Annotated in this window: 48 protein-coding genes, 2 pseudogenes, 1 riboswitch and 1 other annotated feature (1 of these 52 running past the window's edge); of the genes and pseudogenes, 42 read left to right on the top strand and 8 right to left on the bottom strand. The window is 33.4% G+C overall.

Features of this window, described 5'->3' with window-relative positions; genetic code table 11:
- The 25 genes from RTP52_RS07610 to RTP52_RS07490 form a co-directional block, all read left to right on the top strand.
- Window positions 1–110, top strand: the final stretch of a protein-coding gene (locus tag RTP52_RS07610; RefSeq protein WP_312370285.1) for a PP2C family protein-serine/threonine phosphatase. Its footprint begins 700 nt before the window's first position; the window shows 110 of its 810 coding nt (coding positions 701–810); its start codon lies off the left edge, out of view; it ends in the stop codon at window positions 108–110.
- Between the two features lie 22 nt (window positions 111–132).
- Entirely contained in the window at window positions 133–2043 is a 1911-nt protein-coding gene (locus tag RTP52_RS07605) for a protein kinase domain-containing protein (protein WP_312370284.1), read from the top strand.
- Window positions 2044–2167: 124 nt separating this feature from the next.
- Window positions 2168–2470: a WXG100 family type VII secretion target gene (locus tag RTP52_RS07600; RefSeq protein WP_312370281.1), complete on the top strand. Its 303-nt coding sequence runs from the start codon at window positions 2168–2170 to the stop codon at window positions 2468–2470.
- A gap of 15 nt (window positions 2471–2485) precedes the next feature.
- Window positions 2486–2788: a pore-forming ESAT-6 family protein gene (locus RTP52_RS07595; RefSeq protein WP_312370279.1), complete on the top strand. Its 303-nt coding sequence runs from the start codon at window positions 2486–2488 to the stop codon at window positions 2786–2788.
- A gap of 80 nt (window positions 2789–2868) precedes the next feature.
- A complete protein-coding gene (gene essC / locus RTP52_RS07590; RefSeq protein ID WP_312370277.1) occupies window positions 2869–7479 on the top strand; it encodes a type VII secretion protein EssC in 4611 nt (1536 codons plus the stop codon).
- Between the two features lie 3 nt (window positions 7480–7482).
- Window positions 7483–7734, top strand: a complete 252-nt coding sequence (locus RTP52_RS07585) for a hypothetical protein (RefSeq protein WP_312370274.1) — start codon at window positions 7483–7485, stop codon at window positions 7732–7734.
- 12 nt (window positions 7735–7746) lie between these two features.
- Window positions 7747–7992 carry a hypothetical protein gene (locus tag RTP52_RS07580; RefSeq protein ID WP_312370272.1) on the top strand — a complete coding sequence of 82 codons (246 nt, stop codon included), beginning with the start codon at window positions 7747–7749 and terminating at the stop codon, window positions 7990–7992.
- An 86-nt stretch (window positions 7993–8078) separates the two neighbouring features.
- Window positions 8079–9602 (top strand): hypothetical protein, encoded by a 1524-nt coding sequence (locus RTP52_RS07575; RefSeq protein WP_312370270.1) that lies wholly within the window; start codon window positions 8079–8081, stop codon window positions 9600–9602.
- Between the two features lie 12 nt (window positions 9603–9614).
- A complete protein-coding gene (locus RTP52_RS07570; RefSeq protein WP_312370268.1) occupies window positions 9615–10058 on the top strand; it encodes a hypothetical protein in 444 nt (147 codons plus the stop codon).
- Between the two features lie 117 nt (window positions 10059–10175).
- Window positions 10176–10469 (top strand): DUF4176 domain-containing protein, encoded by a 294-nt coding sequence (locus tag RTP52_RS07565; protein ID WP_312370266.1) that lies wholly within the window; start codon window positions 10176–10178, stop codon window positions 10467–10469.
- Between the two features lie 18 nt (window positions 10470–10487).
- Window positions 10488–10766, top strand: a complete 279-nt coding sequence (locus tag RTP52_RS07560; RefSeq protein ID WP_312370265.1) for a DUF4176 domain-containing protein — start codon at window positions 10488–10490, stop codon at window positions 10764–10766.
- Window positions 10767–10858: 92 nt separating this feature from the next.
- Window positions 10859–11383: a DUF4176 domain-containing protein gene (locus RTP52_RS07555; RefSeq protein WP_312370263.1), complete on the top strand. Its 525-nt coding sequence runs from the start codon at window positions 10859–10861 to the stop codon at window positions 11381–11383.
- Between the two features lie 331 nt (window positions 11384–11714).
- Entirely contained in the window at window positions 11715–12281 is a 567-nt protein-coding gene (locus tag RTP52_RS07550; RefSeq protein WP_312370261.1) for a winged helix-turn-helix transcriptional regulator, read from the top strand.
- Window positions 12282–12417: 136 nt separating this feature from the next.
- The gene (locus RTP52_RS07545) at window positions 12418–13557 is read left to right on the top strand and encodes a DegT/DnrJ/EryC1/StrS family aminotransferase (RefSeq protein ID WP_312370260.1); all 1140 of its coding nucleotides are present in this window, start codon (window positions 12418–12420) and stop codon (window positions 13555–13557) included.
- 307 nt (window positions 13558–13864) lie between these two features.
- On the top strand, window positions 13865–14497 hold the full coding sequence (locus RTP52_RS07540; RefSeq protein WP_312370259.1) for a sugar transferase: 633 nt from the start codon (window positions 13865–13867) through the stop codon (window positions 14495–14497).
- On the top strand, window positions 14475–15818 hold the full coding sequence (locus tag RTP52_RS07535) for a 3-hydroxyacyl-CoA dehydrogenase family protein (protein WP_312370258.1): 1344 nt from the start codon (window positions 14475–14477) through the stop codon (window positions 15816–15818). Before RTP52_RS07540 ends, RTP52_RS07535 begins: the two co-directional genes overlap by 23 nt.
- A 10-nt stretch (window positions 15819–15828) precedes the next feature.
- Window positions 15829–17082 carry an acetyl-CoA acetyltransferase gene (locus tag RTP52_RS07530; RefSeq protein ID WP_312370257.1) on the top strand — a complete coding sequence of 418 codons (1254 nt, stop codon included), beginning with the start codon at window positions 15829–15831 and terminating at the stop codon, window positions 17080–17082.
- A gap of 14 nt (window positions 17083–17096) precedes the next feature.
- A complete protein-coding gene (locus RTP52_RS07525) occupies window positions 17097–17726 on the top strand; it encodes an acetyltransferase (protein ID WP_312370256.1) in 630 nt (209 codons plus the stop codon).
- Between the two features lie 225 nt (window positions 17727–17951).
- On the top strand, window positions 17952–19163 hold the full coding sequence (locus tag RTP52_RS07520) for a glycosyltransferase family 4 protein (RefSeq protein ID WP_312370254.1): 1212 nt from the start codon (window positions 17952–17954) through the stop codon (window positions 19161–19163).
- A 14-nt stretch (window positions 19164–19177) separates the two neighbouring features.
- A complete protein-coding gene (locus tag RTP52_RS07515) occupies window positions 19178–20200 on the top strand; it encodes a polysaccharide biosynthesis protein (protein ID WP_312370252.1) in 1023 nt (340 codons plus the stop codon).
- Complete coding sequence (locus RTP52_RS07510; protein WP_312370250.1) at window positions 20200–21315, top strand: capsular polysaccharide biosynthesis protein CapF; 1116 nt, start codon at window positions 20200–20202, stop codon at window positions 21313–21315. Before RTP52_RS07515 ends, RTP52_RS07510 begins: the two co-directional genes overlap by 1 nt.
- A gap of 19 nt (window positions 21316–21334) precedes the next feature.
- Complete coding sequence (gene wecB / locus RTP52_RS07505; RefSeq protein WP_312370249.1) at window positions 21335–22459, top strand: non-hydrolyzing UDP-N-acetylglucosamine 2-epimerase; 1125 nt, start codon at window positions 21335–21337, stop codon at window positions 22457–22459.
- A gap of 44 nt (window positions 22460–22503) precedes the next feature.
- Entirely contained in the window at window positions 22504–23805 is a 1302-nt protein-coding gene (locus RTP52_RS07500; RefSeq protein ID WP_312370246.1) for a hypothetical protein, read from the top strand.
- A 91-nt stretch (window positions 23806–23896) separates the two neighbouring features.
- The gene (locus tag RTP52_RS07495) at window positions 23897–25306 is read left to right on the top strand and encodes a lipopolysaccharide biosynthesis protein (protein WP_312370243.1); all 1410 of its coding nucleotides are present in this window, start codon (window positions 23897–23899) and stop codon (window positions 25304–25306) included.
- A gap of 26 nt (window positions 25307–25332) precedes the next feature.
- Window positions 25333–26823, top strand: a complete 1491-nt coding sequence (locus tag RTP52_RS07490; RefSeq protein WP_312370240.1) for an O-antigen ligase family protein — start codon at window positions 25333–25335, stop codon at window positions 26821–26823.
- Window positions 26824–27210: 387 nt separating this feature from the next.
- On the opposite strand, the gene RTP52_RS07485 is transcribed toward RTP52_RS07490, so the two are convergent.
- From RTP52_RS07485 to RTP52_RS20530, 3 genes are read right to left on the bottom strand one after another with little or no spacing between them, the layout of a single operon-like run.
- Window positions 27211–27417, bottom strand: a complete 207-nt coding sequence (locus RTP52_RS07485) for a hypothetical protein (protein WP_312370358.1) — start codon at window positions 27415–27417, stop codon at window positions 27211–27213.
- Window positions 27380–27658 (bottom strand): IS66 family transposase, encoded by a 279-nt coding sequence (locus RTP52_RS20360; RefSeq protein WP_312370352.1) that lies wholly within the window; start codon window positions 27656–27658, stop codon window positions 27380–27382. Before RTP52_RS20360 ends, RTP52_RS07485 begins: the two co-directional genes overlap by 38 nt.
- Complete coding sequence (locus RTP52_RS20530) at window positions 27588–27734, bottom strand: hypothetical protein (protein ID WP_442913531.1); 147 nt, start codon at window positions 27732–27734, stop codon at window positions 27588–27590. The genes RTP52_RS20360 and RTP52_RS20530 overlap by 71 nt, the downstream gene beginning before the upstream one ends.
- 10 nt (window positions 27735–27744) lie before the next feature.
- Between RTP52_RS20530 and RTP52_RS20355 the strand changes: the two genes are divergently transcribed.
- Window positions 27745–28224, top strand: coding sequence for an IS66 family transposase (locus RTP52_RS20355; protein ID WP_312370349.1), 480 nt, complete (start codon window positions 27745–27747; stop codon window positions 28222–28224).
- Here RTP52_RS20355 and RTP52_RS07470 read toward each other — a convergent pair.
- Window positions 28204–28533, bottom strand: a pseudogene (locus RTP52_RS07470) (IS66 family transposase); the annotation flags it as partial. The gene RTP52_RS20355 and the pseudogene RTP52_RS07470 overlap by 21 nt on opposite strands.
- Before the next feature lie 8 nt (window positions 28534–28541).
- Here RTP52_RS07470 and RTP52_RS07465 point away from each other — a divergent pair.
- A pseudogene (locus RTP52_RS07465) lies at window positions 28542–28976 on the top strand (IS66 family transposase); the annotation flags it as partial.
- 96 nt (window positions 28977–29072) lie between these two features.
- Here RTP52_RS07465 and tnpA read toward each other — a convergent pair.
- Window positions 29073–29390, bottom strand: a complete 318-nt coding sequence (gene tnpA, locus RTP52_RS07460) for an IS66 family insertion sequence element accessory protein TnpA (protein WP_312370237.1) — start codon at window positions 29388–29390, stop codon at window positions 29073–29075.
- A 427-nt stretch (window positions 29391–29817) separates the two neighbouring features.
- A complete protein-coding gene (locus RTP52_RS07455) occupies window positions 29818–31641 on the bottom strand; it encodes an O-antigen ligase family protein (protein WP_312370234.1) in 1824 nt (607 codons plus the stop codon).
- Window positions 31642–31897: 256 nt separating this feature from the next.
- On the opposite strand from RTP52_RS07455, the gene RTP52_RS07450 reads away from it, so the two are divergent.
- The 8 genes from RTP52_RS07450 to RTP52_RS07415 all read left to right on the top strand — a co-directional run bounded on the left by RTP52_RS07450 (window position 31898) and on the right by RTP52_RS07415 (window position 41911).
- Window positions 31898–33784, top strand: a complete 1887-nt coding sequence (locus tag RTP52_RS07450; RefSeq protein ID WP_312370232.1) for a polysaccharide biosynthesis protein — start codon at window positions 31898–31900, stop codon at window positions 33782–33784.
- A 466-nt stretch (window positions 33785–34250) separates the two neighbouring features.
- Window positions 34251–35132 carry a DUF368 domain-containing protein gene (locus RTP52_RS07445; RefSeq protein ID WP_312102913.1) on the top strand — a complete coding sequence of 294 codons (882 nt, stop codon included), beginning with the start codon at window positions 34251–34253 and terminating at the stop codon, window positions 35130–35132.
- 192 nt (window positions 35133–35324) lie between these two features.
- The gene (locus tag RTP52_RS07440) at window positions 35325–36296 is read left to right on the top strand and encodes a metal ABC transporter substrate-binding protein (RefSeq protein ID WP_312102911.1); all 972 of its coding nucleotides are present in this window, start codon (window positions 35325–35327) and stop codon (window positions 36294–36296) included.
- 117 nt (window positions 36297–36413) lie between these two features.
- Window positions 36414–37229, top strand: a complete 816-nt coding sequence (locus tag RTP52_RS07435) for a metal ABC transporter ATP-binding protein (protein WP_312102908.1) — start codon at window positions 36414–36416, stop codon at window positions 37227–37229.
- A 34-nt stretch (window positions 37230–37263) separates the two neighbouring features.
- Window positions 37264–38106, top strand: a complete 843-nt coding sequence (locus RTP52_RS07430; RefSeq protein WP_312102906.1) for a metal ABC transporter permease — start codon at window positions 37264–37266, stop codon at window positions 38104–38106.
- 233 nt (window positions 38107–38339) lie between these two features.
- Window positions 38340–39464, top strand: coding sequence for a sporulation integral membrane protein YtvI (gene ytvI / locus RTP52_RS07425; protein ID WP_312370229.1), 1125 nt, complete (start codon window positions 38340–38342; stop codon window positions 39462–39464).
- An 87-nt stretch (window positions 39465–39551) separates the two neighbouring features.
- The gene (locus RTP52_RS07420) at window positions 39552–40379 is read left to right on the top strand and encodes a hypothetical protein (RefSeq protein WP_312370227.1); all 828 of its coding nucleotides are present in this window, start codon (window positions 39552–39554) and stop codon (window positions 40377–40379) included.
- A 425-nt stretch (window positions 40380–40804) separates the two neighbouring features.
- On the top strand, window positions 40805–41911 hold the full coding sequence (locus RTP52_RS07415; RefSeq protein WP_312102899.1) for a M20/M25/M40 family metallo-hydrolase: 1107 nt from the start codon (window positions 40805–40807) through the stop codon (window positions 41909–41911).
- Between the two features lie 89 nt (window positions 41912–42000).
- Here RTP52_RS07415 and typA read toward each other — a convergent pair whose 3' ends face one another.
- A complete protein-coding gene (gene typA / locus RTP52_RS07410; protein ID WP_312102897.1) occupies window positions 42001–43827 on the bottom strand; it encodes a translational GTPase TypA in 1827 nt (608 codons plus the stop codon).
- 946 nt (window positions 43828–44773) lie between these two features.
- On the opposite strand from typA, the gene RTP52_RS07405 reads away from it, so the two are divergent.
- The 5 genes from RTP52_RS07405 to RTP52_RS07385 all read left to right on the top strand — a co-directional run bounded on the left by RTP52_RS07405 (window position 44774) and on the right by RTP52_RS07385 (window position 52211).
- Window positions 44774–45412, top strand: coding sequence for a single-stranded DNA-binding protein (locus RTP52_RS07405; protein WP_312102894.1), 639 nt, complete (start codon window positions 44774–44776; stop codon window positions 45410–45412).
- Between the two features lie 217 nt (window positions 45413–45629).
- Window positions 45630–45804: riboswitch (Lysine riboswitch) on the top strand.
- A gap of 121 nt (window positions 45805–45925) precedes the next feature.
- On the top strand, window positions 45926–46810 hold the full coding sequence (gene dapA / locus RTP52_RS07400) for a 4-hydroxy-tetrahydrodipicolinate synthase (RefSeq protein ID WP_312102891.1): 885 nt from the start codon (window positions 45926–45928) through the stop codon (window positions 46808–46810).
- A 159-nt stretch (window positions 46811–46969) separates the two neighbouring features.
- A complete protein-coding gene (gene dapB, locus RTP52_RS07395) occupies window positions 46970–47725 on the top strand; it encodes a 4-hydroxy-tetrahydrodipicolinate reductase (protein WP_312102889.1) in 756 nt (251 codons plus the stop codon).
- An 80-nt stretch (window positions 47726–47805) separates the two neighbouring features.
- Window positions 47806–48046, top strand: a binding site (T-box leader).
- A gap of 186 nt (window positions 48047–48232) precedes the next feature.
- Window positions 48233–49228 carry a tryptophan--tRNA ligase gene (trpS, locus tag RTP52_RS07390; RefSeq protein ID WP_312107254.1) on the top strand — a complete coding sequence of 332 codons (996 nt, stop codon included), beginning with the start codon at window positions 48233–48235 and terminating at the stop codon, window positions 49226–49228.
- A 424-nt stretch (window positions 49229–49652) separates the two neighbouring features.
- Window positions 49653–52211: a SpoIID/LytB domain-containing protein gene (locus RTP52_RS07385; protein WP_312370224.1), complete on the top strand. Its 2559-nt coding sequence runs from the start codon at window positions 49653–49655 to the stop codon at window positions 52209–52211.
- 409 nt (window positions 52212–52620) lie between these two features.
- Here RTP52_RS07385 and RTP52_RS07380 read toward each other — a convergent pair whose 3' ends face one another.
- Entirely contained in the window at window positions 52621–53490 is an 870-nt protein-coding gene (locus RTP52_RS07380; RefSeq protein WP_312107669.1) for a YihY/virulence factor BrkB family protein, read from the bottom strand.
- 545 nt (window positions 53491–54035) lie between these two features.
- Here RTP52_RS07380 and pheS point away from each other — a divergent pair.
- Together pheS and pheT are read left to right on the top strand one after the other, a co-directional pair.
- Entirely contained in the window at window positions 54036–55055 is a 1020-nt protein-coding gene (pheS, locus tag RTP52_RS07375) for a phenylalanine--tRNA ligase subunit alpha (protein ID WP_312370221.1), read from the top strand.
- Between the two features lie 26 nt (window positions 55056–55081).
- Window positions 55082–57520, top strand: a complete 2439-nt coding sequence (pheT, locus tag RTP52_RS07370) for a phenylalanine--tRNA ligase subunit beta (protein ID WP_312370218.1) — start codon at window positions 55082–55084, stop codon at window positions 57518–57520.
- Window positions 57521–57671: the final 151 nt, after the last annotated feature.

Genomic DNA, 57671 nt, shown 5'->3' with positions numbered 1-57671 from the left:
CTTCGAGATGTATAACATTAAAATCAATGTCAAAAAAATATATTCAAAAAGCGCTAGATAATGGGAGTAAAGATAATATAACAGTTATGCTAATTAAGATAATTATTTAATTATAAATTAAGAGGAAATGATATGAGTGAATTTAATCCACATGACTTAGAACCATTTTGGGAGTCTTGGTACATAGATAAGGAATTAGGCGAAGGTAGTTTTGGCTATGTTTATAAGATATATAAAGAAGAGTACGGTACTAAGTATTATAGTGCATTAAAGATTATCCCTGTTCCTAGAACTGAGCTTGAAGTTAAGGAATTACAATATGAAGGACTGGATCAAAATACATCGTCAGAATATTTTAAGGATATAGTAGAGGTAATATACCGTGAAATTCAAATTATGGCCGAGCTTAAAGGAAGAACGAATATAGTAAGTTTTGAAGACCATAAAATTATTCCGAAAAAAAATGAAATTGGGTACTATTTGCTTATTCGTATGGAGCTTCTGGAGAATATTAGCGACTACCAATTGAAGAATCCACTAACCATTAGCCAGATTGTTAACATGGGAAGAGATCTATGTCAGGCTTTAATTTTATGTAACAAGAAGAATATTATACATAGGGATATCAAGCCTGGGAATATTTTTGTAACATTGGATGGAGATTTTAAACTTGGAGATTTTGGAATAGCGAAACAATTGGACTGCGCGAACGAAGGGATGTCTATTAAAGGTACCTATGGTTATATGGCACCCGAAGTATATTTTGGTAAGGTATATGATGCTAGGGTCGATATTTATTCTCTAGGTATGGTTTTATATTATTATCTTAACAATAAAAAAGGGCCATTTATAAGTTCATCAACAACAATCCAGAAGTTTAGTGAACGACAAAATGCTATTAATCGAAGATTTCAAGGTGAAAAGATACCAAATCCTGTACTTGCAACAGAGAATCTCTCAAAAATAATTTTAAAAGCTATTGAATATGATCCTAATGATCGGTATACATCAGCAGAAGAATTTTTAGATGCTTTAATTAATATTCTTCCTGACGACTTAATGGCAATTGATTTAGCGACAATAGAAGCTGAAACAGAGACTAATATTAATGATGAAAATTCAGATGGAGGAACCATTTGGTTGGATGGCATAGGAGGCAAGAATCAGGAGATACAAAAAGAGCTTAGTAAAATTGAAGAAAAGGAAATTGATAATGAGACCAAGACAAATGATTCAATTGAACTTTTAACTCCTGAGGCTAAAAGAAAATATTCTAAATTTAAATATATAATAGCAATATCAGTAGCGGTTGCATTATGTTTTGGTATATTTATTTTTATCTCGAATATGGTAGCATCAAATAATTCGAAAGGTATTGAGATTTCAAACAAACTACCAACAGATATACCAACTTACGTTCCAACAAAAGTACCAACGAAAACACCAACTCCAATACCTACGGCTACTCCGACACCTGTTATACCAGAGTATGAAATGAATTTGGACGAAATTGGGATAAGTGATTTTAGTATTATCGACAATTGCGAAGCATTAACAAGCCTGAGTGTTGCATTCAATGATTTAAGCTCCTTAGATCCCTTAAGAGATTCGATTAATTTAACATATCTTAATGTTCAAAAGAATATTATTGAGAATCTAGATGGAATTGAGAAGCTAAGTAATTTAGTATGTTTCAATGCTTCGGATAATTTAATACATGATATTACAGTATTAAAAGAATTAATCAATTTAAATATATTGCATTTATCCAATAACCAAATAGAAAATATAACACCTTTAAAAGATTTATTAGGACTAACAGAATTATATATGGATGGAAATAGAGATTTAATTGATATCGCGGTATTAAAGAATTTAGAACAACTTCAGATTCTTATATTGAGCAATACGGGTATATTAGATATTACATCTCTTTTTGGTTTAGAAAACTTAATTCTTTTAGATCTATCTAACACAAATGTTTCAATTGAGGATGTAGAGAAAATTAAAGAAAAGTTACCTACTTGCCAGATTGTATATTAATAATATTAACGGAAAGATATATTGGAATTAGTGGGGAAGGGAATTAGTATTTTAAAAGATATAATTATTTTCTCACTGTTAATGGAGAAATATTATATAAAAAAGTATAAGAAAGGGGATTTGTATGAGTAAGAAAATAGTTGTTGACCCACAAAAACTAAAGGATGCGGCTACAAATATTGATCAAGTAATAGCAGATTACAAGTCTATTTATGTAGCATTATTTGCTAATGTTAGTAAATTAAGTAGTGCTTGGAAAGGAGCAGATAATACTGCTTTTACTACACAAATTGAGGGTTTTAAAGATGACTTTGATAAGATGGCCAAATTAATGGAAAACTACTCATCATTTTTAAAAACTAGTGCTTCTACATATCAAGCAGCTCAGGATGAAATTGTAGTTGCAGCAAAAAAACTTACAAATTAGGGGAGGGGATGAAGTATGACAGATTTAGGAATCAATATATCTACGGCTGAGGTTGCAGCATTGGCGACAAGTATTCGAAGTGATAATCAAAAGATGTATGATGATCTTAAGACAATAAAAAAAGCAATGGATGAGCTATCTAATACTTGGCAAAGTGAGGCAGGTGAAGCTATTCGCTCAAACTTTAATGCAGAAGCGCCTAAATTTGATAATTATAAAGAAATTATTGAAAGTTATTCTGATTTCTTAGATAAAACAGTCGCTAGGTATGAGACGGATGAGCAGACAGTAACAAATAATGCGAATCAATTTAAGTAGTTAGATTAATTTAATATACCGGACAGAGTTTCTGTCCGGTATATTAAAATAAGAAGTGGGAAATTTAGGAGGGATTAGGGGTGCAATTAACACTTTTAACAGAATCACAAATAGCTCATTTGGCATTACCGGATAATATAAATGGATGCCACTGGCTAAGGATAAAGAATTCCAATAACCAGTGGGAAAAACTGATATGTATTGAGGGAGCCATTCAAAATTGGATTATGTCCTCTAACCCTAATATTATGATTTATGATGAAGAAGAACATACCCTTGTAAAAGAAATCGTATTAGAACCTCTAAAATTTTATAGTGTAAGATTTTGGGCAGATACGATAGGGTTAATATATACGGAACCAGTAACAGAAGATAGAAAAAAATATAAGAAATATAAAATCTGTAATAATAGTACTTTAACAATTGGACGTAGTTCTGATAATGATATAGTATTTCAGAATCCTTATGTATCTTCATTTCATGCAAAATTAGAAATACATAACGGTATATTGGAGTTAAATGATCAGCAAAGTTCTAACGGTACCTATGTAAATGGGCAGCGTATTATTCAAAAGGAACTTGAGATCGGTGATGTTATATATATTCTCGGATTTAAAATAATTATTGGAAATGATTTTATATCTTTAAATAACCCAGATAATAAAGTATTGATTTGTGATAGAAATTTGTTTCCATATACACGAAGTAATTTAATCGAAGAACAGTATGTTCAGAATGAAATAGTAGTTGATGATATATTTTATCGTTCTCCTAGATTTAAAAGAGATATAAATCATGAGAGAATAAGAATAGATTTACCACCTCAACAACAGAATCAACAGCCCATGCCTTTGGCTCTAACGTTAGGTCCATCGCTGACTATGGGTATGGCATCTCTCTCTATGGGGGCATTTACGGTTGTGAATGCTGTTGTTAATGATACAACTTGGTTGCAAGCAGCACCCAGTGTAGTGATGAGTAGTAGTATGTTGTTAGGAACATTAATGTGGCCAATATTAACCAAAAAATATGAAAAAAAACAAAAATCTAAACGTGAACAGCTAAGGCAGAACAAGTATGCAGAATATTTGGAAAACAAACGGATTGAGATCAGAAGAATATGCCAAGCTCAACAAGAAATTTTGCTTGAAAATTATATTTCTATTGATCAATGTATCGAGTTAATAAATACACGTAAACGTTCTCTTTGGGAGAAGGCTCCTTGGCATAATGATTATCTTCACGTTCGCCTTGGTATTGGTATACGAACTATGTTTGCAGAAATTGAATTCCCTGAAAAAAGGTTTTCACTTGATGATGATAATCTTCAAGAAGATATGTATCATCTTGTATCAGAACCTAAGTTACTAAAGAATGTGCCAATCACATATTCTTTACTTGAGGAATATGTTAGTGGTGTCATTGGTACTCATGAAACAGTTATTCCATTTATACGAGGTATGATTCTTCAATTAGCAACTCTGCATAGCTATGATGAAGTTAAAATGATCTTTCTCTATGATGAAAAGGATTTAAATTTATGGAATTTCGTTAAATGGTTACCGCATACATGGAATAATCAAAAATCTTTTCGATATATTGCTAGTAATCATGATGAATTAAAAGAATTAAGCGTATTTTTAGATCGGGTAGTTAGTGAGAGGATTGCAGATAGAAATGTTGAGGGATTCATATATGAACCATACTATATTATTTTTTCTAGTAGTATGGAGCTGTTACTAAAACTGGAATCACTAAATACTCTAATGAAGAGTGATAAAAATCACGGCTTTAGTATTGTTACAATAAATGATAATATACATAACTTACCGAAGGAGTGCTCTATTGTTGTTGAACTTGAGAATGATAGAGGGAAGCTTTACGATAAAGATGATGTTACTGGGAATAAGTTAGAATTTTATCCTGATATCAATATTGGTGATGAAATAATTAATTATACAAAGCAATTATCCAATATACACCTTGATATATCAAAACAAAGTTTTAAGTTTCCGGAAATGGTTACTTTCCTTGAATTGTTTCAAGTTGGTAAGATTGAACAATTAAATCCATTACTCCGGTGGAATGATAATAATCCAACACTGACGTTACAAACGCCAATAGGTGTGGATGCAAGAGGAGATATATTCTACTTAGATTTGCATGAAAAATATCATGGACCTCATGGTTTAGTTGCAGGTATGACTGGTTCTGGTAAAAGTGAGTTTATAATAACATATATTTTATCTATGGCAGTGAATTACCATCCGAATGAGGTTGCTTTTATACTTATTGATTATAAAGGTGGTGGGCTAACAGGTGCCTTTGAAAATGATAAGGTAAAATTGCCTCATTTAGCAGGTACAATAACAAATCTAGATGGCGTGTCAATCAAAAGATCACTTATATCGATACAAAGTGAATTACGGAGACGACAAGCCGAATTCAATGAGGGCAGACGTTTATCAAACGAAGGAACAATGGATATATATAAGTATCAGAAGTTATTTAGAGAAGGTATTGTTAAAACTCCAATGCCTCATCTGTTTATTATATCAGATGAGTTTGCTGAATTAAAAGCTCAACAGCCAGAATTTATGGAACAATTAATCAGTGCTGCAAGAATAGGGCGAAGTTTGGGGGTACACTTAATATTAGCTACTCAAAAGCCTGCGGGAGTTGTAGATGATCAGATATGGAGTAATTCTAGATTTCGCGTTTGTCTAAAAGTGCAAGAAAAAGCAGATAGTATGGATATGATTAAAAGACCTGATGCAGCAGAATTATCTAATACGGGAAGATTTTATCTACAGGTTGGTTTTAATGAGTTTTTTGATATTGGTCAATCAGCATGGTGTGGAGCTCCGTATGTACCATGTGAGCGTCTAGAAAAGAAAGTAGATAATAGTATTCAAATTATTGATAATCTAGGAAGAGTAATTAAAGAAGCTAAACCAAGGAATGGATTGATAAGTAATTGTAAGTTAAAACAAATTGTTATTATAACAGATTATTTATCCAAACTTGCAAAAGAAGCTAAGGTATCGGTTAGACCTTTATGGTTGGAAGCAATTGCACCAGTAATTGATTTAGGGTATTTAAAGGAAAAATACGGTGTGATTGATGTAGATGATATGAATTTAAATCCAATTATCGGAGAATTAGATGATCCATTCAATCAATCACAGAGATTGATTACAGTTCCTTTTAGTAGCGAGGGTAATACCTTAGTATATGGTATATCTGGAAGTGGTAAAACAACCTTTATTACAACAATGCTTTATCATCTGATGCAAAGTCATTCTCCGAGAACTCTTCATACATATATTTTAGATTTTGAGGCAGAGACATTAAGAGCATTTTCACAGGCACCACATGTAGGAGAAGTGTTATTAAGTAGTGATGGTGAAAAAATAGATAATCTATGGAAAATGTTATATAATGAGATAGGAAAAAGGAAAAAAATGTTTTCCGAATATGGTGGGGATATGTATCATTATCAAAAAGCAACCAAAGAAAATATTTCGAACATATTAATTATAATAAACAATTATTCTGCGTATGCTGAAAGCTATCCAGACACTGAAGAAAGTATAATTTATTTAGCTAGAGAAGGAACTAAATATGGAATTTACTTTTTATTATCTGTTTCAACACCAACTGGAGTTCGGCTTCGATTACAGCAGAATTTTAAACAAATATTTTTATTACAATTAAATGACAGATCAGAGTATTCTGCCTTAATAGGTACTACAGAAGGGGTATATCCATCCAAGTATAAAGGCAGAGGAATTATAAAGACTGAGCATACATATGAGTTTCAAACGGCGTTTGTTACAAAGAAAACTGAGAATGTTTTTGATATTGTGATGGAGTTTTGTAAAAATTTAAAAGGCAATTATAATGTTTCGGCAAAACGTATACCAATTCTACCAGAGAATGTGAGCTATGAATTTTTACTAGATTATGTAGAAGATTTTACTGCTGTACCAATCGGTGTTGAGAAAAAGTCTTTAAATATTATTAAAAATGACTTCACACCTTATATTAATCTTACATTGGCAGAAGATAAAGCCTTGTTACAGGATTATGCAATTGGTTTAGCGAATATACTAAAAGCTACTGCAGATAAGGTGGAAAAGAATGCGCAAATTATAGTGTTAGATTCGGGGAATATGTTAAATGAAAATGAGCTAAAGAAAGGGATTCAGTACTACTCTAAAGAATTGGAAATAAAGGTCATAGAGATGTTCCAAAACTTAGTAACCCGAAATAATGCTCAACATGATAATGACAAAGAGGAACTTAATCTATTAGATTATCCACGCAATATATATATAATTACATCAATGAAATTCTTAATGGAACAGCTATCAGAGGATGGAAAAGATAAATTAAGGGTACTCTTGGAAAAAGGAGAAAAGTCTTATCAGGTTAGCATTATTATTTTAGAAGAAGCTAGCCAAGTAGTAACGTTTTCCTCATCGGTATGGTATCGTAAACATGTGAATGGAAGCACAGGTGTATGGTTAGGAAACGGATTTTGCAATCAATATGTGCTAAAAGTGAATAAAACTTCGAATGATCTTTATCAAGACATTGGAGAAGAGTTTGGGTATATTTTAGAAAAAGGGAGATATGTATTAATTAAATCATTAACATCAACTAAGAAAGAGAGGGTAGAAGGTTAAATGATGGAAAAGGTATTAGTAGAAGTCTATTTACCAATGGCTAACCAGACTTTTGAAGCATTTCTTCCAAAGATGTTAACCATAGAGGAAGTTATCATTCTACTCTCTCGAATGCTTGAAGAATTAGCAAGCGTATTTTACTCTAGGACGGAGAATGAAGTGTTATGCAATAGGGAAAGTGGAGAAATTTATGATTTGAGTAAAACGGTTGAGCAGCTTAGAATTATGAATGGCTCGAAACTTATGTTGATTTAAGGGGGAGTAAAGATGTCAGCAAATGATTCTTTAAATTCAATAAACAATGCATTAACTACTTACAAGGGCAGTCTATCACAAGCTTGGACTGCTTATGAGGTACAATACTTTATTCAGGCAATTGATAAAGAAAAAAGGGAGATAGGTAGCATATGCAGTGATATATCCGACCTATATTCAACGATTCAGAAAGCTTATCAAGATATACGAGATGAAGAAGAGGAGCGGGCTAGACAATTGGCTTTAAAAGTTAAATAGATCATCAAGTGCAGGATGTTTCTAGATGTTTAAGTAGCAGATTTTAGTAGGTGTTATTTTTACTTTGTTTGAAGGGAGGTTAGGGGATGGCCTTGATATCTGTGGATACGGAATCCATAATACAGGCAACTTCAATATTATTTAAGAAATTGCCAGATGTGCATTCAGCTAAGTTAGATATAATACGATTGCAATCGAGCCTTTCTAGTGATGTGAAGGGGCGTAGAGGGATTGACGGAAAGATATCCAGTATTATAAGTAAGATAAGTAGTTTGGACGGAAGAATTAGTAATATACCATCAACAGCACAGTTTGCTATGTCTACATACAAGAATGCAGAAAGAGAAATCTACAATAAAGGAATACAAAGTATAGGATTCCCTGCTAAAAATGTAAATGAGTCTTATTTTATAGATCAAGTTGCAGAATTTGTTAAGGATTTATTAGATTTTAAAGATATAATGTATAAGATAGATGAGCACCTTGCTCGTATGTTTTTACTTAATGTTAAAGCTCAAAGTAATAAGCTAACTGCTTCATTGTTAACGTATAAGAATATTAATACATATGGGCTCTTAAATGCTTATTATGAGGAGGGAAAGAATAAGTACAGTGCAGGAGTTTCATTATTTCAATTGATTAGCAATAGTCTAACCCTTAATGCACTTGGGTTAGACTTTAATAAGTCTAGACATAAGGTTCAAGTAACTGGATATGGGATAAAGGTAGAGAGTGACGAGGATGATTCACTATACCTATTAAAATCTCAATTTACTGCAAAAGATTCATTAAAATCAAATTATAAATTAAAAATTGACAATGAAAAAAAAGAGAAGCTTTTTGAAGATTTAGGATTGAAATCTCCTACCTTAAGAGATAAGGTAGATAATTATGAGTATAATCCTAAAACAGGAAAATGGGAAAAATCAGATGGGTTAACTAATGCAAAGCGTTTAGGGACTCTAGTAGGACAAGGTATTGGAGTATCTGGCTCTGTTAGCTTATTGGAAGGTACATTATCAGGGAAATCAGATTGGGGAAAAGGTTCTATATCCGCTAAAGTTGGTAATGCAGAAGGAGCAGCTAGCTTAAATGCAGGGTTATATTATGTTGATAAAAGTGGAAATAAACTAATAAGCCCTGGTGTGGGCGCAAAGGTTGGCGGAAGTGTCAGTGCGCTTGAGATGAATGCAAATGGACAAATTGGTACTGATATGTTAGGTGTTTATGGTAAAGGTCAAGTATCTGCACTTAAAGCAGAATCTAAGGCAAGTGTTGGGCTTGGTATGGTGAATGGAAAACCTGAATTGAGCGCAGGAATTGCTGCAGAGGCTATTTTGGGAGAAGCAAGCGGAGAAGTAGGACTTAATGTACTTGGCGGAGAAGTTGGAGCTAGAGCTGCGGTGAATGTTGGCATAGGAGCAAAAGCAGATTTTGGTTATGCTGATGGTAAAATAAAATGTCAATTAGGAGCTTCTTTAGGAGTAGGTTTTGATTTGTCTCTTGAAGCCGATATAGGTGGAATGGTAGATACGGTTGGTGATGGAATGAATTATGTCGGTGGCAGAATTTATGATGCAGGTAATTATATATTTTCATTAATTGATTAGAAAGGATAAAGTATGATTATTGCGGGCCTATCTATTTTATTTTTTGCTAGTATTTTCTGGGGTTTATTATATCTGGTCATGAAAGGGAAAAAGAATAAATATCCGGAAGAATTTTGCAATGCGAACGTTCTAGGATATGGGGACGCAGCGAGATATACGGACCTAATCGTACACTTTTTTCTTGATGGAGAGAGTATTACTGTTGATACAGATGTAGTTGATCGTTTTGATTTTCCAGTTGGTTCTGAGGTAAGAATATCATTTCATCGTGACAATTTAGGAAAAAGATTAACTTTATTTGGTGATAGTGATAAAAGGAGCGGATTTGTACGTATTGCTACACCCAAATATATAGAGTCAAGAAGAAAAGATTTGAGGAATACAAAATTATTATTTGCTGTAATAGCTATAAGCCTAACAGCGGTATCTATTATCTTTATTACTTTAGGTTTATAATAGGGTGTTTGATAAGAATTTTGATATGATTCAATGAAAAGCATTGTCTTATAATGTTTAAATAATTATTACAGGAAAAACATATAACAATATATGTTTGATGAAATGGAGGTTTCTATGAAAAATTATTACCCTATCGGTACAGTAGTCTTATTAAAGGACAGCAGTAAAAAACTAATAATTATCGGTTATTGTCAGATGGAAGTAGATGGAGAGCATAAGATTTGGGATTATGCAGGTTGCTTATTTCCAGAAGGGTATTTAGGTGCGGATAAGACTTTTTTATTTGATAACGAGCAGATCGATAAAGTTTTTTATTTAGGATTGCAAGATGAAGAACAATTACAATTTAACGACTATCTTGAAGAAACAATGGAAAAGAAAAAGTTTAAAAACAAAGAGAATGAATAGAGTGAAAGGGGATATAGAATGTTAGAAGGTTTATTACCAGTTGGAACTGTTGTATTATTAAAAGAAAGCACACGAAGACTTATGATTATTGGAGTTTGTCAAAGAGAAGTTGCTTCAGATGTGATTTGGGATTATGCTGGCTGTTTATATCCAGAGGGATATATGGGGGCGGATAAGGTTTATCTATTTAATCATGATCAAATAGAGCATATATACTCTATTGGATATCAAGATGAGGATCAAAAAGCTTTTAAAGAAAAAGTAGATATATTATGTGATGAGTTAAGGAATAGATAAGTTTCAAAAATTTGTGTATATTGATTTCGCTTATGTTAATAATTAGCAGTTAGAGGGTAAAAACAAAACAATTAATAGATTGAGGTGTAGTAATGATTTTAAAAATTATTTTATTATTAATTACAGTATTTAGTTGGTTTTTATTAGTTAGAATAACATTATTTAATAAAGCCAAAGTAAATGAAAATGGTATTGCTGCAAAAACAATTACATCAGGTGTAAAGCTAGTAGCTGGGATAACTGCTGTTAGTTTATTAATTGTAACAGGAATTTTATTCATTAACGATTCCATATTATTTAATGAACAAGAAAAAGTTATTCAGGTGGATAAACAGGGAAACAAGCTTCTTCCGATAGGGTCTGTGATTCTGTTAGAGGATAGTACTAAAGAAGTAATGATTATTGGCTATTGTCAATATGAAATTGGAACTAATGAAATATGGGATTATGCTGGCTGCCTATATCCAGAAGGTTACATGGGAGCAGATAAAACATTTTTATTCAATTCAGATCAAATAAAAGAGATAAGTTTTCTTGGCAAGGAAAGCGCAGAACAACAAGAATTTGCGGATTATGCTAGTAAGATTTTAAAGGATGAGAGGGAGAAGATGCGCTAGATACTGTCATCATTATTAGTTGCTTAATATATCTGTTACTATGGGAGAAATATCTATAGTAACAGTTTTTTTATGTATGATTGGGATTACGGTAGATAATAATCTAAAGATTGGAGTTCATAATTGAAATATACATACGAAATTATGCAATCATTATGTATTTCATAGAGTTATAAGAACAAATAAAAATCGCCTATAATTTGTATTTGGCTTGACAAATAAAACCAAAGGGGGTACGATACTTTAAGTGTTTGATTTTCGAACAATATAAAATAGAAGTGAATTCATAGTATATTATGCAATAGGGTAATAGGTTGAAAGAGGGATTATATTGGTAGAAAATAAAGGTATTTTGTTGGATAATGAGTATACTATCATGTCGGAAATTGTCGGGAATGAAAAGATTACACAGAGAGAACTTTCGAAAAAATTAGGGGTATCAGTAAGCACCGTTAACGTGTTGATTAACAAGATGATCAGAGAAGGCTTGATAAAGATGACACAAGTATCCCATAAGCAGGTATTGTATATGTTAACACCTGTAGGTATGATGGAAAAAGCAAAAAAAACTGTTAGCTATCTCAAGATTCATTATCGAATTATTTATCAGACAAAAGAGAAGTTAAAATTAATTCTAGAAGGCTTGTCTCAGGAATACGATGGAATTTTTTTACTGTTGGGCAATGATGAGATGAGTGGAGTATTGAGAATCGCAATTGATGAAATTCAAGCTTCTTACAAGGAATTTAAGATTGTGATTATTGAAAAAAAAGAGAAAGTAGAATTTATACATAACCAAATACATGTGTTGATACATATGGCGATTAATGAAGATGATTTAAGAGAATATACTAAAATAGATAATTTAAAAGTGATTAATTTAGCTGAGAAGTTATAATGATTCTAGATTATAAAATATATGGTTTCTAGTTTATTAAATGCAATTAGTATTATTCTGTTTAAAATGTTATAGTATTATAATGTAATTATACAAAAAATATACATATACTCTTTGAAAAGGAAGGATTACAGTTATGGTAGAGAAGAATAGTAAAATATGGCTCTCTTCACCACATATGAGTGACGAAGGATATGAAATGCAGTACATACAAGAGGCATTTGATGCGAATTGGATTGCACCACTTGGAACGAATGTAAATGAATTTGAGAAGGAATTAGCAGCTAAGGTTGGTGTAAAACATGCTGCTGCCCTGGTTTCTGGAACCTCCGCTATCCATATGGCATTAAAAGCGGCTGGAGTTAGGGAAGGAGATGTTGTATTATGTCAATCGCTTACGTTCTCAGCAACAGCTAATCCAATTATCTATCAAAATGCAATACCGGTTTTTATAGATAGTAATTATGAAACCTGGAACATGGATCCAGAGGCTTTAGAAGAGGCTTTAGAGAAATATAGTAATAAAGTGAAGGCGGTTATCGTTGTTCATCTATATGGTCTTTCCGCAGACATGGATAGAATTGTAGAGCTTTGCGCGAAGTACAAGGTCGCATTAATAGAAGATGCAGCAGAAAGTCTAGGAACTACGTACAAAGGGAAATATACGGGAACTTTCGGTGATTATGGAATATTTTCTTTTAATGGAAATAAAATCATAACAACTTCCGGAGGAGGAATGCTTGTTTCTAATAATGAAGAAAGAATTAGTAAAGTAAGATTTTGGTCTACTCAAGCCAGAGATCAAGCTAGACACTATCAACATAGTGAGATAGGTTATAACTATAGAATGAGTAATATTGTAGCTGGAATTGGTAGAGGTCAGCTTAAGGTTTTAGAGCACCGAGTTGCCAAGAAGAAATACATCTATGAGTTTTATAAAAGAGAATTAGGTGTACTTGATAATGTAGAGATGATGCCCATGAATGAATGGAATGACTCTAATTGTTGGCTAAGTTGCATTATTGTAAGTGGAAAAGTCAAACCGCTGGACATAATGAAAAAATTAGAAACGAATAATATTGAGGCAAGACCAATATGGAAACCGATGCACATGCAGCCTATATTTGAGCAATATGATTATATAGGAACGGGTGTTTCTAATAAGCTTTTTGAAAATGGTGTTTGTTTACCAAGTGATACGAAAATGGCAGATGAAGATTTATATAGAGTGTGCAATATTATTAAAGAGTTATGGACAGAGGAAGCACATAAGTAGATATAGTAACTGTTGCTGAGAAATCAACAGGAGTACAATGATATAGAGTGACATATACCGATTATTGTTTTTCAAATATTCTATAAGTCGTTAATGTCTATTATACTTTGAGTAAGAACTTACATTCATTAAATATATGACATTTTATTTGAACATGCACATAAGCTTACACATCTTTTTTAAAAAAACTAGGACTTGAGAAAAATGAAGCTGAGAAAACTGAAGAAGGGATGTATCTTCTACGTTTTATAATGTATAATAGGTGGAAGCTTTAAGAAAATTTATAGCATAATTAAGGAGCTGAGAAATGAAGCGTAAGAGGGGATTTTATGAAAAGTTTATAAAGAGACTACAGGACTTGATTCTTTCTTCGATTGCACTTGTTATTTTAAGTCCAATATTTTTGCTTATTGCAATTTTGGTAAGGATAAAATTAGGTAGTCCTATATTATTTGTACAGGAACGTCCAGGATTGAATGAAAAAATATTTAAAATGTATAAATTTAGAACCATGACGGATAAAAAAGATGAAAATGGAGAACTTCTACCTGATTCAGTAAGGCTTACCAAATTTGGAAAGATATTAAGAGCTACTAGCTTTGATGAACTTCCAGAACTATGGAATATTATTCGTGGTGACATGGCAATAGTAGGGCCAAGACCTTTGTTAGTTCGGTATTTACCACTATACGACAAAGATCAAAAGAGAAGGCATGAGGTTAAGCCGGGACTATCAGGACTTGCTCAGGTAAATGGGCGTAATGCGATTAGTTGGGAAGAGAAATTTGATCTAGATATTAAATACATAGATAGTTTATGCTTTGTTAATGATTGGAAGATAGTTCTTTTGACGTTTAAAAAAGTGTTTGTTAGAGAAGGAATAAATTCAGAAACATCAATAACAATGGAACCTTTTAATGGAAATACTAAAAAAGTATAAACAAGGAGCTAATGATATGAATATTAGAACAGTGACTATTTTAGGTGCTAATGGGGCGATGGGGTGGAATATATCTGGTGTCTTTGCTTCGTTTGGTAATGCAAAAGTGTATATGGTATGTCGTGATATTGAAGCAGCAGAAAATGCAAAGCTAAAGGCAAGCACATCTGTTAAAGCAGAAGCAATTGCGGAAAAATTAATTCCTAAGACATATGATGACTTAAAAGAATGTATCTTATCCTCTGATTTAGTATTTGAAAGTGTCGCTGAAGATATTAGTGTAAAAAAAGAAGTTTATCAAAAAATAGTACAATACATACAACCACATACTATAATTAGTACAGGTACTTCAGGGCTTTTGATTAATAAACTTAGTATGTGTTTTGATGAAAATATAAGAAAAAGATTTATGGGAATTCATATGTTTAATCCACCATACAACATGACACTTTGTGAAGTTATACCTTCTACATATACAGATGTGAACCTTCTTGCTAATATAAAAACTTATTTAAAAACTGTTCTTTATAGAAATGTGGTAGAAATAAAAGATGCACCAGCATTTATGGGGAATAGAATAGGTTTTCAGTTTATAAATGAGGCAATGCAGTATGCAGAGATGTACAAAGATAAAGGTGGCATTGACTATATCGATTCAATAATGGGACAATTTACAGGAAGAAGCATGGCACCACTTAATACAGCAGATTTTGTTGGACTGGATGTACATAAAGCTATTGTTGATAATGTTTTCAATAACACAAATGACTATGCTCACAAGACATTTGTACTGCCTGAATTTGCATTTAAGCTGATTTCAGCGAATAAACTTGGAAGAAAAACTGGCTGTGGTTTATACCAAACTGTTGTTGGTCCAGATGGTAAAAGAACAATTAATGTATATGATATTGCTTTAGGAGAATTTCGTGCTAGAAAAAACTACGCTTTTCCATTTGTTAAAAAAATGATTGAAGAGTTCAAAATTGGTAATTACAAAGAAGCTTTCGAACATCTAATAAATGATCAATCGTTAGAAGCAACGATATGTATTAGCTTTTTGATTAAATATGTTTTATATGCTCTTGTTACGACGCGTGAAATTGGTGAGAATATTCATTCTGCTGATGATGTTATGGCGACAGGATTTAACTGGATTCCTCCACTTGCTGTTATCGATGCTTTTGGCGGAGTAGAAACTTTTAAATACATTGCACAAAAAAAGTTAACATTGGAGTTCCTTTCTCAAATAAATCTAAATGATGTATTAAGAGATATACCTAAGTCTAATTACGATTATAGACCATTTTTTAAAGCGAAATAGGAGAAATGAGATGGATAAAAGAGTATATATTATAGGCGGGGCTCAGACTGATTTTTCACGTAATTGGAGCAAAGAGGGAAAAGGAGTTATTGCGTTATTAAAAGAAGTGATTGATGATGGTCTTAAGAATATCAATGTTACATACCACGATATTATTGAATTGAATAAGAAAGGTAAAGTAGCGTGTTTTGTAGGAAATTTTATCGCGGAGTTATACGTAAATCAGGGGCATTTAGGTGCATTACTTACAGAGGTTAATCCAGCCTTTTATGGTGTACCTTCTGCAAGATATGAAGCGGCCTGTGCATCTGGATCAGTAGCTTTAGATGCAGCTATTACTAAGATCAAAGCAGAGGATTATGAGCTTGTTTTAGTAATTGGTTGGGAACTTATGAAAACAGTTGATGCAAAAACTTGTGGAGATTTCTTAGGAAGAGCAGCATTTTATCAAGAAGAGGCATTAGGGGTTGAATTTCCGTTTCCTAAGCTATTTGGACAATTAGCTGACGAATCTATCATTAAATACAATATAGATGAAGAAAGATATTTAGATAGTTTAGCAAAAATTTCAGTAATAAACTATGAAAATGCGAAAAGGAATCCTAATGCACAAACGAAGAAGTGGTTTATGAGTGAAGGCCAGGCTAAGGCGCGAGGAACTTCAACGAATAGTATCATAGGTGGTAAACTTGCAATATCAGACTGTTCACAAGTTACAGATGGAGCAGCTTTTGTAGCATTGGCTTCTGAAAAGTTTGTACGAGATCATTATAATTCAAATAAATTTCCAATTGTTAAAGGATGGGGACATAGGGTAGCACCTATGAAATTTGACACAAAATTGAATGAAAGTTCTAATAGCAAATATATACTTCCATGGACCAGACAAGCAGTCCTTGATGCATATGAAAGAGCTAATTTAGGTGTGGATGACATTGATTTCTTTGAAACTCATGATTGTTTTACTTCAAGTGAATATGCTGCGATTTCTGCTTTTGGCATTACAGAACCTGGTTTGGAGTATGAAGCTGTTGAGAGTGGTAGAATAGCTTTTGGAGGCGATAAACCGATTAATCCAAGTGGTGGTTTAATTGGTTGTGGGCATCCTGTTGGTGCAAGTGGTGTAAGAATGTTCTTAGATTTATTTAAGCAGGTTGCAGGCGAGTCTGAGGGATACCAGTTAAATAAAGCTGATAACGGTTTGATGTTAAATATTGGTGGAAGTGCTACCACTAACTATGTGTTTATTGTTGGGAAAGAATAAGGTGTTAAAATATAATGAAAAAAATAGTAATAGTTGGTGTTGGTGGATTTGGTAGAGAAGTTGCATGGCTTATTGAAAGAATAAATAATATTAAACCAACATGGGAGATTATAGGCTTCGTTGATGATAATATATCTTTACATGGAAAAATAGTTGGGGGATATAAAGTTATAGGAGACACTGATTGGTTAAATGTACAAGGTGAACAAGTATATGCAGTTTGTGCTATAGGAGCAGCAAAAACAAGAAAGAAGGTCATTCAAAAATTAGATAACGTAAAGTTTGCTACATTGATAGACCCCAAAGTTGAGCTGTCTAATCGGGTACAAATAGGAGAAGGAACCATTATCTGTGCAGGTTCAATCTTAACAGTTGATATTAGTATAGGTTCCCATGTTATTATTAATCTTGGTTGTACAATTGGTCATGATGCTATAATTAATGATTTTGTTACTTTGTATCCTAGTGTGAATGTATCTGGTAATACGCTATTTCAAGAGTGTGTTGAGATAGGTACTGGAACTCAGATTATTCAAGGTATAAAGATAGGAGAAGAGGTTATAGTTGGTGCTGGAGCGGTGATAGTTAAGGATATTATTGAAACTGGGACGTATGTTGGGATTCCAGCGAGGAAGATAAATTAGCTTAGGAAATGGGTCTGCGAATGTTTGTATCGCTTGTTAATGGGTGAAGAACTTGAATACAATGAAAATTATCGAGATATTAGGATCCAAGAAGTGCATTCAAAAATTAAAGATTTTGTAATAATAGAATTCTTAGAATATTTTTATATAGTTTTTTCTGTTTGGATGCTATAGAATATATGAATTAGGAACACGTACTGGAGTTCCAGTGAGGATAATTAAAAAATGAATATATTATTTTTAACATTACTAGATTTTTCAAATATAAATGAAAAAGGTATCTATACTGATTTATTGAGAGAATTTGTAAAAGATGGCAATGATGTTTATATCATTTCTCCCACAGAAAAACGTAATAATAAAACAACAAGGTTATTGCAGAGTGGAAATACAAAGATTCTAAAACTTCAAATAGGAAATACTCAAAAAACTAACTTATTCGAAAAGGGTATCTCTATATTAACTTTAGAGTCGAAATTTAAAAAAGGAATAAAAAAATATTTTGGTAACATTAAATTTGATTTAGTAATATACTCAACACCACCAATTACCCTAGCAAAAGCAGTAGAGTTTGTAAAACGAAGAGATAATGCTAAAACATACTTACTCTTAAAAGATATATTTCCTCAAAATGCAGTGGATTTAGGAATACTCAAAAAATCTGGTATTAAAAGCTTTGTCTATTGGTTCTTTAAAAATAAAGAAGAAAAGTTATATAAGATTTCAGATTATATTGGATGTATGTCTGAAGCCAATGTTAATTATCTATTAAATAATAATCCATCAGTTTCAAATAAGATAATTGAAGTATGCCCTAATAGTATAGAACCTATAGAAATAAATATTACAGAATGTGAAAAAAATCAAGTAAAAATGAAATATAATATTCCGATTGACAAGACGATTTTCATTTATGGCGGGAATTTAGGAAAACCGCAAGGTATTGAGTACTTAATCGAATGCTTAAGAGCGAATGAAGAAAATCATCAATCATTTATCCTAATAGTAGGATCAGGAACTGAGTTTAATAAAATTAAGAATTATTTTGATAAGGAGAATCCACAAAATGCTAAACTATTAGATCATTTACCTAAAATTGAATTTGAAGTATTAGCTAATTCATGCGATGTAGGATTAATCTTTCTTGATAAAAGATTTACGATTCCTAACTTTCCGTCAAGATTACTATCTTATATGCAAGCTAGTATACCAATTATAGCAGCAACTGATATTAGCACTGATATTGGAATGGTTGTAGAGAGTGGAGAGTTTGGCTTATGGTGTGAAAATGGTTATATATATAAATTTAACCAGCATTTAAATAGACTTTGTTGCGAAGATTTACGCAAAAGAATGGGTAAAAATTCAAGAATATATTTGGAAAATAATTTTACTGCAAAACATTCATATGAGATTATTATAAAACACTTTAAATAAAGGAGATAGATTTAATGTTTAAAGATAAAACTTTAATGATAACTGGTGGTACAGGTTCTTTTGGTAATGCTGTACTTAAAAGATTTCTTGATACAGATATAAAAGAAATTCGAATTTTTTCTAGAGATGAAAAGAAACAAGATGATATGCGTCACAAATATAATAATGATAAAATTAAATACTATATAGGAGATGTAAGAGATCTACAGAGTATAAAAAATGCACTACATGGAGTTGATTATGTATTTCAAGCAGCAGCATTAAAGCAGGTACCATCTTGTGAATTCTTTCCTATGGAGGCGGTTAAAACTAATGTTATAGGTACAGATAATGTATTAACTGCTTGTATAGAGGCAGGAGTTAAAAAAGTAATATGTTTATCTACTGATAAAGCAGCTTATCCTGTAAATGCCATGGGTACATCAAAAGCAATGATGGAAAAAGTAGCGGTAGCTAAGTCAAGAACTGTAGACCCAAATAAAACTTTAATTTGCTGTACAAGATATGGCAATGTTATGTGTTCTAGAGGTTCAGTAATTCCATTGTTTATAGAACAAATAAAATCAGGACAACCATTAACAGTAACTGAACCAACTATGACTAGATTTATAATGAGTCTTGAAGAAGCTGTAGAACTTGTAATATTTGCTTTTAAAAATGCTGAGAGTGGAGATATTATGGTGCAAAAAGCACCAGCAACTACTATTGAAGTATTAGCACAGGCAATAAAAGAACTGTTTCATGTTGAAAATGAAATAAAAGTAATAGGAATTCGCCATGGAGAGAAAATGTATGAAACATTACTTACTAATGAAGAATGTTTACATGCTATAGATATGGGCGACTTTTACAGTGTTCCTGCCGATAAAAGAGATCTTAATTATGATAAATACTTTAAAGAAGGAAATCAGGATAGAAATAAATTATCAGAATTTAATTCAAATAATACTAAATTACTTACGGTAGAACAAACAAAAGAAAAACTGCTTACATTATCATATATAGTAGAAGAAATAAAAGCATGGGAGAATAGGTAATGAAAATTTTGGTTACTGGTGCAAAAGGATTTATAGGAAAGAATCTTATTGCAGAATTAAGAAATCGAAAATACGATGACATTCTAGAAATTGATATAGATACTGATGCGTCACTTTTAAATGAATATGTTAAGGAATGTGAATTTGTTTTTCACCTTGCTGGGATAAATAGGCCAAAAAGTGATGAAGACTTTATGAAAGGAAATTTTGGATTTACTACGGAACTTCTTAACAAATTAAAAGAAAGTGATAATAAATCACCAATTCTGATTACTTCCTCTATACAAGCAGAATTAGATAATCCTTATGGAAAAAGTAAAAAAGCTGGTGAAGAAGTAATCTTAACATATGAAAAGGAAACAGGAAGCAGGGCATTAGTGTATCGCTTACCTAACGTATTTGGAAAATGGTGTAGGCCTAATTATAATAGTGCAGTTGCAACTTTTTGTCATAATATTGCAAATGATTTAGAGATTCAAGTTAATGACCCAACTGTTATTATGAACTTAGTATATATTGATGATGTTATAGATGAATTTATTAATGCTCTAGAAGGTAGAGAGAATAAGTTAAATCAGTATTGTTTTGTTCCTGTTGTTCATACTGTGTCACTTGGTAACATAGCAGAGTTGATTCAATCATTTAAGGAAAGCAGAATGAGGCTTTCTATTCCAAACATGAATAATGAATTTGAGAAGAAGCTATATAGTACGTATTTAAGTTACCTACCTAAGGATAAATTTAGTTATCCATTGAAAATGAATGTAGATGAAAGAGGTTCTTTTACTGAGTTTATCAGGACTTCTGACAGAGGACAAGTTTCAGTTAATATTTCAAAACCTGGTATTACAAAAGGAAATCACTGGCACCATACTAAAAATGAAAAATTTTTAGTAGTAAAAGGAAAAGGTTTAATTCAATTTAGAGAGATTCATAGCAAAGAAGTAATTAGTTATCATGTTACTGGAGATAAATTAGAAGTAGTCGATATTCCAACTGGATATACTCATAATATTATTAATGAGGGTGACACTGAATTGGTTACAATTATGTGGGCAAATGAAGCTTTTAATCCTGAAAAACCTGATACATATTTCCTTAAAGTTGTTGAATAGATAGAAAGGAACTATATTAATGAATAAATTGAGAGTAATGACTATTCTTGGAACTAGACCTGAAATTATTAGATTATCAGCTTGCATAAAAGCTTGTGATAAATATTTTAATCATATTTTAGTCCATACTGGACAAAATTGGGATTATACCTTAAATCAAGTTTTTTTTGACGATCTTGAACTTAGGGCACCTGATTATTATCTAGAGAGTGTAGGTAAAGATCTAGGAGAAACAATGGGTAATATAATTGCAAAGTCTTATGAACTATTGCAGGAAGTTAAACCTGATGCCGTATTGATTTTAGGTGATACCAATTCAGCTCTTTCAGCAATATCAGCCAAAAGGCTAAAGATTCCTATTTTTCATATGGAAGCTGGTAATCGTTGTTGGGATTGGAATGTATCAGAAATGATAAATAGAAAGATTGTTGATCATATTGCTGATATAAATATGCCTTATACAGAACACTCTAGACGATATTTATTATCAGAGGGTATTGATGGAAAAACTATATTTGTAACAGGTTCTCCAATGAGAGAAGTTTTACGGAACTATATAGACAAAATAAAAAAATCAGAAGTGTTAGAATGTTTAGGATTAGAAAAAGGAAAGTATATACTATTATCAGCACATCGTGAGGAAAATATTGATCTTGAAGAAAACTTTATGTCATTAATGACATCAGTGAATCAAATTGCAGAGAAATATAAGATGCCTATTATTTATTCAATGCATCCTAGAAGTAAAAAATTCATAGAACAGCGTGAATTTGTTTTTCACCCATTAGTTAAGAGTATGAAGCCTTTTGGTTTTATTGATTATAATTATCTTCAAATGAACGCTTTTTGTGTTATGTCAGATAGTGGAACACTATCTGAAGAAAGTGCAATGCTTGGATTCCCAGGAGTACTTATAAGAACTTCTACAGAACGTCCTGAAGTTTTAGATAAAGGAACGGTTGTTATAGGAGGTATCAATGGTAATGATGTTGAACAAGCCGTTGAATTGGCAGTGTCAATGAATAAAAATGGTGAGGAACTTGTTATAGCTGAAGATTATACTGATACCAATGTATCTGCTAAGGTGGTAAAAATTATTCAAAGTTATGCAAAAATCGTTAACATAACAGTTTGGGGTAAATAAATTTTTAAAAAAGTTATGATTTGAAAAGGATGAAATACTAATAAATGAATAGGTATGATAAAAAAATGAACAGTGTACCTAAAGTCCTGGTAATTAGCGGAAATTGTTTTAGTACACAAAAAAATAATGGAAAAACATTAGGTAATATTTTTAAAAATTGGCCTAAAGAAAAATTAGCGCAATTATATATCTATCCTGAGTTTCCAAATAGTAATGTTTGTAATAATTATTTCAGAATTACAGATACAGAATCATTAAAATCATTACTTAAACATAATGAAAAATGCGGAGGCGTAGTTCAATTACGGCATGAACAGGAAGATAATACAAAAGCAATAGTTTACAAAAGTAATTGGAAAAATTGGCATATTTCTAGATTTGCAAGAGAATTCATATGGATTGGAGTACATTGGAAAGATGGCCTACTTAACTGGGTAAATGATTTTAAACCTGATATAGTTTTTTATGTAGGAAGTAACTATGCATTTTTATCAAGGATGGTTGATTCTATATGTAAAGCAAGAAAAATTCCATTAATTATTTATTGTACTGATGACTATATTTTACCTAGGTTTACCATTATGCCATTTTTTCATATACATAGGATATGGATAGTATTCTGGTTAAAAAAGCTATTAAATAATAATAAATCCAAATTAATGACTATTAATGAATTTATGCAAGAAACATATAAATTATATCTTCATAAAGATAGTAAAATATTAATGAATATGATTGATATACCCCTACAGTGCCCAGAATATAGACAAAAAGATAACATTATAAGTATTCTGTATATTGGTAATCTGGGACTTAATAGGTGGAAAACTCTTGGAAAATTTGCTGATTTGATGAGCAAATCCCAATATTGTAATAATTTTTGCGTAGAAGTGTATTCTGGAATTGAACCTAAAAAAGATGAATTAAAATATATTACCCAAACATCATGCATGACGTATAAGGGTAGTTTGAATAAAGAGCAAGTTAAACAAAAACAAATGGAAGCAGATATATTATTACATGTAGAAGCTTTTGATTATAATAGTAGGAAAAATGTTAAACTCTCATTGTCTACAAAAATTACTGAATACATGTCTGCAGGCAAACCAATATTAGCTATTGGCCCTAAAGAAGTTGCATCAATAAAATTTTTACAAAAGTATGGTGGTGCAAATTGCATAACTAAACTCGATAAAAAAAATATACATAAAGTGCTATCTAACATGATTGAGTTTAATAATAGAAAAAATATGGGAATTACAAATTGGGAAAGCATAAATAGGATAATAAATTTAAATAATATGGATGAAATAATTAAGCAATCAATAAATGAATTAATAAATTAATTGTGAAAAATATTCGATATTAAATAAATATTCGATATTAAAAAATCCTCCTAATATGCATTAATAGTAAAGGAAAAGATGGAGAATACATGTGAATGAAAATATATTACATACTGGTATAAAAAAAATAATTAATGCAATGATAACGCAAATTTTTATATTGATCTGTTCATTAGTTACTGGTTTTATATTACCTAAATATATGGGAACAGAAATGTATGGATATTGGCAGATATATTATTTTTATTTAAGTTATTTAAATTTTATTACGCTTGGATTTAATGATGGTATTTCACTTAGATATGGTGGTGTTGAAGAAAATGAATTGCCATTAAAAAAAATACGTAGTGCAATACAAATACTCATGCAGTTTATTTTAATATTAATGTTTATATTTATCATTTTGTTAAAGATAGTAAATATCAATATAGAAATGTCTTATATTTATATGGTCCTTATATTGAGTATACCATGTGTTTGTATCATGAATATTATTGTAACTATATATTTATCAATTAATAAACAAAATATTTATAATAAAATTAATTTAGGGAACAAGCTTGCTAGTACTCTAATATATTGTATATTGTTATTAATAGGTATGAAAAATTTTAGAATAATTATAATGTCTGATTATATAGTAAGAATATTTATGACTATTATATGCATTGTAATAGGTAGAAAGTTTATTTTCGGCTCTAAGGATAATTATAAAAAAGGGTTAAAAGAAGTTCAAAGGAATTGCTCTATTGGTATATTTATAACTTTTGGTGCTTTAGCTTCTTCATTTATTCCAATGGGAGGAAGAATTGTAATAGAACATAATGAATCTATACAGGTATATGGTATTTTTTCATTTGCAATGTCATTATTAGGAATCATTGTGACATTTACTAATACTGCAGGAATGATTTTTTTCCCTATACTTAAAAAAATATCTAAGGAAAAACTATCAGCATATTATCCGAAAATAAAGGAAGCGTATAACTGTATTTTATATATTTCATTATATTCTTATATACCAGCAGTATTTATAATAAATCATTTTTTACCTGATTATAAATCAGTATTATCATATGCCTTTATTTTATTTGCAATGTGTATTCCTCTTGGAAAAATACAAACATTAGTTACAACATACTATAAGGCTTTTAGAATGGAACAACAGTATTTTTTTGCTAATTTATTTGGTATAATTTTAATGATTACAGGAACATTTTTTGTATATAATATATTTGAAACAGTACAATCGGTTGCAGTAATAACAACAATACTATTTACCATATGGAGTTATGGATTAGAAATCTATTTATTAAAAAAATTAAATTATATAATTAATATACATACTTTTGAGGAACTTTTTGTTATGTTAGTGTTTACTTTTTTTGCCAGTACTCAAAACATATTGATATTTCTAACAGGATATTCATTTGTAATATTTGTAATGTTTATTATTAAACGAAAAAAACTAGTATGTATTTGTAAAGAAATAACAAATTAATAAAAAATTTATATAGGGAGAAAAATATGAGCTTACTAAAGAACAAAGAAAAAATAAGAAGTATATATGTATATATGATAATACTATTTGCTTGCTTAATATTTCCGAATCCTATGAAAGGAATTAAAGATATACCTATGTTAATATTGGGAGTATTAGGGGGAATATATTTATTGTGGGATTTATTTAGTGAACGGCAGTTTTTAAAAGCTAAATATTTGGGTTTATTAATTTTGTCTTGTATTTTTTTTGCAATATCGATGATTGTTAATTTTGACAGTCAATGGCTTAGGAATACTAGAGCGCTTGTATTTGGAATTATATTTTATTTTATTTTATATTGCTGTAATGTAAATACTCCTAAAGAGGAAATTAAGAATCAATTAAGTATTATAAATAAAATAGTAATAATAGTTACATTTGTTTACGGTGTTATATCATTATTTTTATTTATATTACATATAGGTATAATATTTATAAATCCATTTGGAGATATATTTCCATTAGGATGGGAATTAAATCGTTTCAATGGTATATATGGTAATGCAAATGTAATAGGTCCTGCAGCGTGTATATCTGCCATTATTTCAGGGTTTGAATTGAAACTTAACTCTACTGGTATGAAAAAATATCGAATTTTTTTAATTAGTAATCAGATAATCCAGCTAGTTCTATTAATTGCTAGTGCAAGTAGAGGATCTTTTTTAATGTTGATAACAACCATTCTAGGAATTGTTTTCCCTTATATATATTCAAAAAAAAATAATTTTATATATACTATATTTAAAACAATATTAATTGGTATTATTTCTACGATTGGAATATTTATTATTAGCAGTTTTATTAATATAATAGTTATAAAGGAAGCAAGAACTTATTATGTAGACTTTAGTCAAAACGGATTAAGATTTGAGAAGGTAATAGTTGAAGATGAATTATCTAATCCAACATTAGCGCAACGTGTTTTAGGAATAGAAAATAGTAGTGAAATAAGTCAAACAGATAATCAAGACGAAAATAAGAATATACCAGACAATGAAAATGATGAAGTTACATATTCAAGCGGTAGAACAAAAATATGGAAAAGTGGATTGCAGGTCTTAAAAAATCACACTTTTTTAGGAGCAGGTCTTTATGGTTTAGAAGAACACATGCGAGATGAATCAGATTTATTCCAAGGAGAAAGCGCTACATTAATTGAACAAAATTACATTCATTATTTTTCAATACATAATGATTTTCTACAGGCATATGTTTCAGGTGGTTTAATTGGAGGTAGTATATTTTTATTATTATTTATTTTGATTTTTGCTTACATTATAAAAAAAATATTTATTGTTATTAAGAGAAAAAGTGATAATTTTAAAGAATTAATTTATTACAATGGCTTATGTTTAGGATTTGTAGCTTCATCATTTTTTGCTTTTGTATTATATTTTAATGCAGGTAGTTTAGGGATTTTATTTTGGACATATTTAGGCTATACTATGTACTTTGCAAGAAATGTAGTTGAGTAATATAAACGATAGCTTTTTGTATTTTACTTTTTTAACCTTTCACCACTTGCGTAGACATACCTAAATGAGTGGTTACTTTCTTTATTGTAGATTTCCTGTAAATTGCCACCTTTATCTCATTTAGAAGGATTTCATCAAGATAAGTACTTGTTATATTAACTTTCTATTTATTTTTAAAGAACTGCATTGTTTGGTTTGGTGAACATTCAGAGTTTTCAGAAGATTACATTCCATAGAATCCAGAAGTTTAGAAAAGAAGCAAAAGTAAATAATGGAGAAGTACCTACCAGAGGATCTGGCAATTATGAAAGTGATGAAGCAAAAGTTTATTTAATACGTGAGCGCCTAATTTTAGGGGTATGCTAAAAAAGATTTCGGGGCCATACGTTAGGCTTCCGAAATCATCTCATTACATTTTTGGTTGCAAAGCTGCTGAACATTCTCATCCCAAGGAGCGAGTTTGGAAAGCTCCTCATCTGTCATACTATCACTAGGTCGCTGTTCAAATAAGAACTTTAAATATTCATATAGATTTAAATGATAGGACTTAGCCATTTCAACAATGGTAAGAAAATGAGTTCGCTGTTGCACCATCCGTTGTATCACTAAAAAACCAATTTTTTCTTCCTACAGTTACTGGGCGTAATGCATTTTCGCTAAGATTGTTGCTCAAACTGCAGCGTCCATCTTCGTAAGCGTCAACTGAAACACGCCTATTAAAAAATACCACATTCCAGTATAATGATTCTGGATGTGGTATCAATTTATTTTTTGACCTTACATTTTTCAGGAATAGAATCAGACCAAGGCAGCAATGTTTCAAGTTGCAGGTCATTGATCTTTTGTATCTGCTCAAAAATATATTCCATGTAATACATTGGTTTTAAATCATTTGCAATTGCTGTTTGTATTAAACTATAAATTAGTGCAGACGACGATGCTCCATTTGGATGTCCTTACTGCAATACTCCTTATGAAGTATTAGGTGAAGAGGCTGTACGTAGAGAACTACAGTACGTTCCTGCGAGTGTTAAGGTCCTTGAATATGTCAGCGTTACTTATATATGCCCACAGTGTAAGGAAGATGATGTTCCTTATATCGTTAAGGCCAATGTTCCCAAAGGACTTATGAAACATAGCCTTGCTTCCCCATCGTCAGTTGCTTGGGTAATGTATCAGAAGTATGCCAATGGCTCGCCTCTATACCGACAAGAAAAAGACTGGAGCCAGTATGGAATCGAACTAAGCCGTACGACTCTTGCTAACTGGATTATCTACTGTTCCGAGAAGTATTTTAAGCCTATGTATGAATACTTCCACAAACAGTTACTTAAGCGGCAGTTCCTCATGGCGGATGAGACAACAGTACAAGTGTTGAATGAAGTCCTCATATTGAAATAGCTTGTTACAGTACTGAACTCCTTGTACAGCTGGATTACTATAATCGTATTCCTTACCTTTGGGAACTGCTTCAATAAGGTATCTACGAACATGAGCCCAACAACAGCAACGAATGATATCAGCCACTTTGTTATATCCCTGGTAACCATCCGTTTCAAGGTAACCATGGAAACCAGTCAGGAACTCACCTGCATTATCCCCAGCTCTAGTTGGCGAATACCCATATAAGATAATGGGTGGCAATTCATCTTCACCGGTACGGTATAGCCACATGTATGACTTACTCTGTGGCCTACGTTCTGGTGGGTTACTCCCATGAAAAACGTAAAGAGATGCGTCTTGAACAAGAAAAACCTGTTTTAGATGCTTTTTGGTCATGGCTTGATCACCAGCATCCAGTTCGTAATTCAAGAATGGAGAAAGCTGTTACCTATATCCAGAACCGTCACCAGTTCCTTGTGACCTATCTTGAAGATGGTCGTTGCAGTTTTTCTAATAATCTCAGCGAGAATGCAATTAGACCATTTACAGTCGGAAGAAAGAATTAGTTATTCAGCGATTCAACGAATGGAGCTACCGCTAGTGCTACAGTTTACAGTATCGTAGAAATGGCAAAGGCACATAACTTAAATATATACAAGTATCTTGTTTATCTCCTCGAACATCGCCCGGAGGACACAATGTCAGATAAGGAACTTGAGAGTATGGCTCCTTGGAATCAGGTAGTGCTCGATGTTTGTGGAACAAAATGAAGTAAAATGCTCTAAATATTTGGATTAATAACGGGAAAGTGGTAGTGAAATGCTCCACTTTCCTAATTATTTGGGTGACGTGTTATTATTAAACGCTTACATTTCAACAGCAGGATGTTCCGTGCTAGTTGGGCACTCTAAAGCTCTTATGTTTTCATTTGATTTTATTGGTAGAGTAGCGTCTTTATGAACTAGTTCTAGCTTCACAACTTCTTGCTTTAGTGGAGGTTTTTTCTCATCCGATAAAGCTTCCGGAATTTTAGTCACTTGCTTATGAATACGGGTGACCCAGTTATAAAATGTACTAGAATTAATGTCATGACGTTTACACCATTGATAATCTGAAAGCCCACTATTGCGACATTCCATGATAAGTTGAAGCTTCTCATCAATAGACTTTCTTTTGGTTTTCATAAATGTAAGCCTCCTAAAATAAAGTAAAATGCTCGCATTCTCGCAAAAAAGTGGAGTGAAATACTCATTTTCCTACTAATGATTAAAAGATAAAGATTAGTAAATGGAATCCACCCTGAAATTAGGCGCTTACTTTAATACTAGCCGCTTACGGTATAAAATATAATCCGGGGAGTATGAGTATCCACATTGATGTAGTAAGCGGAGTGGAAGGGCTTATGAGTGCCAGAGAAGAATTTAAGACTATGACAGGATGTGAATTGGAGGAGGAGTGATATAGCTAATAAGAAGTTGCGAAGCAAATTCTCATAAAAGGTGCATCTTTTGCATCGTTAATTCGAGAGTATATTTTTTGGTTCAATCAATAAAAGAAACGGAAACATAAGTAGTTATACTAGAATACTAATATTCCGTTTCTTTTCTATATTTACTGTTTTTTTATTTCTTTAGAATCTTGAATCGCAATTCTATTAATAGCAAACCCAACCCCCATCAACAACCAGAATATTGGAGCCACCGATATACTAGAATCATTTGAGATTCCACTAACCATATAGCTTAAAGTTCCCACTAATATAGCAATACCTAATGCATCTATATTACTAAATTCTTTTTTTCTTATATACAATAGAAGACTTTGTACAAAGTATATACAATAAAATACAATAAAGCAGATTAATGAGATAACCCCTGTTTGAACACCCATTTGTAGGTATAAAGAGTGTGGCTTTGTGATCAATTCTGCACCAAATCCATAGTTTGTCATAGCAACATAATCGTACTGAGGAAATTCAAAAACAAACGTATCTGCACCTGATCCAAGGATAATATGCTTGGATAGTAATGGTAGAGTTCTAGACCATATATAGCCTCTTCCAGATCCAAAGGATTCGTTTCCGGTAAATACCATACTAGATGCAGTTTCTAATGGTGAAAATCGACCGTATCGGTTATAGAATTGATATTGATTGATGTCATTATTATACTTAAAATACCAAGGAGTATTATCAATAAGTAGACCGAAGTCAACGATATCATCCTTTAGTATTATTGGTAATACTCCATCAAAACGACTATCTAGTATTTTAAAAACATACCCATCTTCTGATTCTATTACTTCTGTATTAAGCAGGTTATTATTCATATCATTAATAACTAAGTTATCTTCATTATCTTGTGATACAAAAAAAGTGTTTCCTTTATAAGTAACTTCAACTTGATCTGAAGTTGTTATCAGATTTGTTAAATTAGGATCGACTGTAGTGTTATTATTAAATGCATTTTTAATTGCATTTAAGTAGGCATTATCCTGCATAGCATTAATTACAACGAAGCCAATGCATGCACATGTGACTAGTGGAATTATAATATACCAACATCGTATTAACAATTTTCGTAACAGAACCAATGCGAGCAATAAAGCTACTGCGATACTTATTAAACCTGTTTTGGATTGGGAACCAAACATACTAATAATTTGAGTAATTATAACAAGTCCATATAGCACATATTCATAAGTATTATTCTTGAAAAATAATAAAACGATATACAAAGGAATAATCATAGAAGCATATACACCTACATAATTGGGATTAAATAAGGTAGCGTATGTTCTTCCTTTTTCAAATGTAAAGCTCAAAATAGATGGATCAACACCTTTTTCAGCTATCAATGATTTACCGAAATCGGTATTAAAAAGATCTAACCCAAATGCTTGGAAAGAACCGATCACTCCAAGGATAAGAGCACCAATCGCTAATGCATTTATTAGAAGTTTTATTTCTGAGTAGGACTGTAAAATTAAAAATGTATAATAAACAACCAATGCATATCCAAGCAAACAGAACACATTCTCGAATTGTTCAAATATTCCACTAAAACCAAAAGAACGATGTTGTGATACTAATGTCGAGATTAGGGTTAATACCGCATAAATAATTAGAGGATAAAAAGCTATATGTAGTTTTAAAAATTTTTTGTCGTTCAAAGCTCTTATAACTATTATAAGAAGACAGAGACCAGCAATAAATACAAAAAACCATTGTTTATAATATAGGAAAAAGTCATTTGCTTTATCATCGGCAGGAAACCAGTCATAAGCCCCCAGTCTAGAGCTATAACTATGCATGCTTACAATAAGTGGAAGCACAGTAACAATGAGAAACAGTGGAAATAGTAGTATTAGTGAAGAGGTACTTAAGTGTTGCTTATCTATGTAACCGCTCTTTCTTTTTTTCTTTAAGTTAGTCATTTCTTATTCTCCTTATAAGTATTGTTTCTTTCGATAAAAATGATATAATCATTATACACTATTTGGATATGGATTCAAGAAGTATGTTTTCTTTAAGGTTATTTTGGACTACAACAGATTTGGGGAATAATGATTTCATGGTAGAATATAAAAAATATTTTACTCCTCATCGCTGGATAAGATTTTTATCATTTGCACACATAACTTATATGTGCTATACTAGTTAAGTTACATAAAATAATTTTTGGAGTTGCATATGAAAAAGTATATAAAAGACAAACAGTTATTTTTACGGAGAATGTGTTTAATTTTTATTGATGTGGGAGCTGTTAGCTTAATCAGTATTTTATCTCTATTAATTCGATTTGATTTTGATTATAAGAATATAGATACGCAATATCTTGATGCAATATGGACTTATTTCCCTATTAATATCGTATCAGTACTTCTCATATTCTATATTTTTCGATTGTATCACAGCTTGTGGATATTTGCAGGTATTACTGAATTAGAGAATATTATTGCTGCATCAATTGGGGTTTCTGCCTTACAAGTAATTGGTTTTAGACTTTTAAAGCTTCCGATTCCAAGAAGTTATTTCTTTATATTTCCAGTTTTATTAATTGCAGCTACCATGGCTTCACGGTTTGCTTATCGCGCTTTTCGGGTGAAGTTACGGAAGAGAGAGAATGGGAAGTCCTGTGATAATGTACTGGTAGTTGGTGCTGGAGATGCAGCCAATATGATAATCAAAGAAATAATAAATAGTGACCACATACATAAAGTAGTTAAGTGCATCATAGATGATGCGGAAGATAAATTAGGTCGCTATATCCATGGAATCAAAGTTATTGGTAATCGAGATACTATCATAGATAATGTGATAAAGTATGAGATAAATGAGATTATCATAGCGATGCCATCGGTATCAAGAAAAGAAATCAGTAAAATCTTAGAAATCTGTAAAGAAACAGATTGTAAGCTATATATATTACCTGGAATGTATCAATTCCTAAACGGTGAAGTTGGTGTCTCAGAACTTCGCGGTGTTGAAGTTGAAGATTTATTGGGAAGAGATCCTATAAGAGTTGATTTAAATTCGATTATGGGTTATGTAAAAGACAAGGTAGTATTAATTACTGGCGGTGGCGGCTCCATAGGGAGTGAACTTTGTAGACAAATAGCAGGGCAAAATCCAAAGAAATTAATTATCGTAGATATTTATGAAAATAATGCTTATGATATACAGCAGGAGTTACAGAAAAGATACCCTGATTTAGATCTAGTAACATTGATTGCTTCGGTACGTAATGAGAAGCGACTTGATAAAATTTTTGATACTTATCGACCTAACATTGTTTATCATGCAGCAGCACATAAACATGTGCCATTAATGGAGGATAGCCCTAACGAGGCTGTTAAAAACAATGTTTTTGGAACATTTAAAACTGTCCAAGCTGCTGATAAATATGGCGTTGAGAAATTTGTATTGATTTCATCAGATAAAGCGGTTAATCCTACAAACATCATGGGTGCAACGAAGCGTATTTGTGAGATGATTGTGCAAACATTTAATAGAAAATCTAAAACTGAATTTGTAGCGGTTCGATTTGGTAATGTACTCGGAAGTAATGGAAGTGTAATTCCACTTTTTAAAAAGCAAATTGAAGCAGGTGGACCGGTTACAGTAACACATCCTGATATTATACGTTATTTTATGACAATACCAGAAGCGGTATCCTTAGTTCTACAGGCAGGTGCTTATGCAAAGGGTGGAGAGATATTTGTGCTGGATATGGGAGAGCCAGTAAAAATTCTTGATTTAGCTACAAATCTCATTCGTCTGTCTGGGTATATACCAGGAGTAGATATTAAAATTAAGTTTACTGGATTGAGACCTGGTGAAAAGTTATATGAGGAGCTTCTTATGGAAGAGGAGGGATTAGGTGAAACCGAAAACTCACAGATATTTATTGGGAAGCCTTTAAAGATTAATGAGGAAAAGTTTCTTCTTCAATTAGAGGAGTTATACCCTGCATGTAATAATGAGACAGAGTATATAAGAGAAATGGTGGGAGAAATCGTAGATACCTACTCTTATAATGCGAAAGCAAAAGGAGAAGTTGCAGCTACTGCTGATTAGGTTTCTACAAAAGGTATATCAGAATCTTTTGCTGGAGAAATCAGTTTTTTCAAGAATCGATGTTGTCCAAAGTTGAAGAATATATTTATCTAAATGGCTTCTAAGAATATTAGGAGTCATTTTTTATCCGTATTAGGGCAAGATTGCAAATCATTCTTTTCCTAGAATACTTAGCGGAAACTTACCTATTGTAGCAAGTTTTCCTATATCTACCAAGTTTTAGTATATAACACGTAATAGTACACCATAATTAAAAAAAGGCTGTTTTTATTAGAAATAAATTAAACTCATTTACAACGAAAATTGGACTGTGTTATACTGAAAGAATTATGGGATATTATTCTACTGGAGATAAAATTGTTAAACTAATGTAGGGATAAGATGATAAGTAAAAAATGTTGATTTCAAGTCAGCTTAAGTGTGCTTTAGTTTATATAAAATAATTCAACGAAGAAAGGATACTACTATGAGATTTATAAAAGACATACTATGCGGTATATTAATCGGAATCGCCAATATCATTCCAGGAGTGAGTGGAGGAACTATGGCTGTATCGATGGGAATCTATGATAAAATTATTGGTTCCATCACAAACCTTTTTAAACAATTTAAGAAAAGTGTAATAACCTTGTTTCCTTATGCGATTGGAATGGTAGCAGCAATTATAGGGTTATCCTATTTTATTGAATCCTTTTTTGAAAACTACCCTTTACAAACTAGTTCATTATTTGTAGGGCTTATCTTAGGTGGTGTTCCAATCCTTATAAAAAAAGTGAAAAACCCTTCCACTGGAGGAAAGAGTGCGAGTGGCCAGTTTGATGTTTTAGATGTGGTATTATTTCTAGCATTTTTTGCTCTTATCATACTTCTACAGGTTTTTGGAAGTGGTAAGGAAGCGAAGATTACTTTAACGGTATCTGTATTTCAGATGTTGAAACTATTTATCATAGGCGTTATCGCATCAGCAACGATGGTAATTCCGGGTGTGAGTGGATCAATGATACTCTTAATCCTAGGATATTATAATCCAATTATTGAAACTATAAATTCAACAATCAAGGCATTGTCACCATGGGATTTTAATACGATACTTCATAATGTTGCAATCCTTGCACCATTTGGAATTGGAGTACTTGTCGGTATTTTTGCTATTGCAAAGATTATAGAATTCTTACTTTCTCGTTATGAAAAAAGAACTTACTATGCTATACTTGGTTTAGTTGTTGCCTCACCATTTGCTATTTATATGGGTATTGGTTTTGGAGTTATAACGGTTGCTAGTGTTATCGTAAGTGCTTTAACATTTGCAATAGGGTTTGTTGTAGCGTATTATTTAGGAAGAGAATAAGTTGATTTGCAAAGGAATTATATAAATTGTTAGGGAACTAGATATGTTGTAGGGGAATTATATAGATTGCAATGGAGTTATATAAATTGCAAGGAGTTATATAAATTGCATGAGAATTAAATAAGCTGCAAGGAAATTAATTAGTTTACAATGGAATTAGTTTTGTGCGAATGCACTAGAATGTAGGATAGAATGAAAAGAAAATTAATATATTTATTATCAGTAATGCTTTTATTATCACTGACTAGCTATGGAGCGATAAAAATAAAAGGTGAAAATAAGCAGTATCAGGGGGAGGGACTTACGATAGTCACCTCCTTTTATCCGATGTATATTGCTTCTCTTAATATAGCGGATGGAATCGATGGAGTACAGGTGGTGAACTTAACGGAGAATCAAACTGGCTGTGTCCATGATTATCAGCTAACGACGAAGGATATGAGAACTTTATCGGGAGCGCAGGTCGTTGTATTAAATGGTGGTGAGATGGAAGAATTTATGGAAGATGTACTAGATCAACAGGAAGGAATTCAAATAATTGATTCTAGCGCTGGTATGAAATTCTTGACTGGTAGCACTCATGACCATAACCATGAGGAGAATGGCGATCAACAAGAGGATTCACATGTTCATAACCATAGTAACATTAATGGGCATGTATGGCTTAATGTAGAGCGTTATATGAAACAAATACAAACAATCACGGATGGACTCTGTAAAATAGATCCATTGCATGAAGGGATGTATCGTAAGAACGAAGAAACGTATTTAGTAAAGGTACAATCATTAAAAGGTGAGTTTGATTCCTTAAAAGAGATTACATCAGGTACTGAAATCATTATTTTCCATGATTCTTTTGCTTATCTTGCGGAAGAGCTTGGAATGGAAGTGGTACATGCAGTCAATACCGATGGTGAAACAGCACTGAGTGCTGGTGAGATTGCAGAAGTAGTGGAAGAAATAAAACTTCATGATATCGCATATCTATTTACAGAAGAGCAGTACGAGCATACTATTGCAGAGCGAATCGAGGCAGAAACCAATGCAACGGTGTATGTGATGGACTCCTTAGTAACAGGGGGACTTGATAAGGATTCGTATCTTAAGGGAATGAAAAAGAATATTGAGATATTAAAGGAAGCTTTCGCAGTAAAGAATAAGTGAAAGACTAAGTGAATGAGTAAGAGAAAGAGTAAGTGAAAAAGTAAATGAAAGAGTAAGTATTGGTATCAAAGATTCCATTGTTATAAATAGGTGTTAATAGCCAGAATTGAGGATAGTATGGAACAACAAAAATCATCCCCTAATATAAAGAAGGATAAATCTCAGATTGAGCTTACTTGTTCTTCTTGTATAAAACAGCATGAATCCTGCTCAAAGGGAGCCTGTGGTCGTCATTGTATTCGAATGAATAATATCGGTGTTACAATAGGAAAGACAACGATTATTGAGCATATTAATTTGCATATCCACTGTGGCAAATTAACAGTTATCATAGGGAAAAATGGCGCTGGAAAATCGACTTTAATTAAAGCTATTCTTGGCGAACTAAAGCATGAGGGAACCATAGAATTTAAAGATATGAAGAATAATACTCTTCCAAAGATGACGGTAGGGTACGTTCCACAATCACTAAATGTGGAGAAAAATACACCGACCAGTGTCTATGATATGTTTGCAGGATTCATTGATCGTCGTCCTGTATTTTTACCAAGAAAAAAACGTCTATATGAGGATATCAAAGAAAAACTTCGTTTTTTTGAAGCTCAGGACTTAATTGATAAGAGAGTTTGCGATTTATCTGGTGGAGAATTACAAAGAGTAATGCTATCCATCGCATGTACTCCAACACCAAACTTACTATTACTTGACGAACCGGTATCCGGAATAGATCGAAATGGTATGGAACTTTTTTATAAAAATATCGCAATGCTTAAAAATAACTACGACTGCGCATTTATCTTAGTTTCTCATGATTTAAAATTTGTAGAGAAATATGCCGATTATGTAATATTGTTGGATAAGCATATCTTAAAAGAGGGAACACCAAAAGAAGTTTTATCAAGTAAAGAATTTAAAGAGGTTTTTGGAGCGTAGTCATTATAAAAAATCATATAAAGGGTAAAAAACCATGGATACAATTTATCATTTAATGGAAGCAGTGCTTCCGTTCGACTTTATTTCCTACAATTTTATGAAAAATGCATTGTTAGCGGTTTTAGTAATCACACCGTTATTTGGTATGTTAGGTACTATGATCGTAAATAACAAACTTGCGTTTTTCTCAGATGCATTAGGTCATTCCGTGTTCACAGGAATGGCGATTGGCGTAATACTTGGAATAGGGGATACGAACATTTCTACGATTGCATTTGCGGTAGTATTTGCATTGTTACTTAACTATATTAAGAGAAATAACACTGCGTCTACGGATACTATAATTTCAGTATTTTCCTCTACTAGTACAGCGATTGGTCTAGTCATATTATCAAGTGGTGGTAATTTTTCAAAATACTCCTCCTTATTTGTTGGAGATATATTAAGTATTACACCGGAAGAAATAGGATTATTAGTAATCATCTTTGCTGTTACACTAGTCTTTTTTGCAACATGCTTTAATAAGTTGCATTCCTTAAGTTTGAATACTAGCCTGGCAAGAAGCAAAGGAGTAAATATAAGTGTAATTGAGAATTTATTTTCAGTATTGATTGCCCTAATTGTCATGTTATCCATAAAGTGGGTGGGGTTACTAATCCTAAATGCACTATTGATATTACCTGCTGCAGCGTCAAGAAATATCTCCTCGAATATGAGAGAGTATCATCTGTTTAGTATTATTATATCAGTATTTTCTGGTATCTTGGGATTAATCTTAAGTTATTACTTAAACCTTGCAACTGGTCCGATGATCGTAATTATTTCAGCAGTTATATTCTTTTCTACGTTATGGATAAAGGGTCAAGTGGAGAGCTAAACTTTCGGAATTCAAGAAACTTTTTATCAGAAGATAGTACTATTCGTAACTAAATAGTCACAGTAAAGTGAATGTTAGCAAAATTACTCTCGCGAAATATACAAAACTCACAAAGAACAACGATTTGTTGTAACGAAAATGAACGAAAATTATGGAATTATGTTGGCTTGATATTGTAAAACTTTACAAAATTTGCTATACTGACTTCAGACCAACATATTAGAGGTGATAAAGTGCAGAAAAATTGGGTCATTTATATTAAAATTATCGTAAACCTATTATTAACAATCCTGTTAGGAGTACTTATACTGTTTGTTGGACCAAAGTTATTAGCGTTCTTTCTTCCGTTTGTAGTGGCTTATATATTATCACTAATTGCGAATCCACTTGTTAAGTTTATGGAAAAAAGAATTAAGATAGCTAGAAAGCATGGTTCTGCCATTATCATCATACTAGTATTGGCTCTAATATTTGGCTTGCTCTATTTGGTTTTATCAATGCTATTTCATGAGATATATAATCTAATTTCTGATTTACCAAATATTGCACAGCAAATCGTCGAATCCCTAGAAGGTATTTCTACTAAGTTTGCAAGTCTGTATGAAGCACTTCCACAAGGCTTAAAGTCGGTCGTAGATAATCTTAATACTAGTACACAAGGAATGCTAGACAAGTTGTTAAGTGGGGTGGATTTAACCAGTGTCTTAAAGGCTGCAGGGGTTGTCATGAATTTTGCCAATACGTTATTTATGATGATCATTACAATATTGGCTACTTACTTCTTTATTGTAGACCGGGATAAGATAATTACAGCTGTAAACAAAATTTTACCAGAGTCTGTGAAGCGATTTAACCGTATCATCAGCGATAATTTTAAAACAGCAGTTGGGGGCTATTTTAAAGCTCAGTTTAAAATTATGATGATACTTATGGTGGTAATGTTTCTAACATTTGAGTTTATGGGAATAAGCTATTCATTTTTACTAGCCCTTGCCATAGCAGTCATCGATTTTTTACCGGTGTTTGGAACAGGATTAGTATTCTGGCCATGGTCAGTTATTTCATTTATAAATGAAAATTATGTAGAAGCCATAGTGATATTAGTACTATATCTTGCTTGCCAAATCATTAAACAGGTATTACAACCTAAAATGGTAGGAGACAGCATTGGAGTCAAACCTTTTCAAACCCTCATCTTTATGTTTATTGGGTATAAACTATATGGATTTGTTGGTCTGATCTTTGGTATTCCAGTAGGAATGGTACTAATTAGTCTTTATCGACTTGGAATGTTTGAACGTATCATACGAGGTGTCAAGATAATAGCTGCTGGTATCAATGATTTCAGAAAGTACTAAATTTTAGAACAATCAGCCCAAAATGCATCAGACTCAAAAGAATGGATATATCTAAGAGGGGAACCAATTTGAAGGGAAAGGATTAATATGAGCGGGGATGTAATAGGAAAATCATCGAAGGAAAAAATCATCAGCGTAAACCAAATCCGAGAGATTTTGGATATGTACAACATTGGGAAAAAGCCATTGGCAAAGTTACTGGGGTGGGGAGAGACCACAGTAATTCGCTATCTGGAAGGAGATATTCCAACTTCAGAATATACAGAAAAATTACAAGAGATCGCAGAAAGCCCAATGTATTATTATCGTATCCTTATGGAGAACCAAAATAAAATTACTAATGTGGCTTTCAAGAAAAGTAAAAAAGCTGTGTTGGAAGTCATGATGCGCTCGAAGCTTCATGCAGCAACACAATATATCATTAATCAGACTAATGCTGAAATTAATGTTAGGCAGATTGAATATATATTATATTACTCTCAAATACTTTCTTTAGTTTTTTTTGGAGAAGAGATATTTGAAGAAGATGCACAATTGACTTACAATCAGATGCCTTATTTAAACCTCTACGAGGTGCTTAAGAAGCAGGGGATTCGCACAATTGAAATGAACCCTGATAAGTTAAGTCGAAATGATAAGGATATTTTAGACTGTGTCCATAATGCATGTGGTTGGTATGGAAATAAAGCTTTTATTGCTATCTTATCAATGGAGAGAAAGGCTACGGAGGATTTAATAGAAAGCCTTAATAGCAAAATCTTAACGAAAGACTGTCTAAGAAATGTATACGGTAAGATGTTTGGTAATTTCCAAATAAAACGCTATCAAGATTTTCCGAAGTATCTACAACAGAGACTCAGTCAGGCACTTGGAAGAGATACTTTATTTTCAACGAATACATATAAAGAAATATAACAATAGTAAGTTGTGTAATACATAATGAAAAACGGTTCGCGGATTATGAGTTATCTTACTTCGCGAACTGTTTTTTTCATATATATCCTAGGAAGATTGTTGGAGTAATATTTTTTTCATCTATATCCTAGGAAGATTGTTGGAGTAATATTTTTTTCATCTATATCTTAGGATGTCTGGAGTAATATTTTTTCATTTATATCCTAGCAAGTTAGTTAGAGTAATATTTTTTGCTTACCAATGTCCTAGAGTGGTGATATGTAAGTATTTAAAAAGAAAAAGGATGAAAGATAAAAGTGGTATATCAAACAATTCTGAAGGACAGTGTTTCATTATTTCAAGTGAAGATTCATCTCCCACCTAAGAGGTTGGGAGTATTCTTGTAAGCATATAGATAAAAATTATAAAAGGTGGTTTTAGTTAATATGAAGGAAGAACGTATTGTAAAGGAATTTTGTAAATTAGTTGAGATTGATTCTCCCTCTTTTGGGGAACGGGAAATGGCGGATCAGTTAAAAACCTATCTTGTGGAACTAGGATTTGAGGTTATGGAAGATAAGGCAGGGGAACATTATAACGGAAACTGCGGCAATATCTATGGTTTTTTACAAGGAGAACTGCCAGGAGATCCAATTCTTTTTTCAGCTCATATGGATACGGTGGAACCTTCAAGGAATAAAAAAGCAGTGGTTCACAAGGATGGGAGAATCACCAGTGATGGCACTACTGTGCTTGGAGCGGATGATATTTCCGGTATTGTTGCTATCTTAGAAGCGATAAGAACAATAAAAGAACACGGCATTCCCCATCGTAGTATTGAGGTACTATTTGCGATTGCGGAGGAAGTCTATATACGAGGAAGCGAGGTTTTCGACTATTCCTTAATTCGTGCAAAGGAAGCATATGTCCTTGATTTAACCGGAGAAGTTGGGACAGCGGCACTAAGCGCACCGACACTTGTTTCTTTTACCGCTAAGATGGTTGGAAAAGCAGCTCATGCAGGATTTGCTCCAGAGAATGGGATAAATGCAATTGCTGCGGTAGCAGATGCTACCTGCCAGGTAAAACAAGGGCGTATTGATGAGATTACAACAGTAAACATAGGCAAAATTTCTGGTGGTTTGGCAAAAAATATTGTATCGGAAGCTTGCGTTATCGAAGGAGAAGCTAGAAGCTTGAACCATGAGAAAGCTGTGCTTGAAGTAGATAAAATTCAAGATATTTTTAAAGCTACTGCGAAAAAATACGGTGCAGAGTGTGATTTTATGACATCCTTTGGCTGTATCGCCTATGAAATAGACAGAACGAATCCTGTCGTTATGAAATATGAAGAAGCTTGCAATAAGCTAGAAATTCCGACCAAATATATAGAGACCTTTGGAGGAAGTGATAATAATAATTTTGTTCTTCATGGAATCACCGGAATTGTCATAGCATGTGGAATGAACAAGGTGCATTCCACAGAAGAGTATACTTTAGTTTCTGAACTTATAAAATGTAGTAAAATCGTTTATGAGCTAATGACGGTATAATTATCATAGGCATAAGAAAACCCCAAACTTCTTAGATTTATAAGGAGTTTGGGGTTTTCTGCAATTAACTATAACGGAGTATCTAATAATTAATTTCTATTTGATCTCTTTCTCATCGTAGGATCAAGAATCTTCTTTCTAATTCTTAAGCTCTTTGGAGTAACCTCTAATAACTCATCGGTATCGATAAATTCTAGCGCTTGCTCTAAGCTTAATACTCTAGGTGTTGTAAGGCGAAGTGCCTCATCTGCACTGGAGGAACGAGTGTTACTAAGCTGTTTTCTCTTACATACGTTAATCTCGATATCTTCAGCCTTACCATTTTGTCCAATTACCATACCGGAATATACCTTTTCACCTGGTCCAATGAATAAGGAACCACGCTCTTGAGCATTGAATAAACCATAAGTAATTGCTTCACCAGATTCAAAAGCAATCAAGCTACCTTGCTTACGATACTGGATATCACCTTTATAAGGGCCGTAACCATCGAAAGAAGTGTTGATAATACCATTTCCCTTCGTATCGGTCATGAACTCACCACGGTATCCAATTAGGCCTCTTGCAGGGATGGAAAACTCTAGACGAGTGTATCCTCCGTTTGCAGTTGACATACCAATGAGTTCACCTTTTCTCTGGCTTAATTTTTCGATAACTGTACCGGAGAATTCTTCTGGAACGTCAAGGTAGGCTCTTTCCATTGGCTCAAGCTTTTTACCAGCTTCATCATGGCGATATAATACTTCTGCTTTACTAACAGCAAATTCAAAGCCCTCACGGCGCATGTTCTCAATTAATACGGATAAGTGAAGTTCACCACGGCCAGATACTTTATAGCTTTCTGTTGTATCGGTTTCTTCTACACGAAGGCTGACGTCAGTATTTAATTCGCGGAAGAGACGTTCTCTTAAATGTCTTGATGTTACAAACTTACCTTCTTGTCCAGCAAGAGGGCTATCATTAACGATAAAGTGCATTGCAATGGTTGGCTCAGAAATCTTTTGGAATGGAATTGGGTTTACATTATCAGTAGAACAGATGGTATCTCCAATATGAATGTCTGAGATACCGGAGACAGCAACGATAGAACCTATAGTTGCTTCGTTTACTTCTACCTTTTTCAAACCTTCGAATTCATAAAGCTTATTTATTTTTACCTTTTTAAACTTATCTGGCTCATGTTCATTTACAATAACAACATCCTGATTGACACGGAGTATACCATTATCAACTTTACCTACACCAATTCGTCCTACGTATTCGTTATAGTCGATGGTACTAATGAGTACTTGAGTACCTGCATCTGGATCACCTTCTGGTGCAGGAATGTATTCAAGGATAGTCTCAAAAAGTGGCTCCATATTCTTTGGAGTATGATCTAATTCAAGAATTGCGATTCCTGATTTTGCAGAAGCGAAGACAAATGGACAGTCAAGTTGTTCTTCACTTGCATCTAGGTCAATGAAGAGTTCTAACACTTCATCAATAACTTCGGTTGGTCTAGCTTCTGGGCGGTCAATTTTATTAATACATACAATAACTGGTAAGCTAAGCTCCAAAGCTTTTTTAAGAACGAATTTCGTCTGTGGCATGGCACCTTCAAAGGCGTCTACTACAAGTACAACACCATTTACCATCTTAAGAACACGTTCAACCTCTCCACCAAAGTCCGCATGGCCAGGAGTATCGATGATATTAATTTTTACATCTTTATAAGTAACTGCCGTATTTTTCGCTAGGATAGTAATACCACGTTCTTTTTCTATGTCACCTGAGTCCATGACACGATCTTCTACAACTTGATTGGTACGGAATACACCGCTTTGTTTTAGAAGCTCGTCTACGAGCGTAGTCTTACCATGATCGACATGGGCAATAATTGCGATATTTCTTACATTTTCACGTTTCGTATTCATTTGAAACCTTCTTTCTTTAATGGTCCATCAATTAATCGTTCACTGTTCAACTTTTGTATTGTAACATATTTTCGTGAATTTACAAGAAAATTCTTGTTTTTACTTTATGGTAGGTTAGGTGAGCGCTGTTATTCAAGGAAAATAATGCGAACTTTTCCTTGTTATGAATAAAGATGTTTATTCAATTATCATTAGGAACTGGAATATTTTATTTCCAGTTTAACCTCAACAGGGAAGTCCTCCGCTTCTTAAAGTGGATTGCGAATATCCACTTTAACTGATGTATCTTTGGTTATAAATTTAAATCATTTTAAATAGGAAGATATTTTTTTAAGAACTGTTTCTGATACAAGATAGATTTATTTAAAAGTATAAGTATATTTTCCGACCTTTATCCACATAACTAACATAGATGTAATGGTAAATTTACCATAGTAAAATTACCATAGTAAATTGATTAAGGTAAATGTATTATGGCTAATTTACCTTAATCGAAACAATAAAAATTTATATAAGGGAAATTCTGCTTATATTTAAGCAAAATACGACAAATTGTAATAAAAAAATAACAATTCTTAACAAAAAAATAACTTGTTTTCACTGTGATTCTAGGTTATAATTAGTAAAAATTCACAAGTAAAACATTTCCAGAGAAACCAAAGTTTTCAAAGTTTTTCTTTACAGATAGAAGTGATTAAAAGAAATTGTGTTCTAACTAAATTAGTTACTGTAAGGATGAATATAGCAACACAAAGAACTGAAATTATGAGGAAAATGGTACAGTGAAACGAGGTTGGGAGTACTTTGACAAGAATATTGTCAAAAATTGAATACCAAAAATGATTGATTTGTAAATATTTTCCTTATATAATGAAGACAGATAGAATACAAATTAGTTGTAGAGAAAATCTGAACGAACCAGAAGAAGAGAAGGGAGTCATACAGCATGACAGATAAAGTATTTGATAACAATCAAGTAAGTGTTGCAGGCGAGGTAATCAGTGAATTTACTTTTAGCCATGAAGTCTTTGGAGAAGGCTTCTATTTATTGGAGGTACTTGTAGGAAGATTAAGTAACTCATTTGATGTAATACCAGTAATGGTATCAGAACGTTTGATTGAGGTGAAAGGAAATTATAAAGGAAAGTTCGTAGAAGTTAGCGGACAATTCCGTTCCTATAATCGTCATGAAGACAGTAAGAATCGGTTAGTACTTTCTGTATTTGCAAGAGAGATTAAAGTGACCGAGGAAGAATCCGAAGGTGCAAAGCCAAACTTCATTTTCTTAGATGGTTTTGTTTGCAAACCACCAGTATATCGCAAGACACCTTTAGGAAGAGAAATTGCTGATATCTTACTTGCTGTAAATCGTCCATATGGTAAGTCAGATTACATTCCATGCATTTGCTGGGGAAGAAATGCTAGATTTGCAGAAAGCTTCGAAGTTGGTGGACATATTCAGGTATGGGGCAGAATTCAAAGTCGTGAGTATCAGAAGAAGACTGGTGAAGTTGATTTTGAAAAGAGAGTAGCATATGAAGTTTCTGTAAGTAAACTAGAGTATGTGAATAGTGAGGAAGAATAATGAAAGCCTTTTTGCTTACTAGTTGCAAGAAGGGACACTGCTTTCCATATATAACATAATAAAAAGAAGGGTGTGAAGCAACACCCTTTTTTTATGTTACGAATATAATAATTATAAAGATGGAATGAATGGAGTCAAAGCGCAGAATTTAGAAATACGTGTGAGATTGGGTTGACAATAGAGGATTGTGATGATAATATTACCTTACAATTGAACAACAATTGGTAGAGGTGCATCAATTATCAGTAAACGATCGGATATGTCAGGCATAAGTGAGGATTGTTGAAAGGATGAGATGCCGAAGCTTTAGATATCCTGTGTATGTAAGGCTGGTCGTATGGTTAAGAATCATGGGACTGTCATCAAGTTTTTGATGGAGAGCTACCTAAAGAATGAATCAATCATATCCTATTTAGAAAGCGTTAGGGTATCACTTGGTAATGCAGTAGAATTCTTTAGTGTCGACTCCGCGTCGGCTTTTTTTATGCCAATTTATTCCATGGAGGTGCTATTATGGCGATTTTTACTGGTGCTGGTGTGGCTATTGTTACACCATTTAAGGAAAACAAAGAAGTTAATTACGAAAAGCTAGGTGAGCTTATTGATTTTCAAATTAACAATGGAACTGATAGTATAATAATATGTGGTACAACAGGAGAATCATCTACCCTGACACATGAAGAACATATCGAGTGCATTCGTTTTGCAATAGAATACACAAAGAAAAGAGTACCAGTGATTGCTGGAACTGGATCAAATTGTACAGAAACAGCGATATACTTATCAAAGGAAGCACAGGTTGCAGGAGCGGATGCTGTACTTTTAGTAACTCCTTATTATAATAAAGCAACTCAAAATGGATTAATAGATCATTTTACTGCGATTGCTAAGTCTATTGATCTTCCAGTTATGCTATATAATGTTCCTTCCAGAACAGGTTGCAATATCCTACCAGGGACAGCTGCTACCTTAGTTAAGACGGTAGATAACATTGTTGCTATGAAGGAAGCTACGGGTAATATGGCTCAGGTTGCAGAACTTGCACATGCATGTGAAGGTAAACTAGATATTTATTCTGGATGTGACGATTCTATCGTACCAGTAATGTCCTTAGGAGGTCTTGGAGTTATATCTGTATTATCCAATATTGCACCTAGACAAACACATGATATTGTGGCAAAATTTCTTGAAGGGGATACGAAAGGCAGCTTAGATCTTCAGTTAAAGTATTTACCAGTGATCAATGCATTATTTAGCGAGGTAAATCCAATACCGGTAAAGAAAGCACTTAACCTTATGGGATTTGAAGTGGGTCCTTTAAGAAGTCCATTAACTGAGATGGAAGATGCTCATGCCAAGGTTCTTGCTGAAGAAATGAAAAAAGTTGGTTTGATTTAATCAGGAATTTAATAAATTAATTAATTAAAATACAATGAATGAAAATATTATAAAGATTTTTGGTATAGAAGAATCTTTCTATGAAAGAATAATGTGCAGGGAATCATTAATACGATTCCCTGCCAATACAGATAGAAAAGGCAAAGGAAAGGTGAAATCATGACAGAGATAATAATGGTTGGCTGTAACGGAAGGATGGGACAGGTAATCAGTAATTTGGTTGCGCAGGATGAGAATGCAAAGATTGTTGCTGGTGTGGATGTTTTTGATGATGGAAGAAATCCATATCCGGTATTTAAAAATCTAGAAGAGTGTACGGTTGCAGCAGATGCAGTCATTGATTTTTCATCTCCTAAGAGCTTAGAGGTGTTACTTCGAGTTTCTAAAAAACGAAATCTTCCTTTGGTATTATGTACAACGGGTTATTCAGAGGAGGATATTAAGAAAATTGAAGAAGCCTCGAAAGAAGTTGCAATCCTTCGCTCTGCCAATATGTCATTGGGTGTAAATACGTTACTAAAATTAGTTAGTGTTGCAGCGAATGTGCTTGCGAGGGCAGACTTTGATATTGAAATTATAGAAAAGCATCATAATCAAAAAGTGGATGCACCGAGCGGAACAGCACTTGCACTTGCAGATGCTATCAATGAGGCTCTGAATAATGAATATCATTACATGTATGACCGTTCCAAGGTACGTGAAAAACGTGATAAAAAAGAGATTGGTATCAGTGCAGTTCGTGGCGGTAATATCGTTGGTGAGCATGAAGTAATCTTTGCAGGTACGGATGAGGTGATCGAATTTAAGCATACTGCTTATTCCAAAGCTATCTTTGCCAAGGGAGCTATTACAGCTGCAAAATATTTAGCGGGTAAAGGTCCAGGACTTTATTCCATGACTGATGTGATTGCATAGGCAAAATACTCATAACTGGTCTTAGGCAAAATACTCATAACTTGACAAATGAAAATACAAAAGATATACTACAAGTAAAAGACAAACCGTTGATCAAGAGAAGTACATAAGTAAGGAGTTTTCAGAGAGCTGTTGTAGGTGGGAATACAGTAACGATATCTTATGGAATGGACTTGTGAGGGCGACTTGAAACCGTAAGGGAGTAGATGTTGACGGAACCCCGACCGTTATTTATGGGACTGCAATGAAGTGTTGCAGATAGAGAGGGTGCTTTGCACCAATCTGGGTGGTACCGCAGAAGTTTAGGCTTTTGTCCCTGTAATAGCAGGGGCAGGAGCTTTTTTTGTTTTTTAACCTCATAAGGGAAGAGACTTGCCTGTTTTAAAATGCCACGTAGTGGCAATGAGGTTATGAGCAAGTAGCTAAGCGGATTGCGAATATCCGCTTTGACTCTATTATTACTTATAAATTATAAAAAATTATATTTATTTGAGAGGATGGAAAATCATGAGTGAAGCAAAGAAGAGAATTTTAACTGGTGACCGTACGACAGGAAAACTTCATCTTGGACATTATGTGGGAAGTCTTTCCCAGCGAGTTGAGTTACAAGATGAATACGATACTTTTATTTTATTAGCTGATATACAAGCCTTAACAACGCATTTTGAAAGACCGGAATTAATTAATTCTAGTATTTACGATGTTGCGATGGATAATTTATCGGTTGGCCTGGATCCAAATAAGGTTACAATATTTCAACAATCCCAGATCAAAGCGATTGCAGAATTAACTATTTTTTATTCTATGTTTGTATCTGTGAATGTACTTCGTCATAACCCGACGATAAAAACAGAGGCTGCTAATTATGGATACGAAGATTTAACGTATGGTTTCCTTGGATATCCAGTGAGTCAGTCAGCAGATATCACTTTCTGTAATGCAGACTTAGTTCCTGTAGGAGAAGATCAGCTCCCACATATGGAGATGACAAGAAAGATCGTGCGTCGTTTTAATGATTTATATGGTGAGACATTACATGAGCCAAAAGCAAAACTTAGTTCTTGTTCAAGACTAATTGGATTAGATGGAAACGCAAAGATGGGTAAGAGTCTTGGCAATGCGATTTACCTTTCCGATGATATGAAAACTGTAAATGAGAAAATAAGAAATGCGGTTACTGATCCAAATCGTATTACATTAAAAGACCCTGGAACTCCAGAAATTTGTGTTGTCCAAGCATATCATAAGGTATTTAACCCTACGGAGCATGAGGATGTCTGCAATCGATGTCGTACAGCTACGATTGGTTGCGTTGCTTGTAAGAAGCGTTTGGCTGAAAAGATTAATGAGCTGCTTGATCCATTCCGTGAAAGACGTGCTTATTATGAAGCGCATAGATCAGAAGTAAAAGAGATTATAATGGCTGGTAGTGAAAAGGCAAATAAAATCGGAGAGGAAACGGTTGCTAAGGTTAAAAAGGCAATGTGCGTGTCCATCGATTAATCTTGATAAGACAAGATGAAGTGGCAAGATGATCCACTTGTCAATAAAAAAAGGGAGCTGTTGTAACCGTATTTATTCACTTTAAATAGATACCATGACAACAGCTCCTTTCTTATTAGTATATGATAAGGAAATGCTCGTAAATCGTGCTTTTTCTTGTTATTTCGTAGTGTCAATTAATTCTTTGTTTTACATTAAGACAGTGGGCTTACATAGGTAAATTACTACTAAAAACTTTGATGTATATTCTAATTCTGTTCCTAATATATTAGCTTATAAGGTAATACAAGCTATAGGGAAAATTACTTAAACTTAAATTTGTGCCATATTATTCATGACTTGGAAAGGTTCGCGTAGCGTGCTTTTTCTTGTATTGGCGAAGACTTCAAAAGCGCATAAAGCTTGTGCCAGAATGGGGGATAGAATGCAGAAAAAGGATTGGATAAAAAAACTGATATTAGCAGGGATTTGTGTTGTTATATTTATCATACTTTTATTTCGTAATATTTTAGGAGGAGCAGGGGATAACGATAGTGGTGAACGGTCTAAATCCCTCTATGGGGAGCGCATTACCCGAGCGGAAGCAATTCGTCTCTTTAGTTACCTTTTCTATGACTCGGAAGGAAGAAAAGGATTATCTTTCCTTAGTGAATATACTGATGTTTCAGCAAAAGATGAGTATAGCGAGTATTTGAATGCTGCAATTAATGCTGGGTTTATAAGTAACGGGGCAAATGAGGATAAGAAAGCAAGGCTGTCAGAGAACATTACATGTGGTGAATTTCGAGACATGCTATTTACAATAACGGATCTTTATGAAATGGATTACAATAAGTTAAAGAAGACCTTCCCAGAGAGATTTTCTACAGTAAGAGAAAAGGACGAACTGTTACTTTCGGAGTTTATCCCTATTTACGAATCGATGATTTCGATGTTAAAAGGAAAGACGAAGCTTTCTTCTAGGGAACTTTATTTTATTGGTAGCTTGCCTGAAACAGGAGAGGTTTTGCTAGCGCAGGATGGAAATCAATATCATACTACATATTTTCGTAACTATGAAGATCTGTTCCAGTCGGAGCAGGAATCTCCTAAAGGGGCAATTCCATTTCGAGGGAAGGAAGATTCTGAAGAATATGTGGGGAAATATCTTTCTGTGTTAACTTGTTCCAATGAATTAGCCTACGTGAAATCTCAGATAGACAAGCCAGTTGTTTTAAAGAATGTTTATATGATAGAGGGAAAAGATAAGGAAATAAAAATCTTTCTCTCAGGAATAACAAGAACATTTGAAACAAGTCTTACCCTTTCGGACAGTTTTACGGAGAAAGTTGGAGATATCACATTAACCAATGGAATGATAACCGGGGTAATAATAAAACCAGATATCATAAGAGGAAAGGTTTTAGTTATTGGCAAAAAAGAGATTGAAGTAGAAGGTTATGGAGTGCTGCCACTTGATGAAGACTACCGAATATACAAGCTTTTTGGCGAGATGGAGATGGAAAAAACCAATAACATCTTAGTGGGATATAGTGTTACAGACTTTGTTGTATCAGAAGGGAAAATATGTGCAGCATTAATTCGAGATCAAATCAAAGCAGAAAATATAAGAGTATTAATTAATACGAGTAATTATCAAAGTATTTATCACGAGTCGCTTTCCTTTACGGTTGATTGCCCATTTACCGTTGACAATGGGGAAGAGACTGTACGTTATGATAAAGATGAGGAGATTACCGTATCAAAAGATAGTAAGCTTATGGTCAAAGGCCGAATTAAGATTACACCATTAGAAGAACATGGGAAAGTAGCACTTTTGAATGTAAAACGTAATCTAGGTGTACCTAGATACCGGGGAACTGTAGAAATCTCGACGAATGAAAAAGGACTCATCGTGATAAACGAACTTAGTATTGAAGAATACTTATATGCTGTTGTACCGAGTGAAATGCCGGTAAGTTACGGAAATGTTGCCTTAAAAGTTCAGGCAGTTTGTGCAAGAAGTTATGCCTTTAACCAACTTTATGCCAATAAATATAGTGCTTATGGTGCTCATGTCGATGATAGCGTAAGCTGCCAAGTATACAATAATGTGGCAGAAAATGAAGCGTCTATTATGGCAGTAAAAGATACTTATGGGAAGGTGTTAACGCAAGGTGGAAAAGTAATAACAGCTTACTATTTTTCAACCTCTTGTGGGCATACCGCTAGTATCGAGGATGTTTGGCAGGATGCAAAGCCAACGAAATATTTAACAGGGAATCTTCAAACTGATGAAAATATAACGGTTGATTTTTCGAACGAAGAGGTATTTCGGAACTTCCTAGCAAAGGATACAGTAGCAGTAATAGCGGAAGGTACTAAAAAAGTAGAACCTGTAGCAACCTACGACAGCGGATTCTTAATGTATCGCTGGAATGTGACTATGGATACTGCTACATTAAGCAAACAGATTAACACTTATTTAGCAGATTGCTATAACAGTAATAAAACATCGATCTTAACCTATGTAACCTCACAAGAGTTAAATGATGCAACTGAAATACCAGGAGCAACCATCGTGGAAGGAAAAGTCTTTAAAAGTATACCGGTATCAAAAGTTGGTACGGTGACAGATATGAAGGTTATTACGAGGGGAACCAGTGGAATAATAAAAGAGTTGCTTATTAAGGGGACGGAGAATACGGTATTAGTAAGATATCAAACGAACATACGTAAATTATTAGCACCGGTTGCAACAGAGGTGGTGAGACTGGATGGTAGTACCGTAAATGGAATGTCTTTATTACCAAGCGCATTCTTTGTCATTGATAAGGGTAGCAAGGATTCTAAGACGGCATTTACATTTACCGGCGGTGGATTTGGCCATGGAACAGGAATGTCACAAAATGGCGTAAAAACAATGGTTAACAAAGGTAAGAGCTATGAAGAAATTCTAAAGCATTATTATACGGATGCCAATCTGGAAGTAATCTATAATTAGAATTATTATATCGATGTTACTTAGAAATAATTAATTAGTGAAATTATTATTCAAATGATACCTAGAAGTGATTTAAAGACTTGAAATGTATTATAAAAGATAACATGACAAGCAACTTTCAAAACTTTTAGTAAAGTTATTTCATAGGAACTATATTGTAACATAACAAGAAAAAGTACGCATAAGCGTACTTTTTCTTGTTATGAATAAATTGAATATCCAGTAAGTATTTCCTGTTTGAAATTCGCACAGTTTAACCTCATCAGGGAAGGGACTTGCCTGTTTTAAAATGCCACGTAGTGGCAATGAGGTTATGTGATCAAGTAGCGTAAGCGGATTGCGAATATCCGCTTTGAATTATGTTATTGATAAATAAGAATAATTTTATGAAAGGGGTTTTTACTCCTTTTTACTCCTCGAATGAATTTTTACTAAACAGTTTTTTTAGTGCAGCAAGAACAGTAGGATTTGCTAGTACTGAGTTAACTTCTGCACCAATAAACATCATGTACATACAGGTGTACAACCATACCATACATAACACAATCGCAGTAAGGCTGCCGTAAGTATAAGAGTAGTTACTCATATTATCAATGTAGAAGGAAAACAAATAAGAAAAAATCATCCATCCGCAGGAAGCTAATATTGCGCCAGGAAGCTCCTTAAGTAATTTTGCTTTTCGGTTAGGTACCACCATAAAGATAAATAAAAAGAAAGCAATCAGTAAACAAAGTCCTACGATGGTACGTAAACTAATAATAACTAAAGCGAACTCTTTAAATACCGGAAAACGTCTAACAATCCAAAGATAGAGCTGATTACCAAAAACGAAAATAACAAGAAATAAAATGATCATCAAAGCAAAAAGAATGGTATAAATTGCTGATTTAATACGAATGACGATATAATTTCTTGTTTCAGTATTGGCATAAACTCCATTCATTCCGCGGATAATACTTAAAAAGCCCTTAGAAGAGGACCATAATGTTGCTACCAAGGTAACGGATAGTATTGCGGTTGAGGTAGCCTTTGTGTAAAGCTCAGTAATAATTGAGATAACAAAGCTTTGAATTGCAGCAGGGAAAACAGTTCTACAAGCATTCATTACTTCGGCCTCTGTAAAAGGGAGGTATTGCATAATGGATAATAAAAACATGGTAAACGGGAAAAAGGAGATGAAGATAAAGAATGCTGCCTGCGCGGAAAAGGCACTGATATAATCATCTCTTAGTTTATGACTAAATACCTGAATGACCCTTGCGATTGAAATAAACAGCATTGCATAAACTCCTATCTTAGCTTTAAAAAGCTTTTGATTATTATATTATATCCATAGTAAAACAAAATTGTACTCTTGACAATAGAAAAAAATATGATAGAATTACCCCTATAAGTAAAAGGCTATGAAGGTGTTGCCACAGGCAACCAGATTAAACTTTTCTATCAGAGAGAGGAAGTCACCGGCTGTAAGCTTCCTTAAGTTCAAAGTTTAGTTGATTTTCTCACCGGAGCTGCATATTTGAATTTGTTAACAAACCTCCAAAAAATTAAAGTCACAGGGTTAACATTAGTAGGATATGACGTATATGCACGTTACGCATAACTTAAGTGCCTATGATAGAATCAAAGGAATTGTTTTTCTTGTTCTATGATAGGAATTAGGGTGGTACCGCGGGTAGCTTTTATACTCCGTCCCTTTTTTGGGGACGGAGTTTTTTTGTGGTTAAATTCCAGCCATAGAACAGTTAGTAGTGATTGACAAATGATTTAAGTATTGTGTTTAAGTAAAGAATTGAAGTAAGCGTAAAAGAAAGGAGTATTACTATGAATCAAACATTGATGGAAATCAAGGAAAGAGCACTCAGCCAAATTAATGCAAGTGAGACCTTGGATGCATTAAATGAAATCAGAGTGAATTTCTTAGGTAAGAAGGGAGAATTGACCTCTGTTTTAAAATCAATGAAGGATGTGGCACCAGAAGATCGTCCAAAAGTTGGTCAGTTAGTAAATGAAGCAAGAGAAAGTTTGGAGGAAGCACTAGAGAGTAAGAAGGCAGCATTTGGAAAAGTGCTACGTGAAGCAAAGATGAAGGCAGAGACAATCGACGTTACGCTTCCTGCAAAGAAGCCTATGCTTGGTCATCGTCATCCAAATACGATTGCATTAGAAGAAGCAGAGCGTATCTTCGTTGGTATGGGCTATGAAGTAGTAGAAGGTCCAGAAGTTGAGTACGATTACTATAACTTTGAAGCACTTAATATTCCCGCGAATCATCCAGCAAAAGATGAGCAGGATACCTTCTATGTTACAAGTAATATCTTACTTCGTACACAGACATCTCCAGTTCAGGTACATGTAATGGAGCAGGGAAAACTTCCAATCCGTATGATTGCACCAGGTAGAGTGTTCCGTTCGGATGAAGTAGATGCGACACATTCTCCAAGTTTCCACCAGATTGAAGGATTAGTAATCGATAAGAACATCACATTTGCTGATTTAAAAGGAACTTTAGCTGAGTTTGCAAAGCAGTTATTCGGAGAAGAGACAAAGGTTAAATTTAGACCTCATCATTTCCCATTCACAGAGCCTAGCGCTGAGGTGGATGTATCTTGTTTCAAATGTGGTGGAAAGGGATGTCGTTTCTGTAAGGGATCTGGTTGGATTGAAATCTTAGGATGTGGTATGGTTCACCCACGAGTTCTTGAAATGAGCGGAATTGATCCAGAAGAGTACACAGGATTTGCATTTGGTGTAGGTCTTGAGCGTATCGCATTACTCAAATATGAAATCGATGACATGAGACTTTTGTATGAAAATGATATGAGATTCTTAAAGCAGTTCTAGAAGAGCAAAAGGAAAGGAGAATAATAATGAATACACCACTTTCATGGATTAAGGCTTATGTTCCAGAATTAGATGTGACAGCACAGGATTATACGGATGCGATGACTTTAACTGGAACTAAGGTAGAAGGATTTGAAAGACTTGACGCTGATTTAGAGAAAATCATCGTTGGTAAGATTCTTAAAATAGAGAGACACCCAGATGCGGATAAATTAATTGTATGCCAGGTTCAGATTTCGGAAGAAGGAGAGAGCGTACAAATCGTTACTGGAGCAAAGAACGTTAAAGAAGGCGACGTAATTCCAGTTGTATTAGACGGCGGACGTGTTGCTGGCGGACATGACGGAAGTAAGACACCTGGTGGAATTAAGATTAAAAAGGGTAAACTAAGAGGCATTGAGTCAAATGGTATGATGTGCTCTATTGAAGAATTAGGTTCTTCCAAAGAGATGTACCCAGAAGCACCAGAAGAAGGAATCTATATTTTTAGTGATATCAAAGAATACGATGATTTAAAGATTGGTTCTAGCGCAATTGATGCATTGGGATTAAACGATGTTACGTTTGAATATGAGATAACTTCGAATCGTGTAGACTGCTTTGGTGTCCTTGGTATTGCAAGGGAAGCAGCAGCAACATTTCGTAAATCATACGTTCCTCCAGTTGTGAAGGAAACAGGCAATGATGAAAAGGTTGCAGAGTATGTGGAAGTTAAAATTAAAGATACAGATCTTTGCAGCAGATATGTAGCAAGAGTAGTTAAGAACATTAAGATTGCTCCATCCCCATTATGGATGCAGAGAAGATTATCTGCATGCGGGATACGTCCTATCAATAACATTGTTGATATCACAAACTATGTTATGGAAGAGTTCGCACAGCCAATGCATGCATTCGACCTTGACTTAATTGCAGGAAATAAGATTATTGTAGAACGTGCAAAAGATGGAGAAGAATTTGTTACCTTAGATGGTCAGGTGAGAAAACTCGATTCCAGTATGCTTATGATCTGTGATGGCGAAAAGCCTGTTGCTATCGCTGGTATTATGGGTGGCGAAAATTCAAAGATTACTGATGATGTTAAGACATTATTATTCGAGGCAGCTTGCTTTGATGGTACTAACATCCGTTTATCCAGTAAGAAATTAGGATTACGTACCGATGCATCATCAAAGTTTGAAAAAGGGTTAGATCCAAACACAGCAATGGCAGCAATCAACCGTGCATGTCAGTTAATCGAAGAACTTGGCGTAGGTGAGGTTGTTGGTGGAGCAGTGGATGTATACCCAAGAGTACGTGGAGAAAAGAGAGTAAAATTTAATTGGCAGCGTACCAATAAAGTACTTGGCACTTCTCTTGATAAAGAAACTATGCTTTCTTATTTCAAAATGGTAGATTTAAAATACGATCCTGCAACAGACGAAGTTATCGTTCCAAGCTGGAGACAAGATGTAGAAAGCCAAGCTGATCTTGATGAGGAAGTAGCACGTTTCTTTGGATATGATAATATCCCAACAACGCTTCCTACTGGAGAGGCTACTACTGGTAAGATTTCCTTTAAACTTCGTATTGAAAATGAAGCAAGAGCAATGGCAGAGCAATTTGGTTTCTCTGAAGCTCAGACGTATTCATTTGAAAGTCCTAAGGTATTTGATAAGTTACTATTACCAGCGGGAGATAAACTACGTGAGACAGTAACCATATCAAATCCTCTTGGAGAAGACTATAGCGTTATGAGAACCTCACCTTTAAACGGTATGTTAAGTTCACTTTCTACAAACTTTAATCGTCGTAATAAAAATGTTCGTTTATATGAACTTGCTAATATTTATCTACCTAAGGCACTTCCAGTAACAGAATTACCTGATGAGAGAATGCAGTTTACCCTAGGTTTCTATGGTATTGGTGACTTCTTTGACTTAAAGGGTGTTGTGGAAGAATTTATTGAGAAGGTTGGAATGAAAGGAATCTTAACTTATGATCCTAATTCAGGTAAGACCTTCCTTCATCCAGGCCGTCAAGCAAATATCTCTTATGAAGGAGTAGTAATCGGTTACTTAGGAGAAGTTCATCCAGAAGTACTTGATAACTATGATATCGGTGAAAAAGCATACGTTGCAGTGCTTGATATGCCTGAGATTGTTGCAAAAGCAAGCTATGATGTGAAATATACTGGAATTGCAAAGTATCCAGCAGTAACCAGAGATATTAGTATGCTTATGAAGAAAGAAATCTTAGCTGGTCAAGTAGAAGAAGTGATCCGCAAAAATGGTGGTAAGTTATTAGAACACTACAGCCTATTCGATATTTATGAAGGTGCGCAGATTAAAGAAGGATATAAGTCAATGGCCTACTCTATCAGCTTTAGAGCACTCGATCGTACGTTAGAGGATAAAGATGTAACAGAAGTAATGAATAAGATTCTTAAGGGACTTTCCGCTCTTGGAATTGAGTTAAGACAGTAAAGTAATTTATATTGTTTTAGAATAAGTATAATAGTGAGATGTATTATTAGTATATCTTACATCTATTATGAAAGAAGACCGGGCAATTAAGCCCGGTTTTTTAGTTTGCCCGCCATGGGCGGGCTCTAGCGGGTGCAAGTCCCGAGTGTGC

Source organism: Lachnoclostridium sp. (genome assembly GCF_031997925.1).
Taxonomy (GTDB): Bacteria; Bacillota; Clostridia; order Lachnospirales; family Lachnospiraceae; genus Lachnoclostridium.
The sequence above is the reverse complement of the archived record's forward strand: the minus strand, read 5'-3'. Positions and strand labels throughout refer to the sequence as shown.

Bases quoted from the DNA above. Each gene is read 5' to 3' on its own strand.
- RTP52_RS07490 (WP_312370240.1), top strand. From the start codon at position 25,333: ATGAGCTTACTAAAGAACAAAGAAAAAATAAGAAGTATATATGTATAT.
- RTP52_RS07570 (WP_312370268.1), top strand. From the start codon at position 9,615: ATGATTATTGCGGGCCTATCTATTTTATTTTTTGCTAGTATTTTCTGG.
- RTP52_RS07420 (WP_312370227.1), top strand. From the start codon at position 39,552: ATGAGCGGGGATGTAATAGGAAAATCATCGAAGGAAAAAATCATCAGC.
- RTP52_RS07385 (WP_312370224.1), top strand. From the start codon at position 49,653: ATGCAGAAAAAGGATTGGATAAAAAAACTGATATTAGCAGGGATTTGT.
- RTP52_RS07485 (WP_312370358.1), bottom strand. From the start codon at position 27,417: ATGGTGCAACAGCGAACTCATTTTCTTACCATTGTTGAAATGGCTAAG.
- dapB (WP_312102889.1), top strand. From the start codon at position 46,970: ATGACAGAGATAATAATGGTTGGCTGTAACGGAAGGATGGGACAGGTA.
- RTP52_RS07545 (WP_312370260.1), top strand. From the start codon at position 12,418: ATGGTAGAGAAGAATAGTAAAATATGGCTCTCTTCACCACATATGAGT.
- RTP52_RS07435 (WP_312102908.1), top strand. From the start codon at position 36,414: ATGGAACAACAAAAATCATCCCCTAATATAAAGAAGGATAAATCTCAG.
- RTP52_RS07510 (WP_312370250.1), top strand. From the start codon at position 20,200: ATGAAAATTTTGGTTACTGGTGCAAAAGGATTTATAGGAAAGAATCTT.
- RTP52_RS07565 (WP_312370266.1), top strand. From the start codon at position 10,176: ATGAAAAATTATTACCCTATCGGTACAGTAGTCTTATTAAAGGACAGC.
- pheT (WP_312370218.1), top strand. From the start codon at position 55,082: ATGAATACACCACTTTCATGGATTAAGGCTTATGTTCCAGAATTAGAT.
- RTP52_RS07530 (WP_312370257.1), top strand. From the start codon at position 15,829: ATGGATAAAAGAGTATATATTATAGGCGGGGCTCAGACTGATTTTTCA.
- RTP52_RS07450 (WP_312370232.1), top strand. From the start codon at position 31,898: ATGAAAAAGTATATAAAAGACAAACAGTTATTTTTACGGAGAATGTGT.
- RTP52_RS07605 (WP_312370284.1), top strand. From the start codon at position 133: ATGAGTGAATTTAATCCACATGACTTAGAACCATTTTGGGAGTCTTGG.
- RTP52_RS07430 (WP_312102906.1), top strand. From the start codon at position 37,264: ATGGATACAATTTATCATTTAATGGAAGCAGTGCTTCCGTTCGACTTT.
- RTP52_RS07580 (WP_312370272.1), top strand. From the start codon at position 7,747: ATGTCAGCAAATGATTCTTTAAATTCAATAAACAATGCATTAACTACT.
- RTP52_RS07595 (WP_312370279.1), top strand. From the start codon at position 2,486: ATGACAGATTTAGGAATCAATATATCTACGGCTGAGGTTGCAGCATTG.
- RTP52_RS07535 (WP_312370258.1), top strand. From the start codon at position 14,475: ATGGAAATACTAAAAAAGTATAAACAAGGAGCTAATGATATGAATATT.
- pheS (WP_312370221.1), top strand. From the start codon at position 54,036: ATGAATCAAACATTGATGGAAATCAAGGAAAGAGCACTCAGCCAAATT.
- trpS (WP_312107254.1), top strand. From the start codon at position 48,233: ATGAGTGAAGCAAAGAAGAGAATTTTAACTGGTGACCGTACGACAGGA.
- RTP52_RS07380 (WP_312107669.1), bottom strand. From the start codon at position 53,490: ATGCTGTTTATTTCAATCGCAAGGGTCATTCAGGTATTTAGTCATAAA.
- RTP52_RS07515 (WP_312370252.1), top strand. From the start codon at position 19,178: ATGTTTAAAGATAAAACTTTAATGATAACTGGTGGTACAGGTTCTTTT.
- RTP52_RS07540 (WP_312370259.1), top strand. From the start codon at position 13,865: ATGAAGCGTAAGAGGGGATTTTATGAAAAGTTTATAAAGAGACTACAG.
- RTP52_RS07575 (WP_312370270.1), top strand. From the start codon at position 8,079: ATGGCCTTGATATCTGTGGATACGGAATCCATAATACAGGCAACTTCA.
- RTP52_RS07415 (WP_312102899.1), top strand. From the start codon at position 40,805: ATGAAGGAAGAACGTATTGTAAAGGAATTTTGTAAATTAGTTGAGATT.
- RTP52_RS07405 (WP_312102894.1), top strand. From the start codon at position 44,774: ATGACAGATAAAGTATTTGATAACAATCAAGTAAGTGTTGCAGGCGAG.
- RTP52_RS07500 (WP_312370246.1), top strand. From the start codon at position 22,504: ATGAATAGGTATGATAAAAAAATGAACAGTGTACCTAAAGTCCTGGTA.
- RTP52_RS07440 (WP_312102911.1), top strand. From the start codon at position 35,325: ATGAAAAGAAAATTAATATATTTATTATCAGTAATGCTTTTATTATCA.
- wecB (WP_312370249.1), top strand. From the start codon at position 21,335: ATGAATAAATTGAGAGTAATGACTATTCTTGGAACTAGACCTGAAATT.
- tnpA (WP_312370237.1), bottom strand. From the start codon at position 29,390: ATGAAAACCAAAAGAAAGTCTATTGATGAGAAGCTTCAACTTATCATG.
- RTP52_RS07445 (WP_312102913.1), top strand. From the start codon at position 34,251: ATGAGATTTATAAAAGACATACTATGCGGTATATTAATCGGAATCGCC.
- dapA (WP_312102891.1), top strand. From the start codon at position 45,926: ATGGCGATTTTTACTGGTGCTGGTGTGGCTATTGTTACACCATTTAAG.
- RTP52_RS07585 (WP_312370274.1), top strand. From the start codon at position 7,483: ATGGAAAAGGTATTAGTAGAAGTCTATTTACCAATGGCTAACCAGACT.
- RTP52_RS07520 (WP_312370254.1), top strand. From the start codon at position 17,952: ATGAATATATTATTTTTAACATTACTAGATTTTTCAAATATAAATGAA.
- RTP52_RS07455 (WP_312370234.1), bottom strand. From the start codon at position 31,641: ATGACTAACTTAAAGAAAAAAAGAAAGAGCGGTTACATAGATAAGCAA.
- RTP52_RS07600 (WP_312370281.1), top strand. From the start codon at position 2,168: ATGAGTAAGAAAATAGTTGTTGACCCACAAAAACTAAAGGATGCGGCT.
- RTP52_RS20360 (WP_312370352.1), bottom strand. From the start codon at position 27,658: ATGACCTGCAACTTGAAACATTGCTGCCTTGGTCTGATTCTATTCCTG.
- RTP52_RS07560 (WP_312370265.1), top strand. From the start codon at position 10,488: ATGTTAGAAGGTTTATTACCAGTTGGAACTGTTGTATTATTAAAAGAA.
- typA (WP_312102897.1), bottom strand. From the start codon at position 43,827: ATGAATACGAAACGTGAAAATGTAAGAAATATCGCAATTATTGCCCAT.
- RTP52_RS07555 (WP_312370263.1), top strand. From the start codon at position 10,859: ATGATTTTAAAAATTATTTTATTATTAATTACAGTATTTAGTTGGTTT.
- RTP52_RS07525 (WP_312370256.1), top strand. From the start codon at position 17,097: ATGAAAAAAATAGTAATAGTTGGTGTTGGTGGATTTGGTAGAGAAGTT.